Genomic DNA, 55451 nt, shown 5'->3' with positions numbered 1-55451 from the left:
ATGCGCTTTGCGGCCACATTGCCGTCAATCTTGCGCGCACCGGGCAAGACGCATTCGAGCTGATCGCTCCGCGCTCTTATGCGGAGTCCCTTTTCGATGACCTCATGACAATGGGGCGCGAACACGACCTGACGGCGGCATTCGCCGGGTGACGAGGCAAGCGGTTGCGGCAGTCTCCGAATTGTCCAATCGCAACATCGGCCGCAATTCAAATTGCTACAGCGTCCTTTGTGCGTCCTATGGAACGCGTGAGGCTATTGATGCCGATTTTCCGCGACTTTGCGGTCAATCGTGCTCATTTCGCGTGCGATCGCTGCTAAAATTTTGATTTTTCTGGCTTCGAAAACGCCAAATCGATTTTATCGCCGAAGAATCCGGAGGAGAACCACTTTTTAGCTTTCATTTTCGTTTGAAAGAGGTATGGAATTGGGGCAAAGAGCACGCTCACCAATGAGCTCTAATAACAAGAGATCGGACCGCTAGGATCTGGTCCAGGGGAAGATTGATGGAGTATTTCGTCCAGCAGCTCGTCAACGGGCTGACGCTTGGGTCTATTTATGGTATGATCGCGATCGGTTATACCATGGTTTACGGCATCATCGGCATGATCAACTTCGCCCACGGCGATATCTTCATGCTGGGCGGCTTTGCCGCGTTGATTGTCTTTCTGATTCTCACAACATTCATGGCGGGTGTGCCGGTTGTACTGGCGCTGTTGCTAATGATGATCGTCGGTATGCTTACGGCAGCGATTTGGAACTGGACCATTGAGCGGGTGGCTTACCGTCCGCTGCGCGGGTCCTTCCGTCTGGCGCCGCTGATCACGGCCATCGGCATGTCGATCGTACTGTCGAACTTCATTCAGGTGACCCAGGGCCCGCGCAACAAGCCGATCCCGCCGCTTGTCTCGTCGGTCTATGATATCTTCGGCATCGCCATTTCGCTGAAGCAGATCATCATCGTTATCATCACGGCCATTCTGCTTTCGGTTTTCTGGTACATCGTCAACAAGACGCCGCTTGGTCGTGCGCAGCGCGCCACCGAACAGGACCGCAAGATGGCGGCGCTGCTCGGTGTCGATGTCGATCGCACGATCTCGGTGACCTTCGTCATGGGCGCGGCGCTCGCAGCTGTCGCCGGGACGATGTTCCTCATGTATTACGGTGTCGTCGTTTTCACTGACGGCTTCGCTCCGGGCGTCAAGGCGTTTACCGCTGCCGTTCTCGGAGGCATTGGCTCACTGCCGGGCGCGGTTCTCGGCGGGCTGATGATCGGCCTCATCGAGTCATTGTGGTCGGCCTATTTCACCATCGACTACAAGGATGTCGCGACGTTCTCCATTCTCGCGATCGTTCTGATCTTCAAGCCGTCAGGTATTCTCGGACGACCGGAAGTCGAGAAGGTATAATTCCATGGCAAATATTGCATCTACCACTGCAAGCGCTGGCACTGAGGTGACGGCGCGGGCCCTGCGGGAGGCTGTCTTCGCGGGCCTCGTCACCCTCGGCCTGTTCGTTCTGTTCGTCGGCCTCAAGACCGACCAGAACATCCGCAACGAGCTGATCCTCACCCAGCGCTGGGGTCTGCTGGCGACTTTCGTGATCATTGCCATGGTCGGTCGCTTCCTGATGGTCGCCTACGCCCAGCCCTGGCTTGCGCAGAGAAAAGCGGCGAAGGTGGCTGCACCGGAGGTCGTGAAGGAGGAGGGCTTTTTCAGCCGCAATTTCTCCAAGATCGCGATCGTTGCGCTCATTCTCTATCCGCCGGTCATTCTGGCCCTCACCGGTGTCCAGGGATCGTTGAAGTGGGTGGACAACTTCGGCATCCAGATCCTGATCTACGTGATGCTCGCCTGGGGCCTTAACATCGTCGTCGGCCTCGCCGGTCTGCTCGACCTCGGCTACGTCGCGTTCTATGCGGTCGGGGCCTATTCCTATGCGCTGCTTTCAAGCTATTTCGGCCTGTCCTTCTGGGTGCTCTTGCCGGTCGCCGGTCTTCTGTCCGCCTGCTGGGGTATGATTCTGGGCTTCCCGGTACTGCGCCTGCGCGGCGACTACCTGGCGATCGTGACGCTCGCTTTCGGTGAGATCATCCGCCTCGTGCTGATCAACTGGACCGAAGTGACCAAGGGCACGTTCGGTGTGTCCGGCATCGCCAAGGCGACGCTGTTCGGCATCAAGTTCGATGCCTCCAAGACCGGCTTCGCGGCGATAATGGGGCTGCCGATCTCGTCGGCCTACTACAAGATCTTCCTCTTCTATCTGATCCTCGGCCTTTGCATGATTACGGCCTTTGTCACCATCCGGCTGCGCCGCATGCCGGTCGGCCGGGCTTGGGAAGCGCTGCGCGAGGACGAGATCGCCTGCCGGTCGCTCGGCATCAACACGACGACGACCAAGCTGACGGCATTCGCCACGGGCGCGATGTTCGGCGGCTTTGCAGGGTCGTTCTTCGCGGTGCGCCAGGGTTTCGTCTCGCCGGAATCCTTCGTATTCCTTGAGTCGGCCGTCATCCTTGCGATCGTCGTGCTCGGCGGCATGGGCTCGCTGACCGGTATCGCTATAGCGGCCATTGTGATGGTCGGCGGTACGGAGATCCTGCGCGAGCTCGCCTTCCTCAAGGTGATCTTCGGACCGAACTTCACGCCCGAACTTTACCGCATGCTGATATTTGGCCTGGCCATGGTCGTCGTCATGGTGCTGAAGCCGCGCGGCTTCGTCGGATCCCGCGAACCGACTGCGTTCCTCCGCGAACGCAAGGCTGTCTCCGGCAGCTTCACCAAGGAAGGGCACGGCTGATGGCCATAGAGACAACGACAATGACAAAAGACCCCATTCTAAAGGTTGAGCACCTGTCGATGCGCTTCGGCGGTCTCATGGCTATCAACGATTTCTCTTTCGAAGCCTCTCGCGGTGACATCACCGCACTGATCGGCCCGAACGGAGCGGGCAAGACGACAGTGTTCAACTGCATCACCGGCTTCTACAAGCCTACGATGGGCATGATCACCATGCGCCAGCGGTCCGGCAAGGAGTATCTGCTGGAGCGCCTGCCCGATTTCGAGATCACCAAGCAGGCCAGGGTGGCGCGCACCTTCCAGAACATACGGATGTTCTCGGGCATGACGGTGCTGGAAAACCTGCTTGTTGCCCAGCACAACAAGCTGATGCTGGCGTCCGGCTACACCTTCCTCGGTCTGTTTGGCTTCCCGGCCTACCGTCAGGCGTCCAAACAGGCCATCGAACTCGCCAGGCATTGGCTCGAAAAGGCGTCACTGATCGACCGCGCCGATGATCCGGCCGGCGACCTGCCCTATGGTGCGCAGCGGCGGCTCGAGATTGCCCGCGCCATGTGCACGGAACCGGAGCTTCTCTGCCTCGACGAGCCAGCGGCAGGCCTCAACCCACGTGAATCGCATGCGCTCAACGACCTGTTGCAGGGTATCCGTCGGGATACCGGGACATCCATCCTGTTGATCGAGCACGACATGTCCGTGGTAATGGGGATCTCCGATCACGTGGTGGTGCTGGAATACGGCCAGAAGATTTCCGACGGCAACCCGGAATTCGTGAAGAACGATCCGAAGGTCATTGCGGCCTATCTGGGTGTCGAGGACGAAGAGGTTGAAGAGGTGATCGAACAAATCGAGGAAATCGAGGGCGAGCAGGGAGGCACCAAGCAATGAGTGCGCCGCTGCTGCATGTAAGAGCCGTCGAGACCTATTACGGCAACATCCGGGCCCTGAACGGCGTCGACGTGGAGGTTCATCGCGGCGAGATCGTCAGCCTTATCGGCGCCAACGGCGCCGGGAAGTCGACGCTGATGATGACGATCTGCGGCAGCCCGCAGGCGCGCACCGGCTCCGTCCACTTCGACGGTCAGGACATCACGCGGCTGCCGACGCACGAGATCGCCCGTCTCAGGATCGCGCAATCGCCGGAAGGGCGCCGCATCTTCCCGCGCATGACGGTATTCGAGAACCTGCAGATGGGAGCGAGCCTCGACAACCTGAAGTATTTCAACGAGGACGTCGAAAAGATCTTCACGCTCTTCCCGCGGCTCAAGGAGCGGCGGGCGCAGCGCGGCGGCACGCTTTCGGGCGGCGAACAGCAGATGCTGTCGATCGGGCGCGCGCTGATGGCCCGGCCGAAGCTGCTCCTGCTCGACGAGCCTTCGCTTGGCCTTGCGCCGCTGATCGTGAAGGGCATCTTCGAGGCGATCAAGAAACTCAACAAGCAAGAGGGCCTGACGGTGTTCCTCGTCGAACAGAACGCGTTCGGCGCGCTCAAGCTGTCGGACCGCGCTTATGTCTTGGTCAACGGCAGGGTGACCATGAGCGGGACAGGCAAGGATCTTCTCGCCAATCCGGAAGTCCGTTCGGCTTACCTCGAAGGTGGCCGCCATTGATGCGCCGCGCCTGGAGTATGTGACATGCAGGGAATTCTTTACGAAGAAACGTCGATCTGGCAGTTCATCTTCATCACCTGTGTGCTGGGTGGCTGGACCGCCTGGCGGACGGGCAAGAGCGTCGCCGATACCTGGCATAACTTTCCGCGGCTGCTGCTCTACGTGGCGCTGCTCGGTTGGGCTATCCGCTTCATTCATCACGCTCTTTTCGGCGGAACGATGTTCAGCCTGCAGTACTATATCGTGGACACGATCGTGCTTTTGTTGTTTGCTACTGCCGGTTTCCGATACTACCGGACCAGGCAAATGACCAATAACTACTACTGGCTCTACGAGAAGGCCTCGCCCTTCTCCTGGAAAGCCAAATAAGGGAACAGCGCGTGCCGGTCGATTGCGGCCGGTGCGAAAGAACACCGGCGCAATTAAGGTGGGCATTGCGCAGGCTTGGAAACGAGACCCGCTCGAATATTGGGAGTAACAAGATGAAAAAGTCTCTTCTGTCGGCCGTTGCGCTGACGGCAATGGTCGCCTTTAGCGGCTCTGCGTGGGCTGATGTTGTGGTCGGCATTGCCGGCCCGTTGACCGGCCCGAATGCTGCGTTCGGTGCGCAGCTCCAGAAAGGTGCGGAACAGGCGGCTGCCGATCTCAACGCTGCAGGCGGCATCAATGGTGAACAGATCAAGGTCGTGCTCGGCGACGACGTGTCGGATGCCAAGCAGGGCGTTTCGGTCGCCAACAAGTTCGTTGCAGACGGCGTGAAGTTCGTCGTCGGCCACTTCAACTCTGGCGTGTCCATCCCGGCTTCGGAAATCTACGCCGAAAACGGCATCCTGCAGGTCACGCCGGCCTCCACCAACCCGCAGTTCACTGAGCGCGGCCTGTGGAACACGTTCCGCACTTGCGGTCGCGACGACCAGCAGGGTGCGGTTGCCGGTGCCTACCTCGCCGCCAACTTCAAGGACGCGAAGATCGCCGTTGTTCACGACAAGACCCCCTATGGTCAGGGCCTTGCCGATGAAACCAAGAAGGCAATGAACGAGGCCGGCCTCACCGAAGCGCTCTACGAAGGTATCAACACGGGCGACAAGGACTTCTCCGCTCTGATCGCGAAGATGAAGCAAGCCGGTGTTTCCATCGTCTATTACGGCGGTCTGCACACGGAAGCTGGCCTGATCATGCGCCAGATGAAGGACCAGGGCCTGAAGGCAACGATGATGTCGGGTGTCGGCATCGTCTCGAACGAACTGGCCTCGATCGCTGGTGACGCCGTTGACGGCACGCTGATGACCTTCTCGCCGGATCCGCGCAAGAATCCGAATGCCAAGGAGCTCGTCGAGAAGTTCCGTAACGCCGGCTTCGAACCGGAAGCCTACACGCTCTATGCCTATGCGGCTCTTCAGGTCATCGCTGAAGGCGCGAAGGCTGCCGGCGGCAACGATCCGCAGGCCGTTGCGGAAGCCATCAAGGCCAAGGGTCCGTTCAAGACCGCAATCGGCGAACTCGGCTACGACGAAAAGGGTGACATCACCCGCCCGGACTACGTCATGTACACCTGGAAGAAGGGTGACGACGGCAAGTACAGCTACTTCCAGAACGAATAGTCGTCATTTCATTCCGCTTTTGGAAAGACCCGGCGTGAAGGCGCCGGGTCTTTTGTTCTGTGATAGCAGTCCACGTGTACCGACCGCGCAGCCCGTCTGATCAGGCGTGCAAGGACGCTGTGGCACTGAATTGCCGCATGTATCCTCAAATCGGCTACGATCAAGGACACATGCAGCAGCGATGCGCATGCTTTCGCCCCTGGCGGCGCTTATCTCAGCAGCGACGTACGCAGCGTCGTGATCTCCTGCTTGAGCCGGGCAAGTTCCCCCGGTTTCATCCCCGTCGCGCTGACAATGCCATGCGGTACCTTCTCGGCCTTTTCCCGCAAGGCGCGGCCGCTGTCGGTCAATTTCACGCGCACTTGTCGTTCGTCGGCCTGGTCTCGTACCCGCGATATGTAGCCCATGCCTTCGAGCCGCTTCAGCATGGGTGTGAGCGTGCTCGATTCCAGAAAAAGCCTTTCGCCCAAACTGCCGACGGTCTGATCGTCCTTTTCCCACAGGACGATCATCACGAGATATTGCGGATAGGTGAGGTCTAACTCATCGAGCAGCGGCTTGTAGACGCGCGTGAAGGCGTGGTTTGTCGAATAGATCGCGAAGCACAGAAAATTGTCGAGTTTCATCAGGTCTTCGTGAGAGGGGCTGTCTGCCTTGGTCATTGTTCCAACTCAGATTTGATCAATAGGATAAAATATATCGTTCGCGATCTAATCGCAAGGTACTGACACGTTGAATTCATCCCGCTAAACATCGTGCACGATTTAATTGATGACAATGTAACGCCGAATCGTGGCGAAACGTTTGTGAAGATTTAAATCGTGCACGATTTAGTCGTGAGATCTAAAGCAGGCTGCACGATGGAACAAGGAGTAATTCCATGACAAGCACACCGGCAAGCGTAACCACGAACGGCCTCTCTCGGAGAGGCGTGCTGGCTGGCACTCTGGGTGCCGCTGCGGCAGTATCTGCTGTCCGCCCGGCTTCGGCGGGAGGCGCCGCGAATGCAACCACCACCACAACCAGCGAAGGAGCAAGGACCATGGGCAGCAGGATCGTCACCCGCGACGGCGTCGAAATCTATTACAAGGACTGGGGTCCGAAGGACGGTCCGGTCGTCGTGCTCAGCCACGGCTGGCCGCTGTCGTCCGACAGCTGGGAGGCCCAAGCCTTCCATCTCGCCAACAACGGCTTCCGCGTCATCACCCATGACCGCCGCGGTCATGGCCGCTCCAGTCAGCCCTGGGACGGCAACGACATGGACCACTATGCCGACGATCTCGCCGAACTGATCGAAAAACTGGATCTTTCCGGCATCTTCCTCGCCGGCTTCTCGACCGGCGGCGGCGAGATCTCCCGCTATATCGGCCGCCACGGCACCAAGCGCGTCGCCAAGGCCGGGCTGATCTCGGCGGTGCCGCCGTTGATGGTCAAGACCGACAAGAACCCCGGCGGACTGCCGAAGGAGGTGTTCGACAATCTCCAGGCGGCAAGCGTCGCCGACCGCTCGCAGCTCTACAAGGACATCGCCTCCGGGCCGTTCTTCGGCTTCAACCGGCCGGGCGCCAAGGTTTCGCAAGGCATGATCGACAGCTTTTGGCTGCAGGGCATGATGGGCGGCCACAAGAACACTCACGACTCGATCGTCGCCTTCTCGCAGACCGATTTCACCGAGGACCTGAAGAAGTTCGATGTGCCGACCCTGATCATCCATGGCGACGACGACCAGATCGTGCCGATCGATGCCGCGGGGCGGGCCTCGAAGAAACTCATTCCGCATGCGGTGCTGAAGGCCTATCCCGGCGCCCCGCACGGCATCACCGAAACCCACAAGGACCAGCTCAACCAGGACCTGCTTGAGTTCGCGAGGTCGTAATTCCTGAACGAAAGAGAAGGGGGCGCCCGAGTGGCGCCCTTTTTCTCGTCGACAACCTTCTTCGTCGCTTGCAAACCGCCGACAGGGGGCTCAGGGAGTAAGCGCCTTGCGTGGTCAAGCGCGGATTCTCCTTGCGAAACAATGTCTTGACTTTGGAGCTCGGCTCGCGGACGATGCCACCATCGGTGCATGCCGTCTTGCAAAAATTTCCAACGGCCTTTCATGAATGATGCAGCAATCATCGCTCCGCAGCGGGCGTGGGGAAAAGGGCGGCTCGTTGCCAAATGCCGGAACGGCCGTACGGCTATTGCCGAGCTCTATCAGGAAGGCTGCGCCAAGATCCGTTTTCCAAAGACCTTTGATGCGTCGATCGAAGCGGTGCTGATTAATTCGTCGGGAGGAATCACCGGCGGCGACCGGATGGCTTGGGCGTTCGAGGCGGGCGAGGGCACCTCGCTTACGTTGACGACGCAGGCCTGCGAGAAGATCTACAAGGCGAGTGCGGGAACGGCCGATATCTCGGCGCGGATCCTTGTTGCTGGCGGAAGCCGGGTCGATTGGCTTCCGCAGGAAACCATCCTCTTCGATCGCGCATCCCTGGCGCGGTCACTGGACGTCGAGCTTGCCGGAGACGCAACCTTTCTGGCGGTCGAGGCGGTTCTTCTCGGCCGCAAGGCGATGGGTGAGGTGGTGCAGGCTGGTCTCTTTCGCGACCGCTGGCGGGTGAGAAGTGACGGCCGGCTGCTGCATGCGGAGAACCTGGCGCTTGCCGAGGATATTGCCGCACTTGCGGGGCGTTCCGCGGTGCTCGGCGGCGCGGCAGCTTTTGCGACATTGCTCTATGTCGGGTGGGATTGCGAAGTGATGCTTTCGCGGCTGCGAGGCGCGCTCGGCAGCTATGCGGCCGCCGGTGTCAGCCATGTTCATGTTGCCGGTCGCGACAAGCTGGTTGCCCGCGTAGCGGCGACCGACGGCTTCGCGCTCAGAAAAATTCTCGTCCCGCTTATTTCGCACTTGCGTAACGATGCGTCTGTGCCGAAAGTCTGGACTCTTTGATCCACAATCCACTGGACGGCGACGCATGAATCTTACTCCGCGCGAAAAAGACAAGCTGTTGATTTCCATGGCGGCGATGGTCGCTCGCCGGAGGCTGGAGCGGGGCGTGAAGCTCAATCATCCGGAGGCGATCGCCCTCATTACCGATTTCGTCGTCGAAGGTGCGCGCGACGGGCGCTCCGTGGCCGAACTGATGGAAGCCGGCGCGCATGTGCTGACCCGCGACCAGGTCATGGATGGGATCCCCGAAATGATCCATGACATCCAGATCGAGGCGACCTTTCCGGATGGCACGAAGCTTGTGACGGTCCACGAACCGATCCGCTAGAGCGGGATACGGGACCCGCCGTCAACGTTGAGGGACAATCATGCTGAGTCTACGCCCGAACTGCGAATGTTGTGATCGCGACCTGCCGCCCGAGAGCCGGGAGGCCATGATCTGCACGTTCGAATGCACCTTCTGTGCCAACTGTGCCGAGGAGAGGCTCGGTGGCATCTGCCCGAATTGCAGCGGCGAGCTGGTCCGACGGCCGATCCGCCCGGCTGCCATGCTTGCGAAATATCCGGCGTCGACGGAGCGCGTGTTGAAGCCGCAAGGCTGCGCGCGCGGCCAGGCGGCCTGAATGAGGAGAGGGACATGATTCCTGGCGAAATCATCGCAGCCGAAGGCGAGATCGAACTGAACGTTGGTTTCGAAACGGTCACCATCGAGGTTTCCAATTCCGGCGACCGTCCTGTGCAGGTGGGGAGCCACTATCACTTCGCCGAGACGAATCCGGGCCTGATCTTCGATCGTGACGCGGCCCGCGGCAAGCGGCTCGACATTCCGGCGGGCACGGCCGTGCGCTTCGAGCCAGGCCAGACGAGGCAGGTGACGCTGATCCCGCTTTCGGGCAAGCGCGAGGTGTTCGGCTTCCGCCAGGCGATCATGGGAAAGCTATGAGGATCTTCGCGCCACTTTCCGGCTTGCTTCTGCTGTCAACGGTTTCGGCAGCAGCGCAGGAGCAGCCAACGGTCGATTGCCAGAATGCCGTAACGCAGATGGACATGAATATCTGCGCCGGCCAGGACTATGACAGAGCCGACGCGGACCTGAACAAAATCTACAAGCAAGCGATCGCTGCCATGAAGGCGATGGATAAGGAACTCGGCGAAATCGATGCCGCCTATGTCGGGGCCGAAGAGGCATTGAAGAAGGCGCAGCGGGCCTGGATCGGATACCGCGACGGGCAGTGCGAACTGGCCGGTTTCGAGGCGCGCGGCGGGTCGATGGAGCCGATGCTGGTTTCCGGCTGTCTTGCCGAACTGACCCGCAAGCGAACCGGCGAATTGAAGCAACTCCTCGAACCGAGCGGAAACTGACCGTTGAGCGGCCGTATCATTATGATCGTTGGCAATGGCGACGTGCCGCAAGGCGCGGCGGCCGCTATTGACGCTGCCGATCTCGTCATCCGCTTCAACGATTGCCGCTCCGTCGGCAAGGGCGGCACAAGGACCGATATCGTCGCGGTCTGCAACACCGGTCGCCCTGCGCTTTCGATGCTCGGCGGCGGCCGGTGGAAGACCAGCGACGCCGTGCGGCAGGCGCGCGAGATATGGAGCGTCCGTTCTGGCGCAAAGTTTGCCGCATTGCGGGCGGAGCTCGCGAAGACGCACCCGGATCTCGACGATTTCTGCGACGATTACACGGCGGGCTTCGAAGCTTTCGCACATGCGACAGGCCGACGCCATCGGATGATTCCGGTGGAAACGCACGAGCGGCTCGATCGCGATCTCGCCCGGTTTGCGTCGGCGCCCTATGTCGTGCCGTCGAGCGGCCTGGTGGTGATCGCCGACGTCCTCTCCGAATTCGTCCAGCCCGGAGACGACGTGGTGCTTGCCGGCTTCGGCCACAGCGGCTGGGAATGGCATCCCTTTGCGGCGGAGCGCCGCTACGTTGACGCACTCGTCGCCGAAGGCCGCCTGCGCCGCCTTGGTCAACCCCAACCTTCAGACTTTTCCCAAGGAGCCTGATCCATGCCCTACAAGATGTCGCGCGCGGCCTACGCCAACATGTTCGGTCCGACGGTGGGTGACAAGGTGCGCCTTGCGGATACCGAACTCTTCATCGAAGTCGAGAAGGATTTCACCGCCTATGGCGAAGAGGTGAAGTTCGGCGGCGGCAAGGTTATCCGCGACGGCATGGGGCAAAGCCAGGTCACGCGCGAGGGCGGCGCGGTCGACACCGTGATCACCAACGCGCTGATCGTCGACCATTGGGGAATCGTAAAGGCGGACATCGGCCTCAAGGACGGGCGGATCGCGGCGATCGGCAAGGCCGGCAATCCGGACACGCAGCCGGGTGTCACCATCATCGTCGGCCCGGGTACGGAAGTTATCGCCGGCGAAGGCAAGATCGTCACGGCCGGCGGCATGGACAGCCATATTCACTTCATCTGCCCGCAGCAGATCGAGGAAGCGCTGATGAGTGGCCTCACCTGCATGCTCGGCGGCGGCACCGGCCCGGCGCACGGCACGCTCGCAACGACCTGCACGCCGGGCCCCTGGCACATCGCCCGGATGATCGAGGCGGCTGATGCATTCCCCATGAACCTCGCCTTCGCCGGCAAGGGCAATGCGTCGCTCCCCGGCGCGCTTGTGGAAATGGTGCTCGGCGGCGCCACCTCGCTGAAGCTGCACGAGGATTGGGGCACGACGCCGGCGGCGATCGACTGCTGCCTCTCGGTTGCCGACGAATATGACGTGCAGGTGATGATCCACACCGACACGCTGAACGAGAGCGGCTTCGTCGAGGATACGATCGCCGCGATCAAGGGCCGGACGATCCATGCCTTCCATACGGAAGGGGCAGGCGGCGGCCATGCACCGGATATCATCAAGATCTGCGGTCAGCCGAACGTGATCCCGTCCTCGACCAATCCGACGCGGCCCTACACGCTCAACACGTTGGCAGAGCATCTCGACATGCTGATGGTCTGTCACCACCTGTCGCCGTCCATCCCGGAGGACATCGCCTTTGCCGAAAGCCGTATCCGCAAGGAGACGATCGCGGCTGAGGACATCCTGCACGACATCGGCGCCTTTTCGATCATCTCGTCCGACAGCCAGGCCATGGGCCGCGTCGGCGAAGTGGCCATCCGCACCTGGCAGACGGCCGACAAGATGAAGCGCCAGCGCGGACGGATGAAGGAAGAGACCGGCGACAACGACAACTTCCGGGTCAAGCGCTACGTCGCCAAATACACGATCAACCCGGCGATCGCCCATGGCCTCAGTCATGAGATCGGTTCGCTCGAAGTCGGCAAGCGCGCCGACCTTGTCATCTGGAACCCGGCGTTCTTCGGCGTGAAGCCCGACATGGTGCTGCTCGGTGGCTCGATCGCCGCGGCGCCTATGGGCGACCCCAATGCCTCGATCCCGACGCCGCAGCCGGTCCACTACCGGCCGATGTTCGGAGCCTATGGCCGAAACCGGACCAACTCCTCGGTCACCTTCGTCTCACAGGCGTCGCTCGATGCGGGGCTTGCAGGCAGGCTTGGTGTCGCCAAGGAACTCGTCGCCGTCCAGAACACCCGCGGCGGCATCGGCAAGGCGTCGATGATCCACAACAGCCTCACGCCGCATATCGAAGTCGACCCGGAGACCTACGAGGTCCGCGCCGATGGCGAGCTCTTGACCTGCGAGCCGGCGACGGTTCTGCCGATGGCGCAGCGGTATTTCCTGTTCTAGGCGGGCCGCCTTCGGAGAGAGCGAAACAGAAAGCCATGCGGTCAGCGCATGGCAGCCATGCGGAGCCCCCGAAATCGCCGCTTTGATGCTGCACCGCAGCGCAATCTCCGATAGGAAAGTGTTCTCACTTTCCGGCCGGCTCGCGCTTTCCTCCCAAGACTGATCGCGGCCGGCAGCTTGCCCTGAAGGAGATGATTATGCTCGGCAGAAAAGTTCCCGCTGTAACCTTCCGCACTCGCGTCCGCGACGAAGCCGTCGGCGGCTCCAATCCGTTCCGCTGGCAGGATGTTTCGTCGGACGACTATTTCGCCGGCAAGCGCGTCGTGCTGTTTTCGCTCCCGGGTGCCTTCACCCCGACCTGCTCGACCTATCAGCTTCCAGATTTCGAAAAGCTCGCCGCTGAGTTCCGCGCCGAAGGCATCGACGAGATCTACTGTGTCTCGGTCAACGATGCCTTCGTGATGAACGCCTGGGGCAAGTCGCAGAACCTCGAAAACGTCAAGCTGATCCCGGATGGTTCGGGCGAGTTCACCCGCAAGATGGGCATGCTGGTTGCCAAGGACAATCTCGGCTTCGGCATGCGCTCCTGGCGCTATGCCGCGGTCATCAACAACGGCATCGTCGAGCAGTGGTTCGAAGAGGAAGGCTACTCCGACAATTGCGACAGCGACCCCTACGGCGTTTCTGCGCCGCAGAACATTCTCGCCGCGCTGAAGTCGCAGAAGATCGCCGCCTGATCCGGTTGCGAAGGCCTGTCCCTCTCAAGAGGTGAAGGGCTGAAGACGACTGAAGGCCCCGGCTCAGGCAGGCTGCGTGCAAGTAGTTGCTTTCCGCATTCCTGCTGGCGCTGGGGCCTTTTCTTGTTACATTGGTGCCGGAGAGGGCGAGGATCGATGGTCTACGTTATCGCATATCTGAAGGCACATGCGGGTAGGGGCGATGACGTCGTCGCCCTGGCGGCACCGCTGATCGAGGCCACCCGCGAGGAAACGGGCTGCATCAGCTACGATCTCTACCGCAAGCCCGCGGAGCCGGACACGCTGGTTTTCGTCGAGAACTGGAAAGACCGGGCGGCCGTGGATGCGCATTTCGCCGAGCCGCACCTGAAGGCCTTTGAGGCGGCAATGGCGGATCTCCTGGCGGACGTTCGCATCGAGGTCGTACACCCGGAAAGGATAGAGGTGATCTGACGTGCCTTATCGCTCGACCGAAGTTCTGTCGCCAGGCCCCGCGGACAAGGTGCCGCTTCACAGTGTGACGCTCGCCCATGACGAGCGCCATCTGCGGCGCAAGCTGCTCCATCTCGAAAACGACGATGTGGTTATGCTCGACCTCAAGCAGCCGGTGATGCTCGCCGATGGCGATCTCCTGGTGCTGGAAGGAGGCGAGTACATTCGGATCAAGGCCGCCGACGAGGCGCTTTACGAGGTTCGCGCGCGGGACCGCCTGCATCTCATCGAGCTTGCCTGGCATCTCGGCAACCGACATCTTCCGGTGGCGGTCGCGGAGGCGCGGATCCTGATCGCCCGCGATCCCGTCATCCGCGTAATGCTCGAAGGCTTGGGCGCCACCGTCAACGAAGTGACCGAGCCCTTCCAACCGTTACGCGGCGCTTATGGTGGCGGGCACGGCCACGGCAACCACGGTCATGGCGGTCACCACCACCACGAGCATGGCTGACCAGGCCGACATGCAGGCACTCCTGCGCCTTGTCACCTGGCTGTCACCCGCCTTTCCGGTCGGTTCCTTCGCCTATTCCGGGGGGCTGGAGCAGGCTGTTGCCGATGGCCTCGTGACCAATGCCGAAGAGCTGTGGCTTTGGCTGGAAACGCTGCTGACGCGCGGTGCCATCTGGAACGACGCCCTTCTCCTGGCCGAAAGTTATGAGGGGTATGACGATCTGCGGCGATTGAAGGCGGCGAGCGAACTGGCCGAAGCGATGGCGGCTTCGTCGGAGAGGCACATGGAAACCGTGCGGCAGGGCGAGGCGTTTCTGGCCGCCGCGCGCAACTGGCCAAGCGACGTATTCGAACTGCTCGGACAAGTGGTGGCATATCCGGTGGCGGTCGGCGCCGTGGCGGGTGCGCATCGCACGGGATTGCGGCCCGTCCTTGCTGCCTATCTCGGCGCTGTGGCCTCGAACGCTGTTTCGGCTGCCATTCGCTGCGGTGTCATCGGTCAGCGCGATGGCGTCGGTGTGCTGGCCCGTCTCGAAAACACGATTGCCGCTATCGCCGATCGCGCCGCGCAAGCATCGCTGGACGAGCTTGGCTCGGCGACGATCATGGCCGATATTTCGTCGCTGAGACACGAGACGCTCTATACGCGGCTGTTCCGCTCCTAGATCACGATGATTTTGGGCGGGATGCGGGCGGAAAACCGCGGACACTTTTCCTTATCCCGCTCTAACGGGCGGCCGAATTCTGAAAGGACAAGCAGATGTCATCGAAAAACGGTCCCCTTCGCGTTGGCATCGGCGGCCCGGTTGGTTCCGGCAAGACGGCGCTGACCGACAAGCTGTGCAAGGCGATGCGGGAGAAATATTCCGTCGCGGTCGTCACCAATGACATCTACACCAAGGAAGACGCCGAAGCGCTGGTGCGGATGCAGGCGCTGCCGTCGGAACGGATCATCGGCGTCGAGACCGGCGGTTGCCCGCATACGGCGATACGTGAGGATGCGTCGATCAATCTGCAGGCGATCGCCGATCTCAATCGCCGGATTCCAGATCTCGACGTCGTCTTCATCGAATCGGGCGGCGACAATCTGGCGGCGACCTTTTCTCCCGATCTCGCCGACCTGACAATCTACGTGATCTCCGTCTGCCAGGGCGAGGAGATTCCGCGCAAGGGCGGGCCGGGGATCACCAAGTCCGATCTCCTCGTGATCAACAAGAAGGACCTCGCACCCTATGTGGGGGCCAATCTCGACGTGATGGAACGGGATGCGGAGCGGATGCGCATGGCAAAGCCGTTCGTGTTTTCGGACATGAAGCGCGGCGACGGCATTGACCGGATCGTGGAATTCTTGACGGTGGAAGGCGGGCTCTAACGCCGGGCTCGATGCGGATTTCGGCTACTGCATGTTTCTTCAAATCGTAGCCGATTTGACGATGAAACTCAGAAACGCTCCAGCGCCTGCCGGTCGCGGATTTCGATCACGCGGCCTTTGACGATGACGCCTGAGTGGCGAAGCGTCGAGAAGGCGCGCGACAGAGCCTCCGGCGCGAGGCCGAGCTTGCCCGCAAGCACGTTCTTCTGGAACGGCAGGCGGAAGGAGAAGCTGCTCAGGCCGTCCGGACAATGGCTGAGGATATAGCTCGCGACCCGCTGAGGCGCGGTGAGCAGTCGGTCCTCGGCAAGGCAGTCTTCCGTCATCTTGCCATGACGGCAGAGGAGTTCGATCAGCGCCTGGGCGACATCGGTGTTTTCCGCGGCGAGTTGGCGAAGCTTGTGGCTTTCGAACCGCGCGACGATCGAAGGCTCCACTGCCTGCGCATTGGCAGTCGCGCGGTGTTCCAGAAACATGGCGTTTGCGCCGAAGATCTCGCCCTTTGGCAATACGGCAATGTCGGCTTCGCGACCGTCCTTGCCCAAGCGGTAGAGACGGACGAGACCTGAGAGCACGAAGAAGAAGTGGTCGATCGGCTCGTCCTGACGAAACAGGATATCGTGTTCCTCGTGCGTGGAAACGATTGCGCCCTCGAGGATCGCCTCTGCCGTCGGCCGCGGCAGTCTCGCGAAAAAATGCGAATCGAGAAGAACGGTTCTATCGGTCGAGGTCAGTCGCAAGGTCTTCATCCGTGCCATTCCCGAATTGGATCGAACCGATCCTAATCGGTCATCGAAAGATGCGAATTGACCCCGATCAAATAACTTTCGCCCGCGCATGACGGCGCGGGCCTAGATAGTTTGCAGCGCGGGAGCGGTTTTACTCGGCGGCAAGCGCGGGATGGTTGATGACCTTGCGGCCGGACTTTTCGTCACGCTGCTCTTCCAGCGCCTTGATGCGCTCCTGCATTTCCTCGATCGTGCTGCCCTGCTCGGCGGCGAGCCGCGTCAGCGCCTCGCGGTCGAGCGGCAGGTCCTCCTCGTCCTTCTTGCCGACGAAGCGACCGAAGATCCAGGCGAGCAGCCGCGACAGGTCGTCCATGATCAGGAAGAAGGAGGGAACCACGACGAGGCTGAGCACCGTGGAGACGATGATGCCTCCGATCACCGCGATCGCCATCGGCGCACGGAAGGAGCCGCCTTCGCCGACGCCGAGCGCCGACGGCAGCATGCCGGCGGACATGGCGATCGAGGTCATCACAATCGGGCGGGCGCGCTTGCGGCCAGCTTCGATCATCGACAGCGTGCGGTCCATGCCGTGATGCATCATTTCGATACCGAAATCCACGAGCAGGATCGCGTTCTTGGTGACGATACCCATCAGCATAAGGATACCGATCAGCACCGGCATCGAGAGCGCGTTCTGGGTCAGGATCAGGGCTCCAGCCACGCCGCCGATCGCGAGCGGCAGCGAGAACAGGATGGTGAAGGGCTGGATCACATCCTTGAACAGCAAGATGAGCACGACCAATACCATCATCAGGCCGAGCAACATGGCGTTGCCGAAGCTCTGCTGCATTTCCGCCTGCACCTCGGCATCGCCGCTTTCACGGAACTCGACGGTCGCCGGGAGCTTGACCTCGCCCGCGATCTGCTTGAAGCGATTGGACGCCGTGTCGAGCGCGACGCCAACCGGAAGGTCGGCACCCAAGGTCACGACGCGGTACCGGTCGTAGCGCTTGATCGAGCTCGGGCCTTCCGAATAGTTGATGTCCGCAACGCTCGAAAGCGGAACGGTCGCGCCAGACGCAGTCTGGACCTTGAGGTTGCGGATCGCCGCGAGATCCGTGCGGAAATCCCGGTTGAGCTGGACACGTATCGGGATCAGCCGGCCGTCGAGCGCGATTTTGGTGAGTTGCGCGTCGATGTCGCCGATGGTGGCGACGCGGATGACCTCGGAGATCTGCTGCGTCGTGATGCCGAGGCGGGACATCTGATCGGCGCGCGGACGAATCTGCAGCTCCGGCCGCGGCAGCGCGCCATCGGGGCTGACGTTGGCGAGCAGCGGGTCACTGCGCAGCTTGACTTCAAGTGCAGCGACGGCGCTGTCCAGGTCTTCGTCGTTGTTGGAGAGCAGGTTGAACGACAGATCGCGCTCGCCACGGTCGTTGAGCTTGGTGACACGTACGTCAGGAATCGAGCGCAGCTTTGCGAAGATCTCCCGTTCGATCTCAGATTGCGGCTTGATGCGGCCCGCCGGCGGCAGCTTCGGTAGGTACTCACCGATGAGCGGCATGCGGCCGATGACGTCGTTAACGACCTTGTTGACGAGCGAGTGGTCGAGCTTCTTGAGAAGCACGGTGACTGCGGCGCGCCGCAGTTCGAGATCGCCCTTCGGCGAGGCGCCGCCGAGCACGAAGACGTTCTCGACGCCGTCTATGTCCTTGATGCGGTCATAGATCTCGGATGTCGTCCGGTCCGTGTCCTCGAGCATCGCGTCCGGCGGCAATTCGATCGACAGGCTGACGCGCGATGCATCTTCCGGCGGCAGAAAGCTGCCGGGAACCTGAAACAGGAAGTAGAGGGAGATGGCAAGGCAACCGATGGCGGCCAACAGCGTCGAATAGCGCCAGCGGGTCGTCACCCTGATGATGCCCGTGTAGAGCTTCATGATGGCACTGTCGTCGCCTCCGTGGTGGCCACCACCGACATCGCTAGGCTTCATCAGATAGGCCGCCATAACGGGGGTGATCAGGCGGGCGACGAGCAGCGAGAAGAAGACGGAGACCGCGACCGTCAGGCCGAACTGAATGAAGTATTGCCCCGGAATGCCCGGCATGAACGAGACCGGGACAAAGACGGCGATGATGGTGAAGGTGGTGGCGATCACCGCCAGGCCGATCTCGTCTGCCGCCTCGATCGCGGCGCGGTAGGGCGACTTGCCCATGCGAATATGCCGCTCGATATTCTCGATCTCCACGATCGCGTCGTCGACGAGGATACCGGTCGCGAGCGTCATCGCGAGGAAGCTGACGAGGTTCAGCGAGAAGCCCAGGAGCTCCATCACCCAGAACGTCGGGATGGCCGAGAGCGGCAGCGCGATCGCGGAAATCAGCGTTGCACGCCAGTTGCGCAGGAACAATAGCACGACGACGACGGCGAGCAGTGCTCCCTCGATCAACGTATGGATCGCCGCCTCGTAGTTGCCGTAGGTAAAGTAGACCGAGTCGTCGACCTTCTCGATGGTGACGTCCGGATGCTTGGCGCGGATCTCGTCGAGCGTCTTGGCGACCGTTTCGGCAACGGTGACTTCGCTGGCGCCCTTGGCGCGGAAGACGGCGAAGGTGACGCCCGGATGGCCGTTGAACCGCGAGAACGACTTCGGCTCCTCGTAGGTATCGATGATGCTGCCGAGTTTCGACAGGCGGACGAAGCGTCCATTCGGCAGCGAGATCATGGTGTTGGCAAGCTCAGCCACGTCACGCGTGTCGCCGAGCGTGCGGATTGCCTGCTCGCTGCCGCCGACCTGGCCGCGACCGGAGCCGAGATCCATGTTCATGCGGCGAAGTTGCCCGTTCACGTCGGCGGCGGTAATGCCGTATGAGTTCAGGCGGTCTTCGTTAAGCTCGATGCGGACCTCCCGATCGGAGCCGCCGTAACGGTCGACGCGGCCGATGCCGCTCTGGCCCTGGATGGCGCGCTTGATCGTGTCGTCGACGAACCAGGACAGCTCCTCCAGCGTCATACCGGGTGAGGAGACGGAGAACGTCTGGATCGCCTGGCCTTCGACGTCGACCTTGGAGACGATCGGCTCCTCTATCGAGGTCGGCAGGTCGCTGCGGATGCGGTCGATCGCGTCCTTGACGTCCTGCACGGCCTGAGTCGTCGGCACTTCCATGCGGAAGATGACGGCTGTGGTCGAACTGCCGTCGGTAATCGTCGATTGGATGTGGTCGACGCCAGACACGCCTGCGACCGCGTCCTCGATCTCCTTGGTAACCTGGGTTTCGAGTTCGGCGGGGGCGGCGCCGCTCTGCGTGACGCTGATCTGAACGATCGGGACGTCGATGTTCGGGAAGCGGGTGATCGGCAGCGAATTGAACGACTGCCAGCCGAGCACGACCAGCACGAAGAAGGCCAGGATCGGGGCGACCGGATTGCGGATGGACCAGGCTGAGAAGTTCATGGTCTCTGTTCCCGTCAGTTGGTGGCCGGCTGCGCAGACTTGACCGGGTTGATGCGGTCACCGTCGCGGACATAGGCGCCGGCCTTTGCAACTGCCTGTTCACCTGCCTTGAGGCCGGAAAGGATTTCGACGAACTGCCCGTCCTGGATGCCGGTAACCACCGGCACCAGCCGGACCACGCCGTCTTCGACCTTGCGGACGATTGCCTTGCCGTCGTCGGCTGTAACAGCGGTTTGCGGCAAAACAACCGTTTGCTTTTGTTCGACAGTGATGACCGCGCTCGCATACATGCCGGCGCGGGCCTTCGACGTATCGCTCAGGGTAATGTCGACCGAACCAAGCCGCGTCTGCGGGTCCACGGTCGGCGCGATCAGCCGGATTTTGCCCTCGATCGTGGTGCTGCTTCCGGCGAGCCTGACCGACGCCGGCTGCCCGACGGCAAGCTTGATGAGGTCGGCCTCGGCGACATCCGCCTTCATCTCGATCGCACCGTCGCGAATGATGGCGAAGAGCGGCTCTCCGCTGCCGCTGGCAATGGCGCCGATTTTGGCGTTCTTCGCTGAGATCACGCCGCTGACCGGAGCCTTCACGGCAGTACGCGCAAGACGCAGGTCTATGTCATCGATCTGTGCCTGCACCACCTTGATGTCTGCCGTCGCGACGCTCACCGATTGCTCGGCCGAGTGGACGCGGGCGCGGGCGGCGGCGGCGAGCGCCTTCAAGCGGTCAGCCTCGGCCGTCGACACCGTGCCGTTCTCGGACAGCCGCACGGCACGATCGGCAACGCGTGTCGCCTCTTCCGAATTGGCCGTCATTTCGGCGAGCTGCGCGCGCAGTTGGGCGAGCGACGCCTCCGCCTTGGCGAGATTGGCTTCGAGCTGGCTCTTCTGCAAAAGCAGTGCGTCGTCGTTGAGGACGACCAGCGTACTGCCTTCTTCGACCTTGTCGCCGACATCGACGTTCAGCGATCGCACAGAAAGACCGTCGACAAGCGGCGAAACATAGGTCTCCTCGACCGCCTCGATGGAGCCGGTGGCGATGACGCGGTCGCTGATCGATTGCTGTACGGCTTCGGTAACGACGATCGAGGGGAGCGTCTGCGATTGTTGCGGCTTGGCAGCCTCTTCGGCAAAGGTGCCGGAAAATGCGCACAAGATCATTGCCGCGCAGGCGCCGAAAAGAGGAACAAGTTTCTGAGCCATCGGCCTGTTTTCCCAAAAATGAAATACCGGACATCGCGCCTTAAGCGGCAAAGGTCTGGTTTAAATCACGCTATTCTCTTGTGTCCCCTGCACCGCCGGCGGATCGCCACGTTCACGGACATGGTCACAAGCTTAAATTTTTCCCAATGCAGGCGGTTTCAAACCGATTGCATCGAGTCCAGGAAAAAGTTCCCTAAAGGGCAAAGCTTAAGAAAACGATTTCCTCCCTCAGCCGCCCTAACCAAACGCTTTGGCCTATGTAATCGTCGCGCTAAATGCTTACAAGGTCACTGAAGCGATGGTGCCTCACCATTTCTATTCTCGTATATCTCGCAAGGCAATATGCGAGGATGCAACTTCGGCGCGACTATTTGACCTCCTGAATTGGGTTGGCGTCGGCTCTACTGCATGATTGCTTAAATCGAAATCGATTCAAAGCGCTACAGCGACCTTGGCGCGTCCGATTGGACGCGCGGCGCTGTAAGAAAAAGGAGCGCGCGGCGGGGGCCGCACGCTCCGGTTTCCATTGGCTTTTTGCGTCTGTTACTTGAGCGCTTCGTCGGTTACTTCGTGCGTCCAGGCGCCTACCGGCTCCTTAGAGATGACTGGGTCGGAGCCGCCGGCGAGCAGCGACTGGACAGTGCGCTTGTAGTCGGCCTCGTCGAGCGCGCCGTTGGAGCCTGCCGTCAGCTTGGCGATTTCGCCCATCATGCGCTTCTGGTGCTTTTCCGTCTGGGCGCCCGTGGAATCGTTCTCAAGGACGATATCGGCAGCCTCGTCCGGGTTCTCCTCGGCATATTTCCAGCCCTTCATCGAGGCGCGGACGAACTTCACCATCTTTTCCTTGAATGCCGGATCCTTGAGCTTGTCTTCGAGCACATAAAGGCCATCTTCGAGGGTGGCGACGCCTTGGTCTTCATATTTGAAGGTTACGAGGTCCTCCGGCTTGATGCCGGCGTCGATCACCTGCCAATACTCGTTGTAGGTCATCGTGGAGATGCAGGCGGCCTGCTTCTGAATCAGGGGATCGACGTTGAAGCCCTGCTTCAACACGGTCACACCGTCTGCACCGCCCTCGGTCGGGATCTTCAGATGTGCCATCCAGGAGAGGAAGGGATATTCGTTGCCGAAGAACCAGACGCCGAGCGTCTTGCCCTTGAAGTCGTCCGGGCTCGTCACGCCGGATTCCTTGAGACAGGTCAGCATCATGCCGGAGCTCTTGAACGGCTGGGCGATGTTGACGAGCGGCACGCCCTTTTCGCGCGTGGCAAGGGCGGAAGGCATCCAGTCGACGATGACGTCGGCTCCCCCGCCGGCAATCACCTGGGCCGGCGCGATATCCGGGCCGCCGGGCTTGATATCGACGTCAAGGCCCTCTTCCTCGTAGAAGCCCTTGTCCTTGGCGACGTAGTAGCCGGCAAACTGGGCCTGGGTGACCCACTTCAATTGCAGCGTGACCTTGTCGGCGGCATTGGCATGGAAGGCGGCAAGCGAAAAGACGCCTGCAGCAAGCAGAGACGCAAGTTTCTTATTCATGTCTGTTCCCTCTTATTGTTGGTTCATTCTCATTGCTTCATTTTGAAGCGCATCGCATTCGATAGGAGCCCGGCGACGCGCTTTCGGTCTTTGTTTGCCTGCATGTCGTTGTCCCGAAACCGCTGCATACTTTCGGGCGACATGCGTTAGGCCCGCCCACTGCGGATGGACGGATGCCAGAAGGTGACGGCGCGCTCGGCGAGCGCGACCACCCCGTAGAAGGCGGAGCCAGCCACCGCCGCGACGGCGATCTCGGCCCAAACCATGTCGACGTTCATGCGGCCCACTTCCGTGGAGATCCGGAAGCCCATGCCGACAATGGGCGTTCCGAAGAATTCGGCGACGATGGCGCCGATCAGCGCCAGCGTGGAGTTAATCTTGAGCGCGTTGAAAATGAAAGGCCAGGCGGCGGGAAGGCGCAGCTTGACGAGCGTCTGCCACCATGTCGCCGCGTAGGTGCGCATCAGGTCCCGCTCCATGTGGCTCGCCGCCGCCAAGCCGGAAACCGTGTTCACCAGCATCGGAAAGAAGGTCATGATGACGACGACGGCGACTTTTGACTGCCAGTCGAAGCCGAACCACATGACCATGATCGGCGCGACGCCGATGACGGGGAGCGCAGAGACGAAGTTGCCGAGGGGCAGCAGGCCTTTCTGCAGGAAGGGAGAGCGGTCGATCAGGATCGCCACGACGAAGCCGAGGCCGCAGCCGAGCGCATAGCCGGTCAGCACGGCTTTCAGGAAGGTCTGCCGGAAGTCCGCTGCCAGCGTCGGCAGGGAGTTGACGAGGCGCTGCCAGATCATCGACGGCGCCGGCAGCAGCACCGACGGAATGCCGAAGCCGCGGACGACACCTTCCCAAAGCACGAGAATGGTGATGCCGAAGAGGAGGGGAACGGCGAAACGCGCGGCGTTCGCGGCCGTTGCGTGCGCAAAGTGCTGGCGCACGAGCCACTCGTTGAAGGCCCAGGCAGCGAGCCAGAAGAGCACGGCTCCGGCGAGAACGGGAAGACTCATGCCTTGGCTCCCATGCGCTTGAGAACGGCGGTGTGCGCGAGGCCAACGATCATGACGAGGACGGCGGCGAGCGCTGCGGCCATGAACAGAGCCGCCCAGATCTGTACCGTCTGGCCATAATACGACCCAGCGAGCAGGCGGGCGCCAAGCCCGGCCACGGCCCCCGTGGGCAGCTCGCCGACGATCGCGCCGACAAGCGAGATGGCGACGGCGACTTTCAGCGAGGTGAAGAGGTAGGGCATGGAGGATGGCCAGCGCAGTTTCCAGAAGGTCTGCGCCGACGAGGCATTATAGGTGTGCATCAGGTCGAGCTGGATCGTTTCCTGGCTGCGCAGTCCCTTCACCATGCCGACGACGACCGGGAAGAACGAGAGGTACGTCGAGATCAGCGCCTTCGGCAGCAACCCGGCGATGCCGATCGCGTTCAAGACGACGATGATCATCGGGGCGATCGCAAGGATCGGGATGGTCTGGCTGGCGATCACCCAGGGCATCAAGGACCTGTCCATCGCGCGGTTGTGAACGATGCCGACGGCGAGCAGCACGCCAAGCGCGGCGCCGATGCCAAAGCCGAGCAGCGTCGCGGAAAGTGTGATCCAGGCGTGATAGATGAGACTCCGCTTCGACGTGATCGCCTTGTTGGCGGTCGTATCCCAGATTTCGGCGACGACCTGGTGAGGGGCAGGCAGGACGGGCCGCTCCTGCGCCATTGTGTTCCGGACGATATCGGAGAACCCGATCTCGGTGCCGGCGCGGGCCGCCACGTCGCGCTCGAAGGGCGCATTGAGGAAGATGGTGGCGAGGTACCAAACGGCGATCAGGATGACGACCACGGTAGAGATGGGAAGCAGCTTGTCTCTGAAGAAGCTCTCTTCGCGCATTGGTCACGCCTCCCTTCCGCTCAACGGTTCGGCGCGCCAGTGATAGAGAATGCCTGGCAGCCTCTCTTCGTTTTCGCCACCCGTTCTGCGCACCGGTACGAAACCCTCCCGTTCATAGAAGCGTTGGGCACTCGTATCGTGTTCAAACGTCCAAAGCCTCAGCTCGCTTTTTGCCCGCTTCTTCGCTTCGCGAAGCAGCGCCGTTCCGATTCCGACGCCTCGGTGGCTTTCGTCCAGATAGAGCGCGGTCACAAAGCCGTCTGCGGACAGGGCAAGAAAGCCCGCGATTTCGCCCCCACAGTCGGCGACTATGACAGGCCCGTTTGCGAAGACGCTTTCTCGATAATGCCGCACCACATCGCCTACCGGATGGACTCTTGGCATCCACGCCGTAGCGTCCACCCAGCGATTGAAGATGTCGGCGCACGCTTCCATGTCCGCCAAATCCGCATCGCGACAGCGAGCCTGGGCGGCGCAAGCACTACTCATCATAGCTGTGCCCCGCTCTCAAACCCTCACGGACGCGGTGGGCGATTTCCAAAAACTCGGGCGTCTCGCGAATACCGAGTGGCCGCTCCCGCGGAAGAGTGGATTCGATGATGTCGGTCACGCGGCCCGGGCGCGGACTCATGACGACGATCCTGGTCGAGAGGTACACGGCTTCCGGAATTGAGTGGGTGACGAAACAGATCGTCTTGTTGGTGCGCGCCCAGAGTTTCAGAAGCTGCTCGTTCAGGTGGTCGCGAACGATCTCGTCGAGGGCGCCGAACGGTTCGTCCATCAAGAGCAGATCGGCGTCGAAGGCGAGCGCGCGGGCGATCGAGGCGCGCTGCTGCATGCCGCCGGAAAGCTGCCAGGGATATTTCTTGCCGAAGCCCGAGAGGTTGACGAGTTCGAGCGTGCGCTCGATCCGGGCCTTCCGCTCGTCTTTCGAATAGCCCATGATTTCGAGCGGCAGGGCGATGTTCTTCTCGATGGTGCGCCAGGGGTAAAGTGCTGCCGCCTGGAAAACATAGCCGTAGGCGCGGTGCCGGCGGGCCTCTTCCGGCGTCATGCCGTTGACCGCAATGGCGCCTGAGGTCGGTTTTTCGAGGTCGGCGATGACTCGCAGGAATGTCGTCTTGCCGCATCCGGACGGGCCGATGAAGGAGACGAAATCGCCCTTGGCCACATCGAGGTTCACGCCCGTCAGTGCATTGACCGGCCCGTCGCTGGTCTGGAACGTGAGGCCGAGATCCCGAGCAGAGACCACGGAGGCAGAATTGGATGTCATGGGCGGATTCTCATTGTGGCTTGTCTGTGGCAGACTGCTATCCGAACCTGCAACATGCAATGCCGCCGATGTCCTCTGTTGCGGTTTTTTCAGCGAATTCTGGAGAGCGTTCATGTCTCGATCATCCAATTCTGGCTGTCGCGTGGTTCGGCCGGGTGACACATATGCCGGCAAGCAAGGGCTCAGCTATTTCGAGGGGATCGCCGCGGAAACGGTCGGCTCGAAGGGCATTTGCATGCATCTGCTGACGATCCCGGCCGGCGCGCGTGCCAAGGCGCATCTGCATGAAAGCCACGAGACCGCGATCTATGTACTTGCCGGCGAGGCGCACACGTGGTTCGGCGACCGGCTCGAAGAGCATGTGATCGTCAAGGCGGGCGAGATGTTCTACATCCCCGCCGGTGTGCCGCACCTGCCCGCCAATCTCTCCGATAAGCCGTGCTCGGCGGTGATCGCCCGGACGGATCCGAAGGAGCAGGAAAGCGTCGTCCTGCTGCCCGAACTCGATGCCCTGGTGCCGTGAGGCGGAGATTGCCGCAACTTGCCGCAAATCCTCAATCTCGCCACGCGAAGGGATAAGGCCAGTGAGGTTGATGGGGGCGGGCGAAGGCAATGACCAAGCCGACTGCACTTGAACCATCTATGCTCGCCCTCCATCCGCTTTCTCGGCTGGGGTTCCTGAATTTCCGATCCGCCGCGCGAAATAAAAGGCTGCTCCCCCTGCCGCGCCGCTGATTGCGCAGGCTGCGAAGAACAGTTGATCCTCCCGTCCCATTCGCTGACCGTAGAGTCCTACATCCTCCATTGGTTCAGGGGCGTTTTCGAACGAGGATGTAATGAATCCCGCCAGGAGAATAAACGCGAATGTCAGCGCGACACACACGACGCCAGCAAGGCAATGGTAGCCCAGGTTCCGTCGGCCAAACCGCTGCATGAGCCGGTAAAGACCGAAACTTGCCGGAGCGAAGACAGGGAATGCGACCAGAGATACAAAGAATGGCAACAGAATACCGACCGGAATGAGAACAGGGAAAGGGACACCGGAAATTGACTTAGGGTCGACGAACACCAACATGGCGAAAGCCGTGTAGGTGCCGGCGAGGGTAGCCGCCGCGTGTAGCCGCGGAAACCAGTTCTCCCGGTCATGAGCATACATTGCCAGCACTCTGCCCCGATTCCCCGATCACACCCCGCTTGCCGGAATGCCGGTGCGTTGCACTGCCCGCGGCGCCGTCACTTCCTTCCATGTGGTAAGGGCCGTGCTGACGGCGGGGAAGGGATCGCGCTTGACGAATTCCCCGTGACCTTCCTGCGTCTTCACCGTGCCTTCCTCGATCGAAACGACGCCGCGGGTGAGCGTGAAGCGCGGCAGCCCCGTTACGGTCTTGCCCTCGAAGACGTTGTAGTCGATCGACGATTGCTGGGTCTTGGCCGAGATCGTCTTCGTGCGCTTCGGATCCCAGACGACGAGGTCGGCATCAGCGCCGACCAGGATCGCGCCCTTCTTCGGATAGATGTTCAGGATCTTGGCGATATTGGTCGAGGTCACCGCCACGAATTCGTTCATGGTGATGCGGCCAGTCGCGACGCCGTGGGTCCACAGCATCGGCATCCGGTCCTCGAGACCCCCGGTGCCGTTCGGGATCTTGGTGAAATCGCCGACGCCGAAGCGCTTCTGGTCGGTGGTGAAGGCGCAGTGGTCGGTCGCGACCACCTGCAGCGAGCCTGAGGCAAGCCCGGCCCAGAGGCTGTCCTGATGCTGCTTGTTGCGGAAGGGCGGTGACATCACGCGGCGAGCGGCGTGGTCCCAGTCCTTGTTGAAATATTCGCTTTCGTCGAGCGTCAGGTGCTGGATCAAAGGCTCTCCAAACACGCGCATGCCCTTCGCGCGAGCGCGCCGGATCGCCTCGTGGGCCTGCTCGCAGGAGGTGTGGACGATATAGACCGGACAGCCGGCCATGTCGGCGATCATGATCGCGCGGTTGGTTGCCTCGCCTTCGACCTCGGCCGGCCGTGAATAGGCATGAGCCTCGGGGCCATTGTTGCCTTCAGCGAGCAACTTCGCCTGCAACTGAGCGACGACGTCGCCGTTTTCGGCGTGGACGAGCGGCAGGGCGCCAAGCCCGGCGCAGCGCTGGAACGAGGAAAACATCTCGTCGTCATCTACCATCAGCGCGCCCTTATAGGCCATGAAGTGCTTGAAGGTATTGATGCCCTTGTCCTTGACGATGGTCTCCATCTCGTTGAAGACCTGCTCGCCCCACCAGGTGATCGCCATGTGGAAGGAATAGTCGCAATTGGCGCGTGTCGACTTGTTGTCCCACATGGTGAGCGCTTCAAGCAGCGACTGGCCGGGTGAGGGGAGCGCGAAATCGACGACCATGGTCGTGCCGCCGGCGAGTGCCGCGCGGGTGCCGCTTTCGAAATCATCCGAGGAATAGGTGCCCATGAAGGGCATTTCGAGATGGGTGTGCGGGTCGATGCCGCCGGGCATGACATAGCAGCCGGTCGCATCCAGCGTCTCGCTGCCGGAGAGGTTCGGTCCGATCTCGACGATCTTGCCGCCCTCGACCTTGACGTCGGCCTTGTAGGTGAGGTCGGCCGTGACGATGGTTCCACCCTTGATCACAGTGCTCATTGCTCGTGTTCCCTTGCGATTGTGTTTTCGGCCGCCGGAAGGGCCAAGAAAAAGGGCGGAACCGTCGTCCCGCCCACAATGTCACTTCACGATTTCAGCCGTTTCGACCACGGCGTGGAAGAGGACATCGGCCCCCGCGGCGGCCCACTCCTTGGAGATGTCTTCCGCCTCGTTGTGGCTGAGGCCGCCGACGCAGGGGCACATGATCATCGTGGTCGGGGCGACCTTGGCGGCCCAGCAGGCATCGTGGCCGGCCCCCGAGATGAGATTCATGTGGCTGTAGCCGAGCTTCTCCGCGGCGCCACGCACGGTTGCGACCAGTTTGGGATCGAAGGTCACGGGATCGAAATGGCCGACCGCCTCGATCGAGCAGCCGACACCCAATGCCTCGGCGATCTTCGGCGCTTCGGCCTCGATGCGCGCGCGCATGCCGTCGAGCTTGGCCTGGTCGGGCGAGCGAATGTCGATGGTGAAGACGACCTTGCCCGGGAGCACATTGCGCGAATTGGGAGAGAAGAACACCTGGCCGACGCCGCCGACTGCGCCCGGCTGGTTTTCCATGGCAACGTTCTGGACCATTTCGAAGATCCGCGCCATGGCAAGGCCGGCATTGAGCCGCATGTTCATCGGCGTCGAGCCGGTGTGGGCCTCCCGGCCCGTAAGCGTAACTTCCAGCCACCACAGGCCCTGACAGTGGGTGACGACGCCGATCTGCTTACTCTCGGCTTCCAGGATCGGTCCCTGTTCGATGTGGTATTCGAAATAGGCGTGCATCTTGCGCGCGCCCACTTCCTCGTCGCCGAGCCAGCCGATGCGTTTCAGTTCGTCGCCGAAGCTTTTTCCCTCGGGATCCTTGCGTGCATAGGCGTAATCGAGCGTCAGGGCACCGGCAAAGACGCCGGAAGCGATCATCGCAGGGGCAAAACGCGCGCCCTCTTCATTGGTCCAGTTCGTCACCACGACCGGATGCTTGGTGCGGATGCCGAGATCGTTCATCGTGCGCACGACCTCAAGGCCGCTCAGGACACCGAGTACGCCGTCGAACTTGCCGCCGGTCGGTTGAGTGTCGAGATGAGAGCCAATGTGCACGGGCAGGGCGTCCGGATCGGTGCCGGGGCGCGTCATGAACATGGTGCCCATCTTGTCGACACCCATGGTAAGCCCGGCCGCCTCGCACCAGGATTGGAAAAGCCGACGAGCCTCGCCGTCTTCGTCCGTCAATGTCTGGCGATTGTTGCCGCCGGCGACGCCGGGGCCGATCTTTGCCATATCCATCAACGAATCCCACAGGCGGTCAGCGTTGACGCGCATGTTCTCGCCAGGTGCTGCCATGGCGTTCTCCTCATTTTTCGGTTTGCCCCTTGCGGCGCAGCCCTCATGTTCCCGACGATCAAATCCAAGCTTTGTTTTTGGTGCCTTTCGATCAGCCGTTGCCTTTGTCGGCAAACTGGCTGATAATTTGACCGGTTGGTAAACATTACAACTTCCGTGGCGGCACTCAAGCCGGAAAAACAAAAAATCGGAGTTGTTGCCCAAAAAAATGGCGCGTCCGAATTTTGGGCAATTCGAGGTGCTGCAACGATTTTGTGCGTCTGCGCGCGAGTGTCGTTGTGCGCAAGCAACGGGCAGGGGGCATGATGGTACTTCCAAGAGCGGCCAAGACCCAGAGGCGTACACGCATCCAGGAGGAGAAGGAGGAGCAGATCCTCGAGGCGGCGCTGGAGGTCTTTTCGGCTAATGGCTTTCGCGGCTCAACCATCGATCAGATCGCCGAAGTGGCGGGCATGTCGAAGCCGAATCTGCTCTATTATTTCCGCACCAAGGAGGCGATGCATCGAGCGCTGATCGACCGCGTGCTCGACACCTGGCTCGATCCGCTCCGCGAGTTCAATGCCGAGGGCAACCCGGTCGCCGAGATCCGCAGCTACATCCGGCGGAAACTGGAAATGGCGCGCGATTTCCCGCGCGAAAGCCGGCTCTTCGCGAATGAGGTTCTGCAGGGCGCCCCGCACATCGAGGACGAACTGAAAGGCCCGCTGAAAGAACTCGTCGACGAGAAGGCCGAAGTGATCCGCGCATGGGCAAAGGCCGGCAAGATCGCCAAGTGCGATCCCTATCACCTTATCTTCGCGATCTGGTCGACGACTCAGCACTACGCCGACTTCGACGTGCAGGTCCGTGCCGTGCTCGGCCAGGACAACGCCGGGGACGGGCGTTTCGAGGATGCCGCACGCTTCCTCGAGCGCCTGTTCGTCGACGGCCTGCAGGTCCGCGAGCAACCGTCGTCGGATTACGCTGAGGAGATATAGGTCCGCTCGATCGCCCTGAGGGCGCTTAACTCGCCGCCGGCAGCACATCGGAAAGCTGCGTGGCGCTGCCGAGGATCCAGGTCTCGAGCGTCGCCTGCCTGCCGCGCAGGCCGATATCGAGGCGCATGTTGCCTTCGAGGTCGAGGCCGGCGCGACGGACGAGTTCGACCGAAACCGCAAGTTCGGCATCATGCTCCTTCGCGAGCCCTTCGAGCCGGCTGGCGGTGTTGATCGTATCGCCGACCGCCGTCAGCGAGGTCGCCCGTCCATAGCCCATCTCGCCGATGATTGCCGGGCCTGCGTGCAGGCCGATCGCCAATCGCAGCGGTTGTTCAAGTTCACCGTCGAATGTCTGATTAAGAGCCTGAATTCCGTTGGACAAACGGACTGCGGCAGCGAGTGACTGAAGGCATGCTTCGTGGAACGGGGTCTTCAGCCCGAAGATCGCAAGCGCACCGTCGCCGATGAACTTGTCGATCACGCCGCCCGAGCTTTCCACGGCTTCGCCGACCATTTCGAAGTAGCGGTTGAGCAGGAACACCGTATCGAAAGGCAGCTTGTGCTCGGCGATGCGGGTGAAGTCACGCAGATCGCAGAAGAGCACGGCGATCCGGCGCTCGCGGCCCTCGCCGTTCTGCTGGGCGAGTTGCTTCTTTATCCCCAGGCTGTCGGTATCGAGAATGGGGACGACGGTCACGCTGTGAACCGGCCGGAACTGGCAAGCGAGCCGCACATTGTCCGGCGCGCCGATCCGGGTCAGTGTCGCCCGTTCCGCGGCTTCCGGTTCCGGTTGGCCGTCCAGGCCCTGAATGACGCGGACCCGGCACGTCGAGCAGCGGCCACGTCCGCCGCAGACGGAAACGTGGGGAATACCAGCGGCGCGGCTTGCCTCCAGCACGCTGAAACCAAGGCTGACCGCCGCGACACGGCCGTCGGGATAGCGGACGCGAATTCGGCCGCGCTTCGGCAGCGCGCGAAGGGCGAAGGTGCCTGCGATCAGGCCACCGAAACCGGCGTAGAGCGCCAGGCGGATGTCTTCCATAAGAGCCATATCGACCCGCGGGTTGTGCCCGACGTAAGCGGTGTCGCCATAGCCACCATGTTCTGCATAGACGCGCTCAAGCGATCGCGCCCCGTTGACGAAGCCGAGCAACGCGAAGATCGGGACGAGCAGCGCAATCGTATAGAGCAGGATCTCATAACGCGGGAACCAGGGGCGGCCGCGCATCCAGAACCAGGCGCCGAGACATCCGTGGCTCCAGGCGAGGAGAAGCGCCGCCGTTTGCCGGGTGGTGTTGATGGAACTCGACCAAAGCGTTCGAAGGATTTCGGGATAGGTGGCTTCGATCCCGGAGAAGATCGGTTCAACCCGGGCGGCGACCACATGCGCCATCAACACGAAAGGCAAGCTGAGGCCGAAGACGATCTTGAGCGCCTCGCGTGCGGGCATTCTGAGCGTCTGCCGCCGATAGAGGCTGTCGAGGGCCATCATGAAATGCAGGAGCAATGCGCCGTAGAGCAGGATTGTCCCGGGTACGCTGTGCCAAAGGAGATTGAACGTCCGCCTGCCGGCTTCCATGGCGTCGATGGAGATCAAGCCGAGCGAATGATTGAAGAAATGGCAGAGGATGAATGTGCCGAGCACTGTCCCCGAGACCAGATGTGTCTTCTTGCGTGCGCTGGTGGAAAAGGTCGTCAAGCACTCTGCCCGGTATTTGCCGGCTCTGGCCGGCCATTGCTGATGCCGCTCTTATTAACTAGATCGCGGATACCGACAACTTACGTTTTCGACACAAACTGTTTCGTTTTCGTGACTTCAATTCAGAGGGTGGCGGCCTTGCTCGACCGTTCCCAATGCTACTCCATGATGCGGGGTAGCCGCTCGGCGAGTTTGTCGATCACCACCCGGAGCTTTGGCAGCATAAGCTGTGTTTGCGGCCAGACCGCGTAAGCCTTGAAGGTTTGGCCGGGCCGGTCCGTAAGCACGCGCACCAGTTCGCCGCGCTGCACGCGTTCGCGCACCAACCAGCACGGCAGCCAGGCAAGGCCGAGGCCATCGGCCGCGGCATCGGCGATGGCGGCAAGATCATCCAGCCGCAAACGGGTCTTCGGCGTCACGTCTTCGGTCGCATTCCCCTTGACCGGAAAGGACCACGGGCGCTGGTGTCCGCTCCGCGCGTAGACGACGGCATCGTGCATGGTGAGGTCATCAAGGCTAGTCGGTATACCGTGGGCTTCGAGATAGGCGGGCGCCGCGCAGACTGTCATGCGCTGATCGGCGATCGCACGTGCCATCAGGCCCGGGTCGGTGCCCGCGGAACCGTTGCGGATGGCGAGATCGAAACCCTCGTCGAGGAGATCGACAACGCGGTCGTTGAAGGAAAGATCGAACTCCAGACGCGGATGCGCGCGAAGCAGATCGTGCAGCAGCGGCGCCACGCATAGGCGGCCGAAGAGGACAGGCATCGAAATGCGCAGCCGGCCGCGAATTTCCTGCTTGCCGGATTCAAGCAAAGCCTCGGCGTTCTGGACTTCGTCAAGCGCCTTCAGGCAGCTCCGGTAGAAGAGCTGGCCCTCGTCCGTCAGGCTTTGCGTCCGGGTGGTGCGATGAAAGAGGCGCACGCCGAGCCGCTGCTCGAGCCGTGCGACCGTCTTGCCGACGGCCGAGCGGGTAAGATTCAGCCGCTCAGCGGCGGCCGAGAAACCGCCGGCATCGGCGACCTCCACGAATACGGAAATACCGTTCAGCCTTTCCATTATTGTATCCACCTGAGAACCAATGATGGGAAATCTTATCGCAACTGGCGATGTGAGTTCAACACTATGCTCGTTCCATCACCATCCACGTGAAAGGAATGATCATGACGAAATGGATGAGGGAATGGAGCATCGACGCGATCGGCCCGCAAAATCTGAAGATTACCGAACATCCCGTGCCGGATATCGGTGATCGTGATATGCTCGTCCGGACGACGGCCGTGTCGCTCAATTACCGTGACAAGCTGATGCTTGAAACCGGCATGGCGCTGGATCTTGACTTCCCCTTCGTACCGGCTTCGGACATGAGCGGCGTCGTCGAAAACGTGGGCAAAGGCGTGACGCGCTTCAGCCCCGGCGACCGCGTCATCTCGACCTTCCACCCCGGCTGGCTCGATGGTCTCAGGCCGGGAAGCGGCAGAGAGCCATCCTATGCGACGCTTGGCGGCGTGCATCCGGGCGTCATGTCGGAATATGTCGCGTTCCCTGAAGACTGGTTCGTCGCCGCACCGAAGAGCCTCGACGCAGCCGAGGCGAGCACTCTGCCATGCGCCGGCCTCACCGCCTGGTTCGCGCTGCTGGAGAAGGGGCATCTCAGACCCGGCGATCGCGTCGTCGTCCAGGGAACGGGTGGCGTCGCGCTTTTCGGACTGCAGATCGCCAAGGCGATGGGTGCCGAGGTGATCGTCACGTCGGGAAGCCAGGAAAAGCTCGCCCGGGCGCTGGCACTTGGCGCTGACCACGGCATCAATCGCAAATCTGAGGACTGGGTCGAACGGGTTTATGAGCTGACCGCAGACCACGGCGCCGACCACATTCTGGAAATCGCTGGCGGCGCCGGCCTTGGCCAGTCGCTGAGAGCGGTCGCGGCCGACGGGCGCATTTCCGTGATCGGCGTATTGGAAGGCTTCGAGATTTCAGGGCCGGCGGCGCCGCTGCTTTTGAAATCCCCGGTGCTGCAGGGCATCAGCGTGGGGCATCGCCGGGCGCTCGAAGATTTCGTTGGCGCGGTCGACCGCATCGGCCTGAAGCCGGTCATCGACAAGCGATACACGTTCGCCGATTTCCGCGAGGCGCTGGCGCATCTCGATCGCGGTCCCTTCGGCAAGGTCGTGATCGAATTCTAGATCGTTTCATTGAAGGGATGAACCGATCTAACGCATTGAAACGACGCAATTCCGGACGGAAAACCGTTGCACACTTTTTCCTGGAATGCTTTGCGCCCACCACAAAGACGAAAGGCCGCCGGTGCTCCCTCCCGGCGGCCCTCCTGTATCATCGACGTTCCCTTACTCAGCGGCCTGTCGAGCCATCGGATTGTTGGGATGGGTCGTCCAGTTGGCGTAGTTCGGGTCCACCGGCTTGCCGGTGCGTTTGTCGAGAGTGCCGGCCGCGAGCGGCTCCATCGTGATGCAGTTCGAGACGGGGCAGACGTTAACGCAGAGATTGCAGCCGACGCATTCCTCTTCGATCACCTCGAAATGGCGCACGCCGTTGACGAACTGGGTGATCGCCTGGTGCGAGGTGTCCTCGCAGGCGATGTGACAGCGACCGCACTTGATGCAGGCGTCCTGGTCAATCTTCGCCTTGGCGACATAGTTGAGGTTCAAGTACTGCCAGTCCGTGACGTTTGGCACGGCGCGACCGCAGATGTCGTCGAGCGACCTATGGCCCTTGGCGTCCATCCAGTCGGAAAGGCCGGAAATCATTTCCTGGACGATCTTGAATCCGTAGGTCATCGCTGCCGTGCAGACCTGGACGTTGCCGGCACCGAGAGCCAGGAATTCGGCCGCGTCGCGCCATGTGGTGATGCCGCCGATGCCCGAGATCGGCAGTCCCTGGGTTTGCGGATCGCGGGCGATCTCGGCGACCATGTTGAGCGCGATCGGCTTCACCGCCGGGCCGCAATAGCCGCCGTGGCTGCCCCGGCCGTCGATCGAGGGCTCCGGTGAGAACGTGTCGAGATTGACCGAAGTGATCGAGTTGATCGTGTTGATCAGCGACACGGCGTCGGTGCCGCCTGCCTTGGCTGCTCGGGCGGGTTTGCGGATGTCGGTGATGTTCGGCGTCAGCTTGGTGATCACCGGCATGCGCGTGTACTGTTTGCACCAGCGTACGACCATCTCGATATATTCGGGCACTTGGCCGACCGCGGACCCCATGCCGCGCTCGGACATGCCATGCGGACAGCCGAAATTAAGCTCGATGCCGTCGGCCCCGGTTTCTTCGACGAGCGGCAGGATCGCCTTCCAGGCGTTCTCCTCGCAAGGCACCATGATCGAGGCGATCAGAGCGCGATCAGGCCAGTTCATCTTGACCTGCTTCATCTCGCGCAGGTTCACGTAAAGGTCGCGGTCGGTGATGAGCTCGATATTGTTCAAGCCGAGCAGGCGCCGGTCGGCGCCCCATATCGCGCCGTAGCGTGGTCCGTTGACGTTGACGACCGGCGATCCTTCCTCGCCGAGCGTCTTCCAGACGACGCCACCCCAGCCGGCCTTGAAGGCGCGCTCGACGTTATAGGCCTTGTCCGTCGGCGGCGCCGAAGCGAGCCAGAACGGGTTCGGGGATTTGATGCCGACAAAATTGTTGCGAAGATCAGCCATTGTTTCGTCCTCTCGATCCTGTTCCGCTTCTTACGCGACGGCGCTCGCCAGCGGCTGAGCCGCGGCGAAAGCCCGGTTGATCGATTCGGCGGCGTCGCGCCCCATGGCGACGGCGGAAACGGTCAGGTCCTCTCCGCCCAGCACGCAGTCGCCGCCCGCCCAGACACTGGCGAGCGACGTGCGGCCTTCCGCATCGACGACGATGCGTCCGCCCTCCAACTGAAGCGCGCCGAGGCCAGAGGCTTCGAAGGTCTGGCCGATGGCCTTGAAAATCTGGTCGGCTGCGATGATACCCGTTTCCCCTGTTGTCGTCAGCTTGCCGTTGTCAAGCGTGGTGTACTCAAGTTCGATGCCAGCGACCTTGCCATCCTTCAGCGCGATGCGCTTCGGCTGCAGCCAGTGGCGGATGGTGACGCCCTTGGAAGTTGCGAGATCCTGCTCGAACTCGGAGGCATTCATGTGTTCCTTGCCGCGGCGGTAGCAGATCGTCACCTCCTCGGCTCCGAGCAGCTTCGCCTGGACGGCCGCGTCGATGGCGGTCATGCCGCCGCCGAGCACCACGACCCGCCGGCCGACCGGGATGTCGGCCTTGGTCTTCGACTGCCGGAGTGCGGCGATGAAGTCCACGGCGTCGTCAACGCCTTCGGCATTCTCGTCCTCGATCCTGAGCGCATTGACGCCGGCAAGACCGAGACCAAGGAAGACGGCATCATATTGCTCCGACAAGTCGGCAAGCGAGAAGTCGCGGCCAAGCGCCTGCCCATGGCGCACCTCGATGCCGCCGACCGAAAGGACGTAGTCGACCTCCTTCTGGGCGAAATCGTCCACAGACTTGTAGGCGGCGATGCCGTATTCGTTGAGTCCGCCGGATTTTTCGCGCGCATCGTAGACCACCACGTCGTGGCCATTGACCGCGAGCCGATGAGCGCAGGCAAGCCCCGCAGGTCCTGCACCGACCACAGCTACCCTGCGACCCGACGATGCGGCTCGCACGTAGAATTGCTTGTTCTCCTTCATCGCGATGTCGGTCGCGTAACGCTGCAGTCTGCCGATCTCGACCGGGCGCTCCTCGGCGGTGTTGCGCACACAGGCCTGCTCGCAGAGCGTTTCGGTGGGACAGACGCGGGCGCACATTCCGCCAAGTATGTTCTGGTCGAAAATCGTCTTTGCCGAGCCGATCGGATTGCCCGTGGCAATCTGCCGAATGAACATCGGGATGTCGATCGAGGTGGGACAGGCCGTCATGCACGGCGCATCATGACAGAAGTAACAGCGGTCGGAAGCGACCAGCGCCTCGTGTTTGTCGAGCGGCGGATGAAGGTCGGAGAAATTGGCTTCGTATTCCTTGAGCGGCAGCCGGCCGCCAAGGATCCCAGATTGCGTCGTTCCCATTTTTAGCTCCCAATGTTTTCTCAGGATGAGAGAACGGTAACACGCTTTATTTTTTTATCAAACGGTAAAAGTTTACTTCGGAAACTTGCCGAACGCCCTGAGAACCGGGGCTTTCTCTTCATGCGTCCGATTCACTCCGCACGTTTGTTTGACAGGGCAGTGCAAATAGTGGCAGCAAATCAAAGGGGAAGGAGATAATCGTATGGCGCGCAGGCCGGAGACCAACAACAGGCTGGACGATGCTGCCCGCGCTGGCTGGCTGTACTATGTCGCCGGCCGAACGCAGGACGAGATCGCTTCGATCATGGGCATCTCGCGGCAATCGGCGCAGCGCCTCGTTTCCCTCGCCATGGCCGAGCGACTGATCAAGGTTCGGCTCGATCATCCGATTGCCGCCTGTCTCGAGGCGGCCGCCCGACTCAGGGAAAAATATGAGCTGAAGCACGTCGATGTCGTGCCGAGCGATCCGGGCTCGAGTTCGACAACTGTCGGGATCGCCGAAGCGGGCGCTGTCGAGATCGAGCGCTGGCTGAAGTCGACGGACCCGGTGGTTCTCGCGATCGGGACGGGGCGCACGCTGAAAGCGACGATCGACCAGTTGCCCTCGATGGAATGCCCGCAGCATCGGATCGTGTCGCTCACCGGCAATATCAGGCTCGATGGCTCGGCCGCCTACTACAATGTCATCTTCAGCATGGCGGACACGATCAAGGCGCGCCATTTCCCCATGCCCCTGCCGGTTCTCGTCTCGTCGCCCGAGGAGCGCGAGGTCCTTCACAACCAGAGTCTCGTCAAGCTCGCTCTCAAGCTCGGCGCGGAAGCCAATGCCGCCTTCGTCGGCGTGGGCGAACTCGGGCCGGACGCACCGCTGTGCGAGGACGGCTTTCTGGCGCGCGAGGAAATGGAGCGACTGATGGCAGCCGGTGCCGCAGGCGAGATTTGCGGCTGGATGTTCGATCACGACGGCGAACTGCTCACGGGCAGCATCAACGAACGTGTCGCCTCCATTCCGCTTCCCCCACGCGACCGGGCATCGGTCATCGGCATTGCCAAGGGCAAGCGCAAATACGAGGCGCTCCGCGCGGCGCTCAAGGGCCGCATCATCAACGGCCTCATCACCGACGAAACCACCGCTGACTTTCTGCTCGGCGCGTGATTCAAGCGAGATTGACTCGGGCGATATCGAGCGTCCGGGACGCTCAGGAGCGCATTCGGTCCGGCGCGCTCGATAAAAAAATCCATAGCTGAAACAGGCCATTAACAGTTTCGGGTGCGTCGCAGCAACGAATGCAGATTGACATTTTGCGTCAACGGGTGAGTAATTGCCCATGAGCAAGGCAAATGCTCAATTCTTCTGGGAGGAAGTCGATGAATTTGAGAACTTTCCTGCTGGGCACGTGCTCGGCAGTCGCTCTGGCGGGTCTGGCCCAAGCAGAAACCCTCACCATTGCGACCGTGAACAACGGCGACATGATCCGGATGCAGAAGCTGACGGATGATTTCACCTCGAAAAATCCCGACATTCAGCTCGAGTGGGTAACGCTCGAGGAAAACGTGCTGCGCCAGCGCGTGACGACGGATATCGCGACGAAGGGCGGCCAGTACGACATCATGACGATCGGCACTTACGAAGTGCCGATCTGGGCGAAGCAGGGCTGGCTCCTGCCGCTCGACAACCTTGGTGCCGATTACGATGTCGATGACCTCTTGCCGGCGATCCGCAGCGGCCTGACGATCGACGGCAAGCTCTATGCCGCGCCATTCTATGGCGAAAGCTCGATGGTGATGTATCGCAAGGACCTGTTCGAGAAGGCCGGGCTCACGATGCCCGATGCCCCGACCTGGGACTTCATCGCGGATGCTGCCCGCAAGATCACCGACAAGAACAGTGAAATCTACGGCATCTGCCTGCGCGGTAAGGCCGGCTGGGGCGAGAACATGGCCTTCCTGACGGCGACGGCGAACGCTTTCGGCGCACGCTGGTTCGACGAGAAATGGCAGCCGCAGTTCGATCAGCCCGAATGGAAAAATACGCTCGACTTCTATGTCAAGCTGATGAATGAGGCAGGCCCGCCCGGTGCCTCCTCCAACGGTTTCAACGAAAACCTGTCACTCTTCCAGACCGGCAAATGCGGCATGTGGATCGACGCAACGGTTGCCGCTTCCTTCGTAACAAACCCGAAGGAATCGACGGTTGCCGACAAGGTCGGTTTCGCGCTTGCCCCCGATACCGGCCTTGGCAAACGCGGCAACTGGCTCTGGGCGTGGAACCTCGCAATCCCCGCAGGCTCGCAGAAGACCGAGGCGGCCGAAAAGTTCATCGCCTGGGCAACTGGCAAGGACTATCTGAACCTCGTCGCCGAGAAGGAAGGCTGGGCAAACGTTCCCCCCGGTACCCGCACGTCTCTCTATGAGAACCCGGAATACCAGAAGGCGGCGCCGTTCGCGAAGATGACGCTCGACTCGATCAACGCGGCCGACCCGAAGAACCCGGCGGTCAAGCCGGTGCCCTATGTCGGTGTGCAGTTCGTCGCGATCCCGGAATTCCAGGGCCTCGGCACTGCGGTCGGCCAGGTCTTCTCGGCAGCGCTTGCCGGTCAGATGAGTGTCGATCAGGCGCTTGCCAGCGCGCAGCAACTGTCGACCCGCGAAATGACCAAGGCAGGTTACATCAAATAGGGCTCCCAAGGGCCGGGGCGCTGGCTGGAAACGGCTGGTGTCCCGGCAACTCTCAGAGCGGGATGGGGAAAGCGGAACGGGTTTTCCGCTTCCCGCTCTGACTTTTTTAGATCGGTCACGGCGCGTCCGGCATGCGCGTAAACCGCGCAGCCTTCATGGAACAGCGTTGATAACTACGGGAGGACGCCATGGCGACCTTGCACACCCGCTCCGCCGCGCGGCTGATGATCGCGCCCTCGGTGCTTCTGCTTCTGGCCTGGATGATCGTTCCGCTGGCCATGACCATCTATTTCTCGCTTCTGCGCTACAATCTGCTGATGCCCGGAATGGAGGAGTTTGCAGGGTTCTCGAACTATACTTACTTCCTGACCGATCCGGCATTCTTCCAGGCCATCTTCAACACGCTCGCGATCGTGCTCGGCGTGCTGTTCATCACGGTGATCGGCGGTATCGCCCTCGCACTTCTTCTCGACCAGCCGATGTTCGGGCAGGGGATCGTGCGCATCCTGGTGATTGCGCCCTTCCTGATCATGCCGACCGTCGCGGCGCTCGTCTGGAAGAACATGTTCATGAACCCGGTGAACGGGCTCTTTGCCTGGCTCGCCAAACTCGTCGGCCTGCAGCCCTTCGACTTCCTCGCCAATGCGCCGCTCTTCTCGATCATCCTCATTGTCGCGTGGCAATGGCTGCCTTTTGCGACGCTCATCCTGCTGACGGCGTTGCAGTCGCTCGACGAGGAACAGAAGGAGGCCGCGCAGATGGACGGCGCCGGCGCCTGGAGCCGCTTCTTCTATCTGGTGCTGCCGCATCTCTCACGGGCGATCACCGTGGTGATCCTGATCCAGACGATCTTTTTGCTGTCCGTCTTCGCCGAAATCCTCGTCACCACCAACGGTGGTCCGGGCACGCAGAGCACGAATCTCACCTTCCTCGTCTATGCGCAGGCTCTCCTGCAGTTCGACGTGGGCGGCGCATCCGCCGGCGGCATCATCGCGGTCATCCTCGCCAATATCGTCGCATTCTTCCTGATGCGCATGATCGGCAAGACGCTGGAGGCTTGAAAGTCATGGCACGCAATGTCTCGACCCGACGCAAGCTGGTTGTCACGGTCGTCGCCTGGACGATCGGCATCCTGATCTTCTTCCCGATCCTCTGGACGTTCCTGACGAGCTTCAAGACGGAGGCGCAAGCGATCGCCTCGCCGCCGGCATTCCTGTTCTTCGACTGGACGACCGAGAACTACTTCGAAGTGCAGAGCCGGTCGAACTACTTCAAGCACTTCATGAACTCAGTGGTCGTCTCCTTCGGCTCGACGCTGCTCGGCCTCATCGTCGCCATTCCCGCGGCCTGGGCCATGGCTTTCGCGCCGACGAAACGCACCAAGGACGTGCTGATGTGGATGCTGTCGACGAAGATGATGCCGCCCGTTGGCGTGCTGGTGCCGATGTACCTGATGTTCCGCAATTCCGGGCTTCTCGACACCCGTACCGGCCTGGTGATGGTCCTGACGCTGATCAACCTGCCGATCATCATCTGGATGCTCTACACCTATTTCAAGGAAATCCCCGGCGAGATCCTTGAAGCGGCGCGTATGGACGGCGCCTCTCTCTCCAAGGAGATCATCTATGTGCTGACGCCGATGGCGATCCCCGGCATTGCCTCGACGCTGCTCCTCAATATCATTCTTGCCTGGAACGAAGCGTTCTGGACCTTGAACCTGAGCGCGGCGAAAGCGGCACCGCTGACCGCCTTCATAGCCTCCTATTCGAGCCCGGAAGGCCTGTTCTACGCGAAGCTCTCGGCCGCCTCGACGATGGCGATCGCCCCCATCCTCATACTCGGCTGGTTCTCGCAGAAGCAGCTTGTACGCGGCCTGACCTTCGGCGCGGTCAAATAAGGATACGACCATGGGAAGCATCACACTCAAGAACGTATCGAAAGTCTTCGGCGCCCACGCCGTCATCCCTTCGATCGACCTCGATATCAATGACGGTGAATTCGTCGTCTTCGTCGGACCGTCCGGCTGCGGCAAGTCCACGCTTTTGCGCTTGATCGCCGGCCTGGAGGACGTCAGCGACGGCGAAATCGTCATCGACGGCAAAAAGGCGACGGACCTGCCGCCGGCAAAGCGCGGCCTCTCGATGGTGTTCCAGTCCTATGCGCTCTATCCGCATATGAGCGTGCGTTCCAACATCGCCTTTCCCTTGAAGATGGCAGGCGAGGACAAGGCGGTGATCGACAAGAAGGTGGCGGACGCCGCGCGGGTGCTGAACCTCACCGACTATCTCGACCGCAAGCCGCGCCAGCTTTCCGGCGGTCAGCGCCAGCGCGTGGCGATCGGGCGGGCGATCGTCCGACAGCCGGAAGCCTTCCTGTTCGACGAGCCGCTTTCAAACCTCGATGCGGCGCTGCGCGTCAACATGCGTCTCGAAATCAGCCAGCTTCACCAGCAACTGAAGACGACGATGGTCTATGTCACCCACGACCAGGTCGAGGCCATGACCATGGCCGACAAGATCGTGGTGCTCAATCGCGGGCGCATCGAGCAGGTGGGCTCGCCGCTCGATCTCTATCACAAGCCGGACAATCTCTTTGTTGCCGGCTTCATCGGCTCGCCGAAGATGAATTTCATTTCCGGGGCGCCGGCCGCCGCCTATCAGGCCCACACGATCGGCATCCGTCCCGAGCATCTGGCCCTTTCCAAGGAACAGGGAACGTGGCGGGGCACAGTCGGGGTGGCTGAACATCTCGGCTCCGACACCTTCCTCCATGTGAATGCCGACGGCATCGGCACGTTGACGGCGCGTGTCAGCGGCGACTTCGGCGTCACCCATGGCGATCCGGTTTTCCTGACGCCGGATGTCCAGCGCCTGCACAAGTTTGACGAAAGGGGATTGGCAATTCGATGAAACGTCTTGAAGGGAAAAGCGCGCTGATCACCGGATCCGCGCGGGGTATCGGCCGTGCCTTCGCCGAGGCCTATGTGCGCGAGGGGGCCACCGTCGCGATCGCCGACATCAATATCGAGCGGGCGAAGCAGACGGCTCAGGAAATCGGACCAGCCGCCTATGCCGTGCAAATGGACGTGACCCGACAGGAATCGATCGATGCGGCGATCGCTGCAGTTGTCGAGCACGCGGGCGGCCTGGATATCCTCGTCAACAATGCCGCTCTTTTCGATCTGGCGCCGATCGTCGAGATCACCCGGGAAAGCTACGAGAAACTGTTTTCGATCAATGTCGCCGGTACGCTCTTCACCCTGCAGGCGGCGGCCAAGCAAATGATCGCGCAGGGGCGCGGCGGCAAGATCATCAACATGGCGAGCCAGGCTGGGCGCCGCGGCGAGGCACTGGTCGCCGTCTATTGCGCAACCAAGGCGGCCGTTATCAGCGTTACCCAATCGGCCGGGCTCAATCTCATCAAGCATCGCATCAACGTGAACGCGATCGCTCCGGGCGTCGTTGATGGCGAACACTGGGATGGCGTCGATGCGCTCTTCGCCAAGTACGAGAACCGTCCGCTCGGCGAAAAGAAGCGCCTGGTTGGCGAGGAGGTGCCTTACGGACGGATGGGCACCGCCGAAGATCTGACAGGCATGGCGATTTTCCTCGCCTCCTCGGAAAGCGACTACGTCGTCGCCCAGACCTACAACGTCGATGGCGGCAACTGGATGAGCTGAGGTTTCGTTGCAGGACGAGCCCCGAAAGGAACGATAGGATGACGACCAGACTCTCCCTTGCCACACTAGACACCGTCAAGGCCAAGGCTGGCGTTCCGAAATACGGTCGGCACGATCTTCGCGCCGGAATCGTCCATTTCGGCGTTGGCAATTTTCACCGCGCTCACCAGGCCGTCTATCTCGATGATCTCTTCAATCTCGGGATCGACCGTGATTGGGCGATCATCGGGGCCGGGGTCTTGCCGTCGGACGAGGTCATGCGGGCCAAGCTCGAAGCGCAGGATTTCCTGACGACGGTGGTCGAGCAGGACAACAATCGCACGGGCGCACATGTCACCGGCGCGATGATCGCCTATCTCAAGCCCGGTGATACACCGGCCATCGTGGCGCAGCTCGCAAGCCCGTCCATTCGCATCGTATCGTTGACGATCACCGAAGGCGGCTATTTCATCGATCCGGCGTCCGGCGTCTTCAATCCTGCCCATCCGGCAATCGTCGAGGACGCGCGCAATCTGGCTTCGCCGAAGACTGTCTTCGGCCTCATTCTCGCGGGCCTTGCCGAGCGCAGGGCGAGGGGGATTCCGCCCTTCACCGTCATGTCCTGCGACAATATCCCTGGCAATGGCGAGGTGACGCACGCGGCCGTTGCCGGCTTGGCACGCCTCTCGGATCCCGCCTTCGCAGACTGGATCGATGCCAATGTCGCCTTTCCGAACGGCATGGTCGACCGCATCACGCCCGCGACGGGCGCCCGCGAAATCGGTTTCGTCGCCTCGGAATACGGCATCGACGACGCCTGGCCGGTCTTTTGCGAGGAATTCAAGCAATGGGTGCTGGAGGACCATTTCCCGCAAGGCCGTCCGGCACTGGAAAAGGTCGGCGTCCAGTTCGTTCCCGACGTCGCTCCCTATGAGCACATGAAGATCCGCATCCTCAACGGCGGCCATGCCGCAATCGCCTATCCGGCGGCATTGCTCGATATCCATTTCGTCCATGAGGCGATGGAGGAGCCCTTGATCCGCGGCTTCCTGGCAAAGCTCGAACAAGACGAAATCATCCCGGTCATCCCGCCGGTGCCGGACACGGATCTCAACGACTATTACCGGCTCATCGAGACACGCTTCGCCAATCCGAAGATCGGCGACACCATTCCGCGGCTGGCCCAGGATGGTTCGAACCGCCAGCCGAAATTCATCCTGCCGTCGACCGCCGATCGCCTGCGCCGTGGTGAAGATGTGGTCGGGCTGTCGCTGGTATCTGCTCTCTGGTGCCGCTATTTCGCCGGCAAATCGGACAGCGGCAAGGATATCGTCTTCAACGACGCAAGCGCCGACCGGCTGCACGCCGCCGCGCTTGCGGCGAAGGAAGACCCGATGGCTTTCCTCGCCCTTTCCGATATTTTCGGCGACGTCGCCCGGTCCGATCTCTTCCGGCGGCGTTTCGGGCATGCGTTGAAAACGCTCAGGGAAAAGGGCACGCGCGCAACGCTGCAGCTTTATCTGGATGGCAACCTCGGGGAATAGCGCCGATGGCGGACCGCGCTAGGCTGGTGATCTTCGACTGCGACGGCGTCCTGGTCGACAGCGAACCGATCTCGCTTGCCGTCCTTGTCGAGGCGCTGGATGCCGCGGGCATATCGATGACGACGGCCGAGGCGAGCGCGCGCTTCCTCGGCCGCAGCCTTAAAAGCATGTCCGCCATCCTTCATGACGAACACGGCCTTGCGACCGACGACGCCTTTCTCGAAGGCATGCGCACGCGCCTATATGCGCGCTTTCGCGAGGAACTGAAGCCCGTTCGAGGCATTCGCCGCGCGGTCGAACAGCTCGACGGGGCCTGTTGCGTTGCGTCGTCGAGCCAGCCCGAGCGCATTCGTCTTTCCCTGACGGTGACCGGGTTGATCGATCTCTTCGAGCCGCACATATTCAGCGCCAGCATGGTGACGCACGGCAAGCCGGCGCCCGATCTCTTCCTCTATGCGAGCGAGCAAATGGGCTACGCGTCCGCCGATTGCGTCGTCGTGGAAGACAGTCCGGCCGGCATCGAGGCTGCGAAAGCGGCCGGCATGCGCGTCTTTGCCTTCGCCGGCGCCAGCCACGCGCGAAACGACCGGCATCGGCAAGCGCTGGCGCAACTTCACCCCGATGTCCTGTTTGACGATATGGGCGAATTGATACAGTTTGTCCGGCAATAAGTCAGAGCAGGATGGCGGCAATGCAGCGTGACCACATGCCGTTCTGACCTCTCAAATCATCGTGATCTCGGGACGGAGACATCCATTGATGCGCGAATATGTCGTTGCGGTCGATATCGGCACCGGTAGCGCCCGTGCCGGCATTTTTGACCGGAAAGGCAAGCTTCTCGCGCGGGCCGACAGGCCGATTGCCATGAACCGGCCGGAAGAAAACCACGCCGAGCAGGATTCCGAGGATATTTGGGCGGCGGTCTGCGGGGCGGTCAAGGCGGCACGCGACAAGGCCGGTGTCGCCGCGGATAATGTCGCAGCGATCGGTTTCGACGCGACCTGCTCGCTGGTCGTACGCGATCGTGACGGCGCACCGCTTTCGGTCAATCGTGCCGGTGACGCGCGTTGGGACACGATCGTTTGGCTCGATCACCGGGCGCTCAAGGAGGCCGATTTCTGCACGTCGACAGAGCATCCCGTCCTTCACCATTCCGGCCGCGTGATGTCGCCGGAGATGGAAATGCCGAAGTTGATGTGGCTGAAGCAAAACCTTCCCGGGCAATGGGAAAGGGCCGGCTATTTTTTCGATCTTGCGGATTACATGTCCTGGCGCGCGACCGGCAGCACCGCGCGATCGCGTTGTACGCTCACGGCAAAATGGAATTATCTCGCGCATAAGGAGAGAGGCTGGCAGGCCGACTATCTCGAAGAGATCGGCCTTGCGGACCTTCTCGGCCGAGGGGGGCTGCCTGAGGAAACCCTGCCCATTGGCAGCGCAGTCGGGACCCTGACCGCAACGGCGGCCGGGGAGCTAGGCCTCGACACGGAATGCCGGGTTGCACCGGGACTGATCGATGCCTATGCCGGCGCGCTCGGCGTGCTCGGCAGATTTGCCGCCGAGCCCGCAAATCTCGAACGGCAACTCGCCCTCATCGCCGGCACCTCGAGCTGTATTGTCGCCTTTTCACGCGAGATGAAGCCGGGCTTCGGCATGTGGGGGCCCTATTTCGAGGCGGTGTTTCCGGGCTGCTGGTTGGTCGAGGGCGGGCAGTCGGCGACGGGCGCGCTCCTCGATCATATCGTGCGCGTGCATGGCGGTGGGCGGGAACCGACCGCGGAGACGCACATGAAGATCATCCAGCGCGTGCAGGAACTGCGCGCGCTTCATGGCCCGGCCTTCGCCGATCGGTTGCACGTTCTTCCCGATTTTCACGGCAACCGATCGCCGCTCGCCGATCCGCACGCGCTCGGCGTCATCAGCGGTCTCGCGCTCGATTCATCGTTCGATGCGCTTTGCCGTCTCTATTGGCGCGCCTGTGTCGCGATCGCGCTAGGCATCCGGCACATTCTCGAAATGATGAAAGAGGCGGGATACAATCTCGATACGCTGCATGTAACCGGCGGTCATGTGCGCAATCCGCTGCTGATGGAGCTCTATTGCGATGCGACCGGCTGCCGCGTGGTTGCGCCCGAAACGCCCGATGCCGTGCTGCTCGGCACAGCGATGGCGGCTGCTGTTGCCGGCGGACTTTACTGCGATCTCGCAACGGCGGGGACGGCAATGGGGTCCAATGGTCAGGAACGTCTTCCCAACGCTGCCTTGCGCAATCTCTACGATCGCGACTATCAGCGGTTTCTGACCCTTTACCGGCATCGCGCGGAGTTGGAAGCGATGGAGTAGCCGGCAATTTTTTTCGGAACTTTTTTCTTACGTGCGCGTTTGGGCAGACAACCGGACGGTGGCGCACATCGCCCCCAATGTGACGCCGGAGGCATACCGCCGGTTGCCCAACTCACATCCCCTCTGTGAGTTGATAAAGCTCAGCCAGTGCCCTTCCCTCGGCACTGGCTGTTTTGCGTTAAGCCCATTGTGATCTTTTCGACGACGGCAATCGCCGACAGATGCGACTCAGGCGGCCGCTTTTGTCGATTCATTGAAGAATAGCGCCTGGCTGATAAGTGCCTTGACCATTTCCGGGTTGAAGGGCTTCGTGACAAGGAAGGTCGGCTCGGGCCGTTCGCCGGTCAACAGTCTCTCGGGGAAGGCGGTGATGAAAATCACCGGAATGGCGGCGGTCTTCAGGATCTCGTTCACGGCATCTATGCCGGAACTTCCATCCGCCAACTGGATGTCGGCGAGCACCATGCTGGGCTTCGTGTCCTTGTAAAGAGCGATTGCCTCGTCCCGGGTCCGTGCGATGCCAGTGACGCGATGGCCGAGACTCTTGACCATCTGCTCGATGTCGATCGCGATCAACGGTTCGTCCTCGATGATCATGATATCGGTCGCAACCTGACGCGAGATTTCCTGCGATGCCCGCTCGAGAAGCGCGCTCAATTTGTCTGTATCGACGTCAAGCACTTCTGCAGCCTCGTTAGTGCTGAAGCCTTCGACCGACACGAGCAGGAAGGCTTGACGCGCCAGCGGCGATACCGCCGCGAGGTTGACCGATGCCCGCTGTTCCCAGGCAAAGGGCGAAACCGGCTCAGGGATCAGGACCGAGGATGAGCCGAACAAGGAGGTATAAAGACGAAATAGAGCGACCCTGTCATTGCTCGCTTCGGGAAAGATCGCGGTATCCGCGATAAGAGCCTCAAGAACGGCCGCCACATAGGCATCGCCCGAGGTTTGTGAGCCGGTCAAAGCGCGGGAATAACGGCGCAGATAGGGCAGGAGCGGCGCGATCCGGTTAGACAGTGTCATTCAGGACTCCCTCAGTCATGTCTTCGGTTCTTGTCTCGACGCGGAAACGCCCGGCTGAAAAAAAGGTTCCGCGTTGGAACATTTCATTTTTTTCCTGCGTTATGGTGGAGGCGAACTCAAAGGTGACGATTGCAAAATGAGATATAATTCAGGGGCAGGGCGGCCGATCGGCATGAGCTCGTCGACCGGTGATCCGAATGCACAGATCGCGGCGAAGCTGAAAGCGCTCTATCAGTCCGTGCAGGAAGAGGCGATTCCCGCACGTTTTCTTGATTTGCTGGAAAAGCTGGACGCAGCTGAACAGCACTCGACTCCGCAAGGCCGATCGGTTCTGCAAGGGAGGGAGTAGGCGCCGGATGCCGTCTGAAAATCAAGAATTCAAGCGCGAGATGCTCGCGGCACTTCCCAGCCTGCGCGCCTTTGCCATGTCGCTCATCGGCCGCCACGATCGAGCCGACGATCTCGTGCAGGACACGATCATGAAGGCCTGGGCGAAACAGGACCATTTCGAGATCGGCACGAACATGAAGGCGTGGCTCTTCACGATCCTGCGCAATGAGCTCTACAGCCAGATGCGCAAGCGCGGTCGGGAGATCCAGGACAGTGACGGCCATTTCACCGAATCGCTTGCCCACCATCCCGAGCAATACGGTTCACTCGATCTCCAGGATTTCCGGCGTGCCCTTGATCAGTTGCCTCCGGACCAGCGCGAAGCGATTATCCTGGTCGGTGCCTCCGGCTTTTCCTACGAAGAAGCTGCTAAAATCTGCGGCTGCGCGCTCGGCACCATCAAGAGCCGCGTCAATCGCGCGCGCCAGCGCCTTCAGGAAATTCTCCAGGTGCAAGGCGAGAACGACTACGGCCCCGATGAGACCTCGGCGCCCATCACCTCGCGCGCATTCGTTTCGTGATTGTCGTGCGCCCTCGAGGCCAGACCGTTGCAAGTCGACGGCAGTCCTGCTTTTTTGCTCGGAGCACCAGGTACTGCGGTGGGGCGGGAGCCTTCTAAACTAGGAGAGGTTCTGCTGCTGGTGGGTGCGCGAGTTTGGAGTTGGACCGGATGCGCGAGAAGACCGAGGCGATGCTTCCAACGGTAGCGCAAGTGCTCGATGCCCGCGAACGGCTTAGCGTCCTGCATGCCGCCGTGCCTGATATGGCGGTGCCGGACGCCGACTTCGACGGTCTCGCGAAGCTCACGGCAAGCTTGTTCAGCGCCCCGATTGCCCTCGTCAGCCTCGTTGATAGTGAATGGCAATGGTTCAAGGCGGCCGTCGGAACGACGGAAACGCGGCGGCGCTGCGACGAATCGTTTTGCCTCCACACGGTCGCGGATCCCGACGGCGTCTTTGTCGTGCTCGATGCGTCGCAGCATCCACTATTTCGGCATCGGCCGAGGGTCATTGACGCCCCGTTTCTCCGCTTCTATGCCGGTGCTTCCATTCTCTTGGACGGTCAGGCGGTCGGCACTGTCTGTGTCTTCGACGTGGCGCCGCGCAAGGAAATCGCGCCGAAACTGATCGATGAGCTTCGCCGGATTGCCGGCATTGCCGCATCGCTGCTCAAGCTCAAGGAGGAGGCGCGCCGGCGCGCGCTGAAGGAAGCGGCGCTTTCGCGCGAGGAACAGCGTCTCGCCATGGCGCTCGACGCAGCGAATGTCGGCAGCTGGCTTTGGGATATCCGCGCCGGCACGGTTGCGGGTAACGGCGCGATGATGCGCATGTTCGGGCTGCCGCCCGAACGGTCGGTCGGCGCCAGGACGATCTTCGCCGCCATCCATCCCGATGACCGCATTGCAACGTTTTCCAAGCTCAGGCAGGCCATGGCCGTGAACGAGGAATATGACGGTATGTTTCGCGTTCGCGACGGCGAGCGTTGGCTCCTCGGGCGCGGCAGGGTACACGACCGCGACGGCAAGGGTGCTCCGCTGACCTTCCTCGGCATGACCATCGATGTCACGGACCAGCAGGCTTCGGTGCAGCGGACGCGGCTTCTGCTCAAGGAACTGAACCACCGGGTCAAGAATACCTTGGCGATGCTGCAGTCGCTTGCCCGTCAGACGCTTAGACAGACGAGCGATCCCGCCGAGTTCATGACTGCGTTCGCCGGCCGGCTCCAGTCCATCTCGGACGCGCACGGGCTGCTGTCCGATTACGAATGGGGCACGATCCACCTCTCGGAACTGATATCGAAGCAGTTGCGCCCCTATGTCAGCGACTATGCCGAACAGGTCGAGCTCCATAAGGACGAAATCCTGCTGGGCCCCGATCAGGCGGTTGGACTTGGGTTGGTGCTGCACGAGCTGGCGACGAACGCCCTGAAATACGGGTCGCTGTCGGTGCCGAAGGGTAAGGTCGTGCTGACCGCGCGCGGTGTCGTGGAAGACGGCGGTGCCGTGCTGCATCTGACCTGGACAGAGGTGGGCGGCCCGCCAGTTCGCGAGCCGAGACGACGTGGCTTCGGTTCGATCCTGATCGAGCGCAGCCTCGACAAGGTCATCGGCAGTTCGGTCAAGGTCGAATATCTGCCGGCCGGCGTGACCGCGCTCATCCGTTTACCGCTTTAATCGCGGTCGTGGCAGCGGGATGAGGGCGGTTCACAGCGACGACCGCGACCAACCCTCGGTGGAAATCAGCTCTTTTCGTCGTGACGGCGGCCCTTTCCGAGGCCGAGCAGGGCCCCGACCGCGACGGCGGTCGCCACGGCGAGCAGCGGCTGCGTTCGCAAGACGCCTGCGGCGGCAACGAGCGCCAGATTCGTCTGCATCGCGGCGAGGCGCCGGCGCTCTTCTGCGAGCCGCCGGTCGCGGGCGCGAAGCCCTGCCATCACCGCCATAAGGATCAGCGCTGTCACGAACAGGACGGCTGCCATCGTCGCAACCGCAGCCACCGGTGAATAACGCTCGGCGAGAAACAGCGTGACTGCTAGGAGCGCGAACACATAGGCCGTGCCGAGCAAGGTCGCGATGATCGCCCATAACATCGCGTTGCGCCTGTAGCGTGAGGTGGCGGCAGCCACGTCGACTGCAAGCAAGGCGGACAAGGCGGCCCCGAGCGTTCCCATGCGAGCTACTCCGATCGCGCGTCAAGCGGTGCAGGAAGCCCTGCGGTTGGTGGTTGATCAAATGGACGTGGTCATCGGCGCAGCAATGCAGCCACCGCAAGGCCTATCGCCGCTGCTGCACCGAGCGTCGCGATCGGGTGCTCGCGCACCGCCCTGCGGAGCTCCCTTTCCGTCCCGGAATAGCGGTCGCGTAAATCCGAGAGCAGCTGCTCGCCGCTGGCCAGCAGATTTTCAAGATCGGCTTCGGCCCGATCGCGCGCGCCTTTTGCCTTGGCTTTCGCGTCTTGGGAAACCGCCGCTCCGCGTTCGCTGAGCAGTCCGACGAGCGCCGCAATGTCCGCTCGAATTTCCTGGAGCTGGTCCTCGATAGGGGTCTCGCTGTGCCCGCCGTTGCGTTTCCTGGTGCTCGAACTCGAGAAGAGGCCCGTTGCCATGGTGTGAAGCTCCCTTTCGCTGCAACGCCGGCCAGGACAGCCGGCGCGTGTTCTACCCCCATCGGGCGAGGAGGACCTCGCTCGACATCCAGCGGGACAACGCGCGAAGGCGGGATTTGTTTCGACAAATCCTGCCGTTACCGCAAACAGCTCTTGGAAACAGCGAAAAGGCGCGGGCGACCGGTCGTGATCAGATCGCCACCGATTGCGGCAGTACGAAGGGGATGTCCCGCGTCGGGATGACATTGACCTGCATCCGGCAACCGAACACGGCTTCCATGGTTTCGTCGGTCAGGACCTTCCTTGGCGGTCCGCTCGCGCGGACGCGGCCGCCCCTCATCATGACAATTTGGTCCGCGAACATCGCGGTCAGGTTGAGGTCGTGCATCACGGTGATGACGCCGCCGCCGCGTTCGCAGAATTGGCGCGCAAGCTGCATGATCGCCAGCTGATGGCGGATGTCGAGGCTCGATACGGGCTCGTCGAGCAGGAGATAGCGGGGCTCGCCATCGCTTACCGGCGCCGAGATCTGGCATAGGACGCGCGCAAGCTGGACGCGCTGTTGCTCGCCGCCCGAGAGCGCCTGATAAAAGCGTCCGGCAAACCCGGCGAGATCAACGGCCTCCAGCGCATCGTTGGCCATGCGGTCGTTGGCGGAGTCACTGCCCGTGCCGCCGGCAGAAAGGCCGAGGCGGACGATTTCCCGCACCGTGAAGGGGAAGGAAATAACGGTCGATTGCGGCAGGACGCCGCGTTTCAGCGCAAGCTCCCACGGTCTGAGGGCGGCGAGATCATGGCCGTTGATGGTGACCTTGCCGGTGACGGGCGACAGTTCGCCGGAAACCGCCTTCAGGGTGGTTGTCTTGCCCGATCCGTTTGGGCCGACGATCGCCGTCATCGTGCCCGGCGCCGCATCGAACGAGACGCCATCGATCACCTGCCTGCCGGCAAGACGGACGGAGATATCGGAAACGTTGATCATGACCCGCTCTCAAAGTCCCATGTTCGATCGGCCGCGCAGCAGGACCCAGAGAAAGAACGGCGCACCGACAAAGGCGGTGATGATGCCGATCGGCAATTCGCCGGGCGAAACGATCGTCCGTGCCAGCATATCGGCAAAGATCAGCATCGTGCCGCCGAGCAGCGCAGAGGCGGGCAGCAGGTAGCGGTGGTCCGGACCGATGACGAGGCGAAGAAGGTGCGGCACCACGATGCCGACGAAACCGATACCGCCGCTGACGGCAACGGAGGCGCCGGTCGCGGCCGCTACGCTGAGGATCGCGACGTTCTTGAGGCGCTGGACGGGAACGCCCATGTGAAACGCCGCCGCTTCGCCGAGCGTGATCGCGTTCAGGCCACGCGCCAGGAACGGGACCACGGCAAGCGACATCAAGATGATCGGGCCGGCGGCGAGGATCTTCGTCCAGTTGGCGCCGGCGAGCGAACCGAGGCCCCAGAAGGTCAGATCCCGCAGTTGCTTGTCGTCGGCGATGAAGACGAGCACGCCGGTGACCGCACCGGTGAGCGCGCCGAGCGCAATGCCCGCAAGCAGCATGGTCGCCACCGAAGTCTGGCCGCCGCGCGTCGCGATGCGGTACAGGAGCAGGGTGGTGGCAAGGCCGCCGAAGAAAGCGGCGACTGGAAGCGCGTAAAAACCGATGAGCGCATAGAGCGGGCCGAAGAGGCTCGAACCGAGGACGATCAACAGAACGGCGCCAAGGCTCGCGCCGGACGAGACGCCGACGAGGCCAGGATCGGCAAGCGGATTGCGGAAGAGGCCCTGCATCACCACGCCGGATACGGCAAGCGCCGCGCCGACGAGCAAGCCGAGCACGGCCCGCGGCAGGCGGATATCGAGGATGATGATGCGGTCGCGGACACTCAGCGCCTGGTCGGCACCCTCCGTGCCGGCCAGCCAGTGAACAACATTGGAGAGAGAGGCGTCGGCGGCGCCGGTCATGATCGACGTGGCAAATGTCGCAGCCGCGACGACCGCGAGCACGACGATCAGCAGGCGCGCAAGCCCCGAACGGTTTCCGGCGCGCCATTCATGGACGATATTGGCGGCGAAGGCAGGCGCGCGCATGCTGCCTTCCATCGCCTCACTGCGGGGCATTGGTCTTCTTTCCGTAAATTGCGGCATTCAGTTCGCGGACGGCGCCTGCGGTGCGCGGGCCGAACCCGAGCAGGTGCAGGCCGTCCATGCGGACCAGCGCCTTGTTCTTTGCCGCTGGCGTCAAGCTCAGGGCCGGCATGGCGAACAGTTCGTCGACGCCGGCTGAGTGATCGCCGCCGCGCGTCATCATCAGGACGACGTCTGGCTTGGCTTCGATGATCGCCTCGTCCGTCAGCGCCTTGTAGCCCGGGAATGTTCCTGCGGCATTGACCGCGCCGGAGAGCGTGATGATGCCGTCTGCGGCCGTGCCGGTGCCCGATGCCAGGATCTTGCCGCCCTGCGTGCTGAGAATGAAGAGGACACGCTTGCGTTCATTTTCGGGGCGCTTGGCGGCTTCCGCGACCGCTGCGTCAAGGTCCTTCTCCATGGATTGGGCGAGCGCTTCCGCCTTGTCCTTCACGCCAAGAAAGGCGCCCACCGCACGGATCTTCGCGACGATACCGTTCCTGTCGAAAGTATCGGGAACGCTGGTGAAGGGAATCTTTGCTTCCTTGAGCACGGCGAGCGCCTCGGGCGGTCCGCTGCCTTCGACGGCGACGATCGCCGTCGGGTTGACGGCGATGATGCCTTCCGGCGCCAGTTGCCGCATATAGCCGACGTCCGGCAGCTTCGTTGCCGCTTCCGGATAGGTGCTGGTGGAGTCGCGACCGACGAGGCGATTTTCCTCGTCGAGCGCGTAGATGATCTCGGTGATCGCGCCGCCAACCGACACGACACGGGAAACGTCCGGTTGCTGCATGTCCTCGGCCATTGCCGGGCGCAGGAACGAGGGATTTCCGGGGGCGAGCACCGGCAGCAGCAGGGGCGCTGAGAGCGCGAAGGCGGCAAGCGCCAGCTCCCAGCGGCGAAGTCGGCGGAAATCAAGACCGGTGTTCATGATCGTTCCTCAGGCCGCGACGATTGTGTTGAGCCGGGGCAGGCGTTCTACAAGGGAGCGCCACTCCGGCCGCTCGGCGAAGCCTTCCTTGCGCTTGCCAAAGAACTGAATGACCATCTCGCCCTTGGCGTCGAGTGCCTCGAGC

58 protein-coding genes (2 of these 58 cut by a window edge) are annotated in these 55451 nt (G+C 61.8%); 35 read left to right on the top strand and 23 right to left on the bottom strand.

Features of this window, described 5'->3' with window-relative positions; genetic code table 11:
- The 7 genes from QA637_RS12780 to QA637_RS12750 all read left to right on the top strand — a co-directional run.
- Positions 1-152, top strand: partial view of a sarcosine oxidase subunit gamma gene (locus QA637_RS12780; protein WP_153440099.1) — the end only. The gene continues 403 nt to the left of window position 1, outside the view; only the last 152 of its 555 coding nucleotides appear in the window; its start codon lies beyond the left edge, outside the window; the stop codon is at positions 150-152.
- Positions 153-505: 353 nt separating this feature from the next.
- A complete protein-coding gene (locus tag QA637_RS12775; protein WP_153440098.1) occupies positions 506-1408 on the top strand; it encodes a branched-chain amino acid ABC transporter permease in 903 nt (300 codons plus the stop codon).
- A gap of 4 nt (positions 1409-1412) precedes the next feature.
- A complete protein-coding gene (gene livM, locus QA637_RS12770) occupies positions 1413-2798 on the top strand; it encodes a high-affinity branched-chain amino acid ABC transporter permease LivM (protein ID WP_153440097.1) in 1386 nt (461 codons plus the stop codon).
- The gene (locus QA637_RS12765) at positions 2798-3685 is read left to right on the top strand and encodes an ABC transporter ATP-binding protein (protein ID WP_153440096.1); all 888 of its coding nucleotides are present in this window, start codon (positions 2798-2800) and stop codon (positions 3683-3685) included. Before livM ends, QA637_RS12765 begins: the two co-directional genes overlap by 1 nt.
- Positions 3682-4407, top strand: coding sequence for an ABC transporter ATP-binding protein (locus tag QA637_RS12760; protein ID WP_153440095.1), 726 nt, complete (start codon positions 3682-3684; stop codon positions 4405-4407). The genes QA637_RS12765 and QA637_RS12760 overlap by 4 nt, the downstream gene beginning before the upstream one ends.
- A 24-nt stretch (positions 4408-4431) precedes the next feature.
- A complete protein-coding gene (locus QA637_RS12755; RefSeq protein WP_283061635.1) occupies positions 4432-4776 on the top strand; it encodes a DUF6867 family protein in 345 nt (114 codons plus the stop codon).
- 113 nt (positions 4777-4889) lie between these two features.
- Positions 4890-6008, top strand: coding sequence for a branched-chain amino acid ABC transporter substrate-binding protein (locus QA637_RS12750; RefSeq protein WP_283061634.1), 1119 nt, complete (start codon positions 4890-4892; stop codon positions 6006-6008).
- A 209-nt stretch (positions 6009-6217) separates the two neighbouring features.
- On the opposite strand, the gene QA637_RS12745 is transcribed toward QA637_RS12750, so the two are convergent.
- A complete protein-coding gene (locus QA637_RS12745) occupies positions 6218-6670 on the bottom strand; it encodes a MarR family winged helix-turn-helix transcriptional regulator (RefSeq protein WP_167528266.1) in 453 nt (150 codons plus the stop codon).
- 218 nt (positions 6671-6888) lie between these two features.
- On the opposite strand from QA637_RS12745, the gene QA637_RS12740 reads away from it, so the two are divergent.
- The 13 genes from QA637_RS12740 to ureG all read left to right on the top strand — a co-directional run bounded on the left by QA637_RS12740 (position 6889) and on the right by ureG (position 15720).
- Positions 6889-7884 (top strand): alpha/beta fold hydrolase, encoded by a 996-nt coding sequence (locus QA637_RS12740; protein ID WP_153440092.1) that lies wholly within the window; start codon positions 6889-6891, stop codon positions 7882-7884.
- Positions 7885-8106: 222 nt separating this feature from the next.
- Positions 8107-8940: an urease accessory protein UreD gene (locus tag QA637_RS12735; RefSeq protein WP_153440091.1), complete on the top strand. Its 834-nt coding sequence runs from the start codon at positions 8107-8109 to the stop codon at positions 8938-8940.
- A 25-nt stretch (positions 8941-8965) separates the two neighbouring features.
- Positions 8966-9268, top strand: a complete 303-nt coding sequence (locus QA637_RS12730) for an urease subunit gamma (protein WP_153440090.1) — start codon at positions 8966-8968, stop codon at positions 9266-9268.
- 40 nt (positions 9269-9308) lie between these two features.
- Positions 9309-9563 (top strand): DUF1272 domain-containing protein, encoded by a 255-nt coding sequence (locus tag QA637_RS12725; protein WP_153440089.1) that lies wholly within the window; start codon positions 9309-9311, stop codon positions 9561-9563.
- Positions 9564-9577: 14 nt separating this feature from the next.
- A complete protein-coding gene (locus QA637_RS12720; RefSeq protein WP_153440088.1) occupies positions 9578-9883 on the top strand; it encodes an urease subunit beta in 306 nt (101 codons plus the stop codon).
- The gene (locus QA637_RS12715; RefSeq protein ID WP_153440087.1) at positions 9880-10302 is read left to right on the top strand and encodes a lysozyme inhibitor LprI family protein; all 423 of its coding nucleotides are present in this window, start codon (positions 9880-9882) and stop codon (positions 10300-10302) included. The genes QA637_RS12720 and QA637_RS12715 overlap by 4 nt, the downstream gene beginning before the upstream one ends.
- A gap of 21 nt (positions 10303-10323) precedes the next feature.
- A complete protein-coding gene (locus tag QA637_RS12710; RefSeq protein ID WP_153440125.1) occupies positions 10324-10953 on the top strand; it encodes a Urease operon accessory protein in 630 nt (209 codons plus the stop codon).
- A gap of 3 nt (positions 10954-10956) precedes the next feature.
- Positions 10957-12669 carry an urease subunit alpha gene (gene ureC, locus QA637_RS12705; protein ID WP_153440086.1) on the top strand — a complete coding sequence of 571 codons (1713 nt, stop codon included), beginning with the start codon at positions 10957-10959 and terminating at the stop codon, positions 12667-12669.
- A 197-nt stretch (positions 12670-12866) separates the two neighbouring features.
- A complete protein-coding gene (locus tag QA637_RS12700) occupies positions 12867-13406 on the top strand; it encodes a peroxiredoxin (protein ID WP_153440085.1) in 540 nt (179 codons plus the stop codon).
- A 156-nt stretch (positions 13407-13562) separates the two neighbouring features.
- A complete protein-coding gene (locus QA637_RS12695) occupies positions 13563-13859 on the top strand; it encodes a putative quinol monooxygenase (protein WP_153440084.1) in 297 nt (98 codons plus the stop codon).
- Between the two features lies 1 nt (position 13860).
- A complete protein-coding gene (ureE, locus tag QA637_RS12690; RefSeq protein WP_283061628.1) occupies positions 13861-14349 on the top strand; it encodes an urease accessory protein UreE in 489 nt (162 codons plus the stop codon).
- Positions 14342-15013 (top strand): urease accessory protein UreF, encoded by a 672-nt coding sequence (locus QA637_RS12685; protein ID WP_153440124.1) that lies wholly within the window; start codon positions 14342-14344, stop codon positions 15011-15013. The genes ureE and QA637_RS12685 overlap by 8 nt, the downstream gene beginning before the upstream one ends.
- 95 nt (positions 15014-15108) lie before the next feature.
- Positions 15109-15720, top strand: coding sequence for an urease accessory protein UreG (gene ureG / locus QA637_RS12680; RefSeq protein WP_153440083.1), 612 nt, complete (start codon positions 15109-15111; stop codon positions 15718-15720).
- Between the two features lie 68 nt (positions 15721-15788).
- On the opposite strand, the gene QA637_RS12675 is transcribed toward ureG, so the two are convergent.
- The 8 genes from QA637_RS12675 to QA637_RS12640 all read right to left on the bottom strand — a co-directional run bounded on the left by QA637_RS12675 (position 15789) and on the right by QA637_RS12640 (position 25813).
- On the bottom strand, positions 15789-16469 hold the full coding sequence (locus QA637_RS12675; protein WP_153440082.1) for a Crp/Fnr family transcriptional regulator: 681 nt from the start codon (positions 16467-16469) through the stop codon (positions 15789-15791).
- 130 nt (positions 16470-16599) lie between these two features.
- Entirely contained in the window at positions 16600-19905 is a 3306-nt protein-coding gene (locus QA637_RS12670) for an efflux RND transporter permease subunit (protein WP_283061626.1), read from the bottom strand.
- 14 nt (positions 19906-19919) lie between these two features.
- On the bottom strand, positions 19920-21107 hold the full coding sequence (locus QA637_RS12665) for an efflux RND transporter periplasmic adaptor subunit (RefSeq protein WP_153440080.1): 1188 nt from the start codon (positions 21105-21107) through the stop codon (positions 19920-19922).
- 543 nt (positions 21108-21650) lie between these two features.
- Positions 21651-22643 (bottom strand): ABC transporter substrate-binding protein, encoded by a 993-nt coding sequence (locus tag QA637_RS12660; protein WP_153440079.1) that lies wholly within the window; start codon positions 22641-22643, stop codon positions 21651-21653.
- 146 nt (positions 22644-22789) lie between these two features.
- Positions 22790-23659: an ABC transporter permease gene (locus tag QA637_RS12655; protein ID WP_153440078.1), complete on the bottom strand. Its 870-nt coding sequence runs from the start codon at positions 23657-23659 to the stop codon at positions 22790-22792.
- Positions 23656-24540 carry an ABC transporter permease gene (locus QA637_RS12650; RefSeq protein WP_283061624.1) on the bottom strand — a complete coding sequence of 295 codons (885 nt, stop codon included), beginning with the start codon at positions 24538-24540 and terminating at the stop codon, positions 23656-23658. The genes QA637_RS12655 and QA637_RS12650 overlap by 4 nt, the downstream gene beginning before the upstream one ends.
- A 3-nt stretch (positions 24541-24543) precedes the next feature.
- Positions 24544-25029, bottom strand: coding sequence for a GNAT family N-acetyltransferase (locus tag QA637_RS12645; protein ID WP_346283766.1), 486 nt, complete (start codon positions 25027-25029; stop codon positions 24544-24546).
- Complete coding sequence (locus QA637_RS12640) at positions 25022-25813, bottom strand: ABC transporter ATP-binding protein (protein WP_153440076.1); 792 nt, start codon at positions 25811-25813, stop codon at positions 25022-25024. The genes QA637_RS12645 and QA637_RS12640 overlap by 8 nt, the downstream gene beginning before the upstream one ends.
- A 112-nt stretch (positions 25814-25925) precedes the next feature.
- On the opposite strand from QA637_RS12640, the gene QA637_RS12635 reads away from it, so the two are divergent.
- Complete coding sequence (locus QA637_RS12635; protein ID WP_167528265.1) at positions 25926-26336, top strand: cupin domain-containing protein; 411 nt, start codon at positions 25926-25928, stop codon at positions 26334-26336.
- A gap of 117 nt (positions 26337-26453) precedes the next feature.
- Here the strand turns inward: QA637_RS12635 and QA637_RS12630 are convergent, their stop codons facing one another.
- The 3 genes from QA637_RS12630 to QA637_RS12620 all read right to left on the bottom strand — a co-directional run bounded on the left by QA637_RS12630 (position 26454) and on the right by QA637_RS12620 (position 29783).
- Complete coding sequence (locus QA637_RS12630; RefSeq protein WP_153440075.1) at positions 26454-26969, bottom strand: hypothetical protein; 516 nt, start codon at positions 26967-26969, stop codon at positions 26454-26456.
- Between the two features lie 27 nt (positions 26970-26996).
- Positions 26997-28451 carry a dihydropyrimidinase gene (gene hydA / locus QA637_RS12625; RefSeq protein ID WP_283061621.1) on the bottom strand — a complete coding sequence of 485 codons (1455 nt, stop codon included), beginning with the start codon at positions 28449-28451 and terminating at the stop codon, positions 26997-26999.
- Positions 28452-28532: 81 nt separating this feature from the next.
- Positions 28533-29783, bottom strand: a complete 1251-nt coding sequence (locus QA637_RS12620; protein ID WP_153440073.1) for a Zn-dependent hydrolase — start codon at positions 29781-29783, stop codon at positions 28533-28535.
- A 305-nt stretch (positions 29784-30088) separates the two neighbouring features.
- On the opposite strand from QA637_RS12620, the gene QA637_RS12615 reads away from it, so the two are divergent.
- On the top strand, positions 30089-30760 hold the full coding sequence (locus QA637_RS12615) for a TetR family transcriptional regulator C-terminal domain-containing protein (protein WP_153440072.1): 672 nt from the start codon (positions 30089-30091) through the stop codon (positions 30758-30760).
- A gap of 25 nt (positions 30761-30785) precedes the next feature.
- Here the strand turns inward: QA637_RS12615 and QA637_RS12610 are convergent, their stop codons facing one another.
- Both QA637_RS12610 and QA637_RS12605 read right to left on the bottom strand, forming a co-directional pair.
- A complete protein-coding gene (locus tag QA637_RS12610) occupies positions 30786-32459 on the bottom strand; it encodes an adenylate/guanylate cyclase domain-containing protein (protein ID WP_153440071.1) in 1674 nt (557 codons plus the stop codon).
- 158 nt (positions 32460-32617) lie between these two features.
- The gene (locus QA637_RS12605) at positions 32618-33517 is read right to left on the bottom strand and encodes a LysR family transcriptional regulator (protein ID WP_283061619.1); all 900 of its coding nucleotides are present in this window, start codon (positions 33515-33517) and stop codon (positions 32618-32620) included.
- Positions 33518-33621: 104 nt separating this feature from the next.
- Between QA637_RS12605 and QA637_RS12600 the strand changes: the two genes are divergently transcribed.
- Positions 33622-34644, top strand: a complete 1023-nt coding sequence (locus QA637_RS12600) for a zinc-dependent alcohol dehydrogenase family protein (RefSeq protein ID WP_153440069.1) — start codon at positions 33622-33624, stop codon at positions 34642-34644.
- 162 nt (positions 34645-34806) lie between these two features.
- On the opposite strand, the gene preA is transcribed toward QA637_RS12600, so the two are convergent.
- Entirely contained in the window at positions 34807-36120 is a 1314-nt protein-coding gene (gene preA, locus QA637_RS12595) for an NAD-dependent dihydropyrimidine dehydrogenase subunit PreA (protein ID WP_283061618.1), read from the bottom strand.
- A gap of 30 nt (positions 36121-36150) precedes the next feature.
- Complete coding sequence (locus QA637_RS12590) at positions 36151-37512, bottom strand: NAD(P)-dependent oxidoreductase (protein WP_153440067.1); 1362 nt, start codon at positions 37510-37512, stop codon at positions 36151-36153.
- A 202-nt stretch (positions 37513-37714) separates the two neighbouring features.
- Between QA637_RS12590 and QA637_RS12585 the strand changes: the two genes are divergently transcribed.
- The 9 genes from QA637_RS12585 (at position 37715) to QA637_RS12545 (ending at position 47736) form a co-directional block, all read left to right on the top strand.
- Positions 37715-38668: a sugar-binding transcriptional regulator gene (locus QA637_RS12585; RefSeq protein ID WP_153440066.1), complete on the top strand. Its 954-nt coding sequence runs from the start codon at positions 37715-37717 to the stop codon at positions 38666-38668.
- Between the two features lie 212 nt (positions 38669-38880).
- Positions 38881-40191, top strand: a complete 1311-nt coding sequence (locus tag QA637_RS12580) for an ABC transporter substrate-binding protein (protein ID WP_153440065.1) — start codon at positions 38881-38883, stop codon at positions 40189-40191.
- Between the two features lie 188 nt (positions 40192-40379).
- On the top strand, positions 40380-41252 hold the full coding sequence (locus QA637_RS12575; protein WP_153440064.1) for a carbohydrate ABC transporter permease: 873 nt from the start codon (positions 40380-40382) through the stop codon (positions 41250-41252).
- A 5-nt stretch (positions 41253-41257) separates the two neighbouring features.
- On the top strand, positions 41258-42088 hold the full coding sequence (locus QA637_RS12570) for a carbohydrate ABC transporter permease (RefSeq protein WP_283061615.1): 831 nt from the start codon (positions 41258-41260) through the stop codon (positions 42086-42088).
- Between the two features lie 10 nt (positions 42089-42098).
- Entirely contained in the window at positions 42099-43100 is a 1002-nt protein-coding gene (locus QA637_RS12565) for an ABC transporter ATP-binding protein (protein WP_153440062.1), read from the top strand.
- Positions 43097-43870, top strand: a complete 774-nt coding sequence (locus QA637_RS12560) for an L-iditol 2-dehydrogenase (RefSeq protein WP_153440061.1) — start codon at positions 43097-43099, stop codon at positions 43868-43870. The genes QA637_RS12565 and QA637_RS12560 overlap by 4 nt, the downstream gene beginning before the upstream one ends.
- Before the next feature lie 38 nt (positions 43871-43908).
- Complete coding sequence (locus QA637_RS12555; protein WP_283061611.1) at positions 43909-45393, top strand: mannitol dehydrogenase family protein; 1485 nt, start codon at positions 43909-43911, stop codon at positions 45391-45393.
- Between the two features lie 5 nt (positions 45394-45398).
- Complete coding sequence (locus QA637_RS12550; RefSeq protein ID WP_283061610.1) at positions 45399-46064, top strand: HAD family hydrolase; 666 nt, start codon at positions 45399-45401, stop codon at positions 46062-46064.
- A gap of 88 nt (positions 46065-46152) precedes the next feature.
- Complete coding sequence (locus tag QA637_RS12545) at positions 46153-47736, top strand: FGGY-family carbohydrate kinase (protein ID WP_283061608.1); 1584 nt, start codon at positions 46153-46155, stop codon at positions 47734-47736.
- Positions 47737-47964: 228 nt separating this feature from the next.
- Here the strand turns inward: QA637_RS12545 and QA637_RS12540 are convergent, their stop codons facing one another.
- Entirely contained in the window at positions 47965-48759 is a 795-nt protein-coding gene (locus QA637_RS12540) for a response regulator (protein WP_153440057.1), read from the bottom strand.
- Between the two features lie 172 nt (positions 48760-48931).
- Here QA637_RS12540 and rsiA1 point away from each other — a divergent pair, with 172 nt between their 5' ends.
- The 3 genes from rsiA1 (at position 48932) to QA637_RS12525 (ending at position 51322) form a co-directional block, all read left to right on the top strand.
- A complete protein-coding gene (gene rsiA1, locus QA637_RS12535; protein WP_428843130.1) occupies positions 48932-49108 on the top strand; it encodes an anti-sigma factor RsiA1 in 177 nt (58 codons plus the stop codon).
- A 7-nt stretch (positions 49109-49115) separates the two neighbouring features.
- Positions 49116-49670 (top strand): RNA polymerase sigma factor, encoded by a 555-nt coding sequence (locus QA637_RS12530; RefSeq protein ID WP_153440056.1) that lies wholly within the window; start codon positions 49116-49118, stop codon positions 49668-49670.
- A gap of 149 nt (positions 49671-49819) precedes the next feature.
- On the top strand, positions 49820-51322 hold the full coding sequence (locus QA637_RS12525) for a sensor histidine kinase (RefSeq protein WP_184108861.1): 1503 nt from the start codon (positions 49820-49822) through the stop codon (positions 51320-51322).
- 65 nt (positions 51323-51387) lie between these two features.
- Here QA637_RS12525 and QA637_RS12520 read toward each other — a convergent pair whose 3' ends face one another.
- The 6 genes from QA637_RS12520 to QA637_RS12495 form a co-directional block, all read right to left on the bottom strand.
- A complete protein-coding gene (locus tag QA637_RS12520; protein WP_283061606.1) occupies positions 51388-51819 on the bottom strand; it encodes a hypothetical protein in 432 nt (143 codons plus the stop codon).
- Between the two features lie 71 nt (positions 51820-51890).
- Entirely contained in the window at positions 51891-52253 is a 363-nt protein-coding gene (locus QA637_RS12515) for a DUF883 family protein (protein WP_153439155.1), read from the bottom strand.
- A 190-nt stretch (positions 52254-52443) separates the two neighbouring features.
- Positions 52444-53235, bottom strand: coding sequence for a heme ABC transporter ATP-binding protein (locus QA637_RS12510; RefSeq protein ID WP_283061604.1), 792 nt, complete (start codon positions 53233-53235; stop codon positions 52444-52446).
- Between the two features lie 9 nt (positions 53236-53244).
- Positions 53245-54369, bottom strand: coding sequence for a FecCD family ABC transporter permease (locus QA637_RS12505; protein ID WP_283061602.1), 1125 nt, complete (start codon positions 54367-54369; stop codon positions 53245-53247).
- Positions 54356-55306: a heme/hemin ABC transporter substrate-binding protein gene (locus QA637_RS12500; protein WP_283061601.1), complete on the bottom strand. Its 951-nt coding sequence runs from the start codon at positions 55304-55306 to the stop codon at positions 54356-54358. The genes QA637_RS12505 and QA637_RS12500 overlap by 14 nt, the downstream gene beginning before the upstream one ends.
- Before the next feature lie 9 nt (positions 55307-55315).
- Positions 55316-55451, bottom strand: the final stretch of a protein-coding gene (locus QA637_RS12495; protein WP_283061599.1) for a hemin-degrading factor. 926 nt of this gene lie beyond the right edge of the window; 136 of the gene's 1062 nt are visible here — the last part of the coding sequence; its start codon lies off the right edge, out of view — the gene reads right to left on this strand; its stop codon occupies positions 55316-55318.

The organism is Sinorhizobium terangae (assembly GCF_029714365.1).
GTDB classification, from domain to species: domain Bacteria; phylum Pseudomonadota; class Alphaproteobacteria; order Rhizobiales; family Rhizobiaceae; genus Sinorhizobium; species Sinorhizobium terangae.
The sequence above is the reverse complement of the archived record's forward strand: the minus strand, read 5'-3'. Positions and strand labels throughout refer to the sequence as shown.

Excerpts from the sequence above, each read along its gene's own strand:
- ureC (WP_153440086.1), top strand. The coding sequence starts at position 10,957 with ATGCCCTACAAGATGTCGCGCGCGGCCTACGCCAACATGTTCGGTCCG.
- QA637_RS12615 (WP_153440072.1), top strand. The coding sequence starts at position 30,089 with ATGGTACTTCCAAGAGCGGCCAAGACCCAGAGGCGTACACGCATCCAG.
- QA637_RS12700 (WP_153440085.1), top strand. The coding sequence starts at position 12,867 with ATGCTCGGCAGAAAAGTTCCCGCTGTAACCTTCCGCACTCGCGTCCGC.
- QA637_RS12645 (WP_346283766.1), bottom strand. The coding sequence starts at position 25,029 with ATGAGTAGTGCTTGCGCCGCCCAGGCTCGCTGTCGCGATGCGGATTTG.
- ureG (WP_153440083.1), top strand. The coding sequence starts at position 15,109 with ATGTCATCGAAAAACGGTCCCCTTCGCGTTGGCATCGGCGGCCCGGTT.
- QA637_RS12660 (WP_153440079.1), bottom strand. The coding sequence starts at position 22,643 with ATGAATAAGAAACTTGCGTCTCTGCTTGCTGCAGGCGTCTTTTCGCTT.
- QA637_RS12670 (WP_283061626.1), bottom strand. The coding sequence starts at position 19,905 with ATGAACTTCTCAGCCTGGTCCATCCGCAATCCGGTCGCCCCGATCCTG.
- QA637_RS12585 (WP_153440066.1), top strand. The coding sequence starts at position 37,715 with ATGGCGCGCAGGCCGGAGACCAACAACAGGCTGGACGATGCTGCCCGC.
- QA637_RS12735 (WP_153440091.1), top strand. The coding sequence starts at position 8,107 with ATGAATGATGCAGCAATCATCGCTCCGCAGCGGGCGTGGGGAAAAGGG.
- QA637_RS12755 (WP_283061635.1), top strand. The coding sequence starts at position 4,432 with ATGCAGGGAATTCTTTACGAAGAAACGTCGATCTGGCAGTTCATCTTC.
- rsiA1 (WP_428843130.1), top strand. The coding sequence starts at position 48,932 with ATGAGCTCGTCGACCGGTGATCCGAATGCACAGATCGCGGCGAAGCTG.
- QA637_RS12525 (WP_184108861.1), top strand. The coding sequence starts at position 49,820 with ATGCGCGAGAAGACCGAGGCGATGCTTCCAACGGTAGCGCAAGTGCTC.
- QA637_RS12750 (WP_283061634.1), top strand. The coding sequence starts at position 4,890 with ATGAAAAAGTCTCTTCTGTCGGCCGTTGCGCTGACGGCAATGGTCGCC.
- QA637_RS12715 (WP_153440087.1), top strand. The coding sequence starts at position 9,880 with ATGAGGATCTTCGCGCCACTTTCCGGCTTGCTTCTGCTGTCAACGGTT.
- QA637_RS12665 (WP_153440080.1), bottom strand. The coding sequence starts at position 21,107 with ATGGCTCAGAAACTTGTTCCTCTTTTCGGCGCCTGCGCGGCAATGATC.
- QA637_RS12565 (WP_153440062.1), top strand. The coding sequence starts at position 42,099 with ATGGGAAGCATCACACTCAAGAACGTATCGAAAGTCTTCGGCGCCCAC.
- QA637_RS12540 (WP_153440057.1), bottom strand. The coding sequence starts at position 48,759 with ATGACACTGTCTAACCGGATCGCGCCGCTCCTGCCCTATCTGCGCCGT.
- QA637_RS12600 (WP_153440069.1), top strand. The coding sequence starts at position 33,622 with ATGACGAAATGGATGAGGGAATGGAGCATCGACGCGATCGGCCCGCAA.
- QA637_RS12740 (WP_153440092.1), top strand. The coding sequence starts at position 6,889 with ATGACAAGCACACCGGCAAGCGTAACCACGAACGGCCTCTCTCGGAGA.
- QA637_RS12520 (WP_283061606.1), bottom strand. The coding sequence starts at position 51,819 with ATGGGAACGCTCGGGGCCGCCTTGTCCGCCTTGCTTGCAGTCGACGTG.
- livM (WP_153440097.1), top strand. The coding sequence starts at position 1,413 with ATGGCAAATATTGCATCTACCACTGCAAGCGCTGGCACTGAGGTGACG.
- QA637_RS12775 (WP_153440098.1), top strand. The coding sequence starts at position 506 with ATGGAGTATTTCGTCCAGCAGCTCGTCAACGGGCTGACGCTTGGGTCT.
- QA637_RS12675 (WP_153440082.1), bottom strand. The coding sequence starts at position 16,469 with ATGAAGACCTTGCGACTGACCTCGACCGATAGAACCGTTCTTCTCGAT.
- QA637_RS12555 (WP_283061611.1), top strand. The coding sequence starts at position 43,909 with ATGACGACCAGACTCTCCCTTGCCACACTAGACACCGTCAAGGCCAAG.
- QA637_RS12765 (WP_153440096.1), top strand. The coding sequence starts at position 2,798 with ATGGCCATAGAGACAACGACAATGACAAAAGACCCCATTCTAAAGGTT.
- QA637_RS12745 (WP_167528266.1), bottom strand. The coding sequence starts at position 6,670 with ATGACCAAGGCAGACAGCCCCTCTCACGAAGACCTGATGAAACTCGAC.
- hydA (WP_283061621.1), bottom strand. The coding sequence starts at position 28,451 with ATGAGCACTGTGATCAAGGGTGGAACCATCGTCACGGCCGACCTCACC.
- QA637_RS12570 (WP_283061615.1), top strand. The coding sequence starts at position 41,258 with ATGGCACGCAATGTCTCGACCCGACGCAAGCTGGTTGTCACGGTCGTC.
- QA637_RS12510 (WP_283061604.1), bottom strand. The coding sequence starts at position 53,235 with ATGATCAACGTTTCCGATATCTCCGTCCGTCTTGCCGGCAGGCAGGTG.
- QA637_RS12720 (WP_153440088.1), top strand. The coding sequence starts at position 9,578 with ATGATTCCTGGCGAAATCATCGCAGCCGAAGGCGAGATCGAACTGAAC.
- QA637_RS12605 (WP_283061619.1), bottom strand. The coding sequence starts at position 33,517 with ATGGAAAGGCTGAACGGTATTTCCGTATTCGTGGAGGTCGCCGATGCC.
- QA637_RS12575 (WP_153440064.1), top strand. The coding sequence starts at position 40,380 with ATGGCGACCTTGCACACCCGCTCCGCCGCGCGGCTGATGATCGCGCCC.
- QA637_RS12630 (WP_153440075.1), bottom strand. The coding sequence starts at position 26,969 with ATGTATGCTCATGACCGGGAGAACTGGTTTCCGCGGCTACACGCGGCG.
- QA637_RS12710 (WP_153440125.1), top strand. The coding sequence starts at position 10,324 with ATGATCGTTGGCAATGGCGACGTGCCGCAAGGCGCGGCGGCCGCTATT.
- QA637_RS12685 (WP_153440124.1), top strand. The coding sequence starts at position 14,342 with ATGGCTGACCAGGCCGACATGCAGGCACTCCTGCGCCTTGTCACCTGG.
- QA637_RS12730 (WP_153440090.1), top strand. The coding sequence starts at position 8,966 with ATGAATCTTACTCCGCGCGAAAAAGACAAGCTGTTGATTTCCATGGCG.
- preA (WP_283061618.1), bottom strand. The coding sequence starts at position 36,120 with ATGGCTGATCTTCGCAACAATTTTGTCGGCATCAAATCCCCGAACCCG.
- QA637_RS12725 (WP_153440089.1), top strand. The coding sequence starts at position 9,309 with ATGCTGAGTCTACGCCCGAACTGCGAATGTTGTGATCGCGACCTGCCG.
- QA637_RS12635 (WP_167528265.1), top strand. The coding sequence starts at position 25,926 with ATGTCTCGATCATCCAATTCTGGCTGTCGCGTGGTTCGGCCGGGTGAC.
- QA637_RS12505 (WP_283061602.1), bottom strand. The coding sequence starts at position 54,369 with ATGCCCCGCAGTGAGGCGATGGAAGGCAGCATGCGCGCGCCTGCCTTC.
- QA637_RS12550 (WP_283061610.1), top strand. The coding sequence starts at position 45,399 with ATGGCGGACCGCGCTAGGCTGGTGATCTTCGACTGCGACGGCGTCCTG.
- QA637_RS12545 (WP_283061608.1), top strand. The coding sequence starts at position 46,153 with ATGCGCGAATATGTCGTTGCGGTCGATATCGGCACCGGTAGCGCCCGT.
- QA637_RS12500 (WP_283061601.1), bottom strand. The coding sequence starts at position 55,306 with ATGAACACCGGTCTTGATTTCCGCCGACTTCGCCGCTGGGAGCTGGCG.
- QA637_RS12695 (WP_153440084.1), top strand. The coding sequence starts at position 13,563 with ATGGTCTACGTTATCGCATATCTGAAGGCACATGCGGGTAGGGGCGAT.
- QA637_RS12620 (WP_153440073.1), bottom strand. The coding sequence starts at position 29,783 with ATGGCAGCACCTGGCGAGAACATGCGCGTCAACGCTGACCGCCTGTGG.
- QA637_RS12655 (WP_153440078.1), bottom strand. The coding sequence starts at position 23,659 with ATGAGTCTTCCCGTTCTCGCCGGAGCCGTGCTCTTCTGGCTCGCTGCC.
- QA637_RS12590 (WP_153440067.1), bottom strand. The coding sequence starts at position 37,512 with ATGGGAACGACGCAATCTGGGATCCTTGGCGGCCGGCTGCCGCTCAAG.
- QA637_RS12640 (WP_153440076.1), bottom strand. The coding sequence starts at position 25,813 with ATGACATCCAATTCTGCCTCCGTGGTCTCTGCTCGGGATCTCGGCCTC.
- QA637_RS12530 (WP_153440056.1), top strand. The coding sequence starts at position 49,116 with ATGCCGTCTGAAAATCAAGAATTCAAGCGCGAGATGCTCGCGGCACTT.
- QA637_RS12580 (WP_153440065.1), top strand. The coding sequence starts at position 38,881 with ATGAATTTGAGAACTTTCCTGCTGGGCACGTGCTCGGCAGTCGCTCTG.
- QA637_RS12560 (WP_153440061.1), top strand. The coding sequence starts at position 43,097 with ATGAAACGTCTTGAAGGGAAAAGCGCGCTGATCACCGGATCCGCGCGG.
- QA637_RS12515 (WP_153439155.1), bottom strand. The coding sequence starts at position 52,253 with ATGGCAACGGGCCTCTTCTCGAGTTCGAGCACCAGGAAACGCAACGGC.
- QA637_RS12650 (WP_283061624.1), bottom strand. The coding sequence starts at position 24,540 with ATGCGCGAAGAGAGCTTCTTCAGAGACAAGCTGCTTCCCATCTCTACC.
- QA637_RS12760 (WP_153440095.1), top strand. The coding sequence starts at position 3,682 with ATGAGTGCGCCGCTGCTGCATGTAAGAGCCGTCGAGACCTATTACGGC.